General features: G+C 45.0%; 55 protein-coding genes (2 of these 55 cut by a window edge). 34 read left to right on the forward strand and 21 right to left on the reverse strand.

What is annotated here, in order from left to right; all coding sequences use genetic code 11:
* From ccmD to R7P80_RS08070, 7 genes are all read left to right on the forward strand, one after another.
* Positions 1 to 121: the 3' portion of a heme exporter protein CcmD gene (ccmD, locus tag R7P80_RS08040; RefSeq protein WP_005380515.1), read on the forward strand. The gene continues 86 nt to the left of window position 1, outside the view; only the last 121 of its 207 coding nucleotides appear in the window; its start codon lies off the left edge, out of view; the stop codon is at positions 119 to 121.
* Positions 118 to 603, forward strand: coding sequence for a cytochrome c maturation protein CcmE (gene ccmE, locus R7P80_RS08045; protein ID WP_005380516.1), 486 nt, complete (start codon positions 118 to 120; stop codon positions 601 to 603). The genes ccmD and ccmE overlap by 4 nt, the downstream gene beginning before the upstream one ends.
* A complete protein-coding gene (locus R7P80_RS08050; RefSeq protein WP_225491500.1) occupies positions 600 to 2576 on the forward strand; it encodes a heme lyase CcmF/NrfE family subunit in 1977 nt (658 codons plus the stop codon). The genes ccmE and R7P80_RS08050 overlap by 4 nt, the downstream gene beginning before the upstream one ends.
* Position 2577: 1 nt before the next feature.
* Positions 2578 to 3132, forward strand: coding sequence for a DsbE family thiol:disulfide interchange protein (locus R7P80_RS08055; RefSeq protein ID WP_005380518.1), 555 nt, complete (start codon positions 2578 to 2580; stop codon positions 3130 to 3132).
* On the forward strand, positions 3129 to 3614 hold the full coding sequence (locus R7P80_RS08060; protein WP_005380519.1) for a cytochrome c-type biogenesis protein: 486 nt from the start codon (positions 3129 to 3131) through the stop codon (positions 3612 to 3614). The genes R7P80_RS08055 and R7P80_RS08060 overlap by 4 nt, the downstream gene beginning before the upstream one ends.
* Positions 3614 to 4828, forward strand: coding sequence for a c-type cytochrome biogenesis protein CcmI (gene ccmI / locus R7P80_RS08065; RefSeq protein WP_225491499.1), 1215 nt, complete (start codon positions 3614 to 3616; stop codon positions 4826 to 4828). The genes R7P80_RS08060 and ccmI overlap by 1 nt, the downstream gene beginning before the upstream one ends.
* A 216-nt stretch (positions 4829 to 5044) precedes the next feature.
* Positions 5045 to 5818 (forward strand): VacJ family lipoprotein, encoded by a 774-nt coding sequence (locus R7P80_RS08070; protein ID WP_005380523.1) that lies wholly within the window; start codon positions 5045 to 5047, stop codon positions 5816 to 5818.
* 74 nt (positions 5819 to 5892) lie between these two features.
* On the opposite strand, the gene R7P80_RS08075 is transcribed toward R7P80_RS08070, so the two are convergent.
* The 4 genes from R7P80_RS08075 to R7P80_RS08090 all read right to left on the reverse strand — a co-directional run bounded on the left by R7P80_RS08075 (position 5893) and on the right by R7P80_RS08090 (position 10393).
* The gene (locus R7P80_RS08075; protein ID WP_047104363.1) at positions 5893 to 7209 is read right to left on the reverse strand and encodes an outer membrane protein transport protein; all 1317 of its coding nucleotides are present in this window, start codon (positions 7207 to 7209) and stop codon (positions 5893 to 5895) included.
* A 309-nt stretch (positions 7210 to 7518) separates the two neighbouring features.
* Positions 7519 to 8796, reverse strand: coding sequence for an outer membrane protein transport protein (locus R7P80_RS08080; RefSeq protein WP_149192451.1), 1278 nt, complete (start codon positions 8794 to 8796; stop codon positions 7519 to 7521).
* A gap of 297 nt (positions 8797 to 9093) precedes the next feature.
* Positions 9094 to 9825: a DUF3379 domain-containing protein gene (locus R7P80_RS08085; protein ID WP_225491498.1), complete on the reverse strand. Its 732-nt coding sequence runs from the start codon at positions 9823 to 9825 to the stop codon at positions 9094 to 9096.
* Positions 9818 to 10393 (reverse strand): sigma-70 family RNA polymerase sigma factor, encoded by a 576-nt coding sequence (locus R7P80_RS08090; protein ID WP_005380528.1) that lies wholly within the window; start codon positions 10391 to 10393, stop codon positions 9818 to 9820. Before R7P80_RS08090 ends, R7P80_RS08085 begins: the two co-directional genes overlap by 8 nt.
* A 720-nt stretch (positions 10394 to 11113) precedes the next feature.
* Between R7P80_RS08090 and fadI the strand changes: the two genes are divergently transcribed.
* Together fadI and fadJ are read left to right on the forward strand one after the other, a co-directional pair.
* Positions 11114 to 12421 carry an acetyl-CoA C-acyltransferase FadI gene (fadI, locus tag R7P80_RS08095; RefSeq protein ID WP_054575365.1) on the forward strand — a complete coding sequence of 436 codons (1308 nt, stop codon included), beginning with the start codon at positions 11114 to 11116 and terminating at the stop codon, positions 12419 to 12421.
* Entirely contained in the window at positions 12421 to 14532 is a 2112-nt protein-coding gene (fadJ, locus tag R7P80_RS08100) for a fatty acid oxidation complex subunit alpha FadJ (protein ID WP_005384446.1), read from the forward strand. Before fadI ends, fadJ begins: the two co-directional genes overlap by 1 nt.
* Positions 14533 to 14594: 62 nt before the next feature.
* Here the strand turns inward: fadJ and R7P80_RS08105 are convergent, their stop codons facing one another.
* Positions 14595 to 14849: a hypothetical protein gene (locus R7P80_RS08105; RefSeq protein WP_005384444.1), complete on the reverse strand. Its 255-nt coding sequence runs from the start codon at positions 14847 to 14849 to the stop codon at positions 14595 to 14597.
* Between the two features lie 167 nt (positions 14850 to 15016).
* Positions 15017 to 17794 (reverse strand): insulinase family protein, encoded by a 2778-nt coding sequence (locus tag R7P80_RS08110; RefSeq protein ID WP_213874824.1) that lies wholly within the window; start codon positions 17792 to 17794, stop codon positions 15017 to 15019.
* Between the two features lie 374 nt (positions 17795 to 18168).
* Between R7P80_RS08110 and sixA the strand changes: the two genes are divergently transcribed.
* Positions 18169 to 18633, forward strand: a complete 465-nt coding sequence (gene sixA, locus R7P80_RS08115) for a phosphohistidine phosphatase SixA (protein WP_005380537.1) — start codon at positions 18169 to 18171, stop codon at positions 18631 to 18633.
* Between the two features lie 96 nt (positions 18634 to 18729).
* Here the strand turns inward: sixA and smrB are convergent, their stop codons facing one another.
* Positions 18730 to 19260 (reverse strand): endonuclease SmrB, encoded by a 531-nt coding sequence (gene smrB / locus R7P80_RS08120; protein WP_005380539.1) that lies wholly within the window; start codon positions 19258 to 19260, stop codon positions 18730 to 18732.
* 62 nt (positions 19261 to 19322) lie between these two features.
* On the opposite strand from smrB, the gene prmB reads away from it, so the two are divergent.
* On the forward strand, positions 19323 to 20255 hold the full coding sequence (gene prmB / locus R7P80_RS08125; protein WP_005380541.1) for a 50S ribosomal protein L3 N(5)-glutamine methyltransferase: 933 nt from the start codon (positions 19323 to 19325) through the stop codon (positions 20253 to 20255).
* Positions 20256 to 20435: 180 nt separating this feature from the next.
* Positions 20436 to 21521 carry a chorismate synthase gene (gene aroC, locus R7P80_RS08130; protein ID WP_017820803.1) on the forward strand — a complete coding sequence of 362 codons (1086 nt, stop codon included), beginning with the start codon at positions 20436 to 20438 and terminating at the stop codon, positions 21519 to 21521.
* Positions 21522 to 21744: 223 nt separating this feature from the next.
* Here the strand turns inward: aroC and R7P80_RS08135 are convergent, their stop codons facing one another.
* Positions 21745 to 22368: a trimeric intracellular cation channel family protein gene (locus R7P80_RS08135; RefSeq protein WP_005380544.1), complete on the reverse strand. Its 624-nt coding sequence runs from the start codon at positions 22366 to 22368 to the stop codon at positions 21745 to 21747.
* A gap of 332 nt (positions 22369 to 22700) precedes the next feature.
* Here R7P80_RS08135 and R7P80_RS08140 point away from each other — a divergent pair, with 332 nt between their 5' ends.
* From R7P80_RS08140 to R7P80_RS08150, 3 genes are all read left to right on the forward strand, one after another.
* Entirely contained in the window at positions 22701 to 23231 is a 531-nt protein-coding gene (locus R7P80_RS08140) for an elongation factor P hydroxylase (protein ID WP_005380546.1), read from the forward strand.
* A 25-nt stretch (positions 23232 to 23256) separates the two neighbouring features.
* A complete protein-coding gene (locus R7P80_RS08145; RefSeq protein WP_005380548.1) occupies positions 23257 to 23520 on the forward strand; it encodes a YfcL family protein in 264 nt (87 codons plus the stop codon).
* Positions 23521 to 23666: 146 nt separating this feature from the next.
* Entirely contained in the window at positions 23667 to 24191 is a 525-nt protein-coding gene (locus R7P80_RS08150; RefSeq protein WP_005380552.1) for an NADPH-dependent FMN reductase, read from the forward strand.
* 76 nt (positions 24192 to 24267) lie between these two features.
* Here the strand turns inward: R7P80_RS08150 and mnmC are convergent, their stop codons facing one another.
* The gene (mnmC, locus tag R7P80_RS08155) at positions 24268 to 26286 is read right to left on the reverse strand and encodes a bifunctional tRNA (5-methylaminomethyl-2-thiouridine)(34)-methyltransferase MnmD/FAD-dependent 5-carboxymethylaminomethyl-2-thiouridine(34) oxidoreductase MnmC (protein ID WP_225491497.1); all 2019 of its coding nucleotides are present in this window, start codon (positions 26284 to 26286) and stop codon (positions 24268 to 24270) included.
* A gap of 128 nt (positions 26287 to 26414) precedes the next feature.
* On the opposite strand from mnmC, the gene fabB reads away from it, so the two are divergent.
* The 10 genes from fabB (at position 26415) to purF (ending at position 40532) form a co-directional block, all read left to right on the forward strand.
* The gene (gene fabB, locus R7P80_RS08160) at positions 26415 to 27626 is read left to right on the forward strand and encodes a beta-ketoacyl-ACP synthase I (RefSeq protein ID WP_005380557.1); all 1212 of its coding nucleotides are present in this window, start codon (positions 26415 to 26417) and stop codon (positions 27624 to 27626) included.
* Positions 27627 to 27966: 340 nt separating this feature from the next.
* On the forward strand, positions 27967 to 29100 hold the full coding sequence (locus tag R7P80_RS08165) for a 4-phosphoerythronate dehydrogenase (RefSeq protein ID WP_005380560.1): 1134 nt from the start codon (positions 27967 to 27969) through the stop codon (positions 29098 to 29100).
* Positions 29097 to 30110: an aspartate-semialdehyde dehydrogenase gene (locus tag R7P80_RS08170; RefSeq protein ID WP_005380562.1), complete on the forward strand. Its 1014-nt coding sequence runs from the start codon at positions 29097 to 29099 to the stop codon at positions 30108 to 30110. Before R7P80_RS08165 ends, R7P80_RS08170 begins: the two co-directional genes overlap by 4 nt.
* A gap of 197 nt (positions 30111 to 30307) precedes the next feature.
* Entirely contained in the window at positions 30308 to 34450 is a 4143-nt protein-coding gene (locus R7P80_RS08175) for a FimV/HubP family polar landmark protein (protein WP_225491496.1), read from the forward strand.
* Between the two features lie 142 nt (positions 34451 to 34592).
* Positions 34593 to 35387: a tRNA pseudouridine(38-40) synthase TruA gene (gene truA / locus R7P80_RS08180; RefSeq protein WP_005380566.1), complete on the forward strand. Its 795-nt coding sequence runs from the start codon at positions 34593 to 34595 to the stop codon at positions 35385 to 35387.
* Positions 35388 to 35584: 197 nt separating this feature from the next.
* Complete coding sequence (gene accD / locus R7P80_RS08185) at positions 35585 to 36511, forward strand: acetyl-CoA carboxylase, carboxyltransferase subunit beta (RefSeq protein ID WP_225491495.1); 927 nt, start codon at positions 35585 to 35587, stop codon at positions 36509 to 36511.
* Between the two features lie 46 nt (positions 36512 to 36557).
* On the forward strand, positions 36558 to 37820 hold the full coding sequence (gene folC / locus R7P80_RS08190; RefSeq protein ID WP_225491494.1) for a bifunctional tetrahydrofolate synthase/dihydrofolate synthase: 1263 nt from the start codon (positions 36558 to 36560) through the stop codon (positions 37818 to 37820).
* 14 nt (positions 37821 to 37834) lie between these two features.
* Positions 37835 to 38428, forward strand: coding sequence for an SPOR domain-containing protein (locus R7P80_RS08195; RefSeq protein WP_005380588.1), 594 nt, complete (start codon positions 37835 to 37837; stop codon positions 38426 to 38428).
* Positions 38429 to 38489: 61 nt separating this feature from the next.
* A complete protein-coding gene (locus tag R7P80_RS08200; protein ID WP_005380590.1) occupies positions 38490 to 38981 on the forward strand; it encodes a CvpA family protein in 492 nt (163 codons plus the stop codon).
* Between the two features lie 36 nt (positions 38982 to 39017).
* Entirely contained in the window at positions 39018 to 40532 is a 1515-nt protein-coding gene (gene purF, locus R7P80_RS08205) for an amidophosphoribosyltransferase (RefSeq protein WP_005380592.1), read from the forward strand.
* A gap of 66 nt (positions 40533 to 40598) precedes the next feature.
* On the opposite strand, the gene R7P80_RS08210 is transcribed toward purF, so the two are convergent.
* A complete protein-coding gene (locus R7P80_RS08210) occupies positions 40599 to 41474 on the reverse strand; it encodes a LysR family transcriptional regulator (RefSeq protein ID WP_005384959.1) in 876 nt (291 codons plus the stop codon).
* A 289-nt stretch (positions 41475 to 41763) separates the two neighbouring features.
* Here R7P80_RS08210 and R7P80_RS08215 point away from each other — a divergent pair, with 289 nt between their 5' ends.
* The 7 genes from R7P80_RS08215 (at position 41764) to recR (ending at position 47509) form a co-directional block, all read left to right on the forward strand.
* Positions 41764 to 42870 carry a response regulator gene (locus tag R7P80_RS08215; protein ID WP_225491493.1) on the forward strand — a complete coding sequence of 369 codons (1107 nt, stop codon included), beginning with the start codon at positions 41764 to 41766 and terminating at the stop codon, positions 42868 to 42870.
* A 223-nt stretch (positions 42871 to 43093) separates the two neighbouring features.
* On the forward strand, positions 43094 to 43225 hold the full coding sequence (locus R7P80_RS08220) for a hypothetical protein (RefSeq protein ID WP_005380608.1): 132 nt from the start codon (positions 43094 to 43096) through the stop codon (positions 43223 to 43225).
* Positions 43226 to 43258: 33 nt separating this feature from the next.
* Positions 43259 to 43645 (forward strand): YbaN family protein, encoded by a 387-nt coding sequence (locus tag R7P80_RS08225; protein WP_080276930.1) that lies wholly within the window; start codon positions 43259 to 43261, stop codon positions 43643 to 43645.
* Positions 43646 to 43807: 162 nt separating this feature from the next.
* Entirely contained in the window at positions 43808 to 44353 is a 546-nt protein-coding gene (gene apt, locus R7P80_RS08230) for an adenine phosphoribosyltransferase (RefSeq protein WP_005380615.1), read from the forward strand.
* Between the two features lie 8 nt (positions 44354 to 44361).
* Positions 44362 to 46467: a DNA polymerase III subunit gamma/tau gene (gene dnaX / locus R7P80_RS08235; RefSeq protein WP_225491492.1), complete on the forward strand. Its 2106-nt coding sequence runs from the start codon at positions 44362 to 44364 to the stop codon at positions 46465 to 46467.
* Between the two features lie 82 nt (positions 46468 to 46549).
* The gene (locus tag R7P80_RS08240) at positions 46550 to 46879 is read left to right on the forward strand and encodes a YbaB/EbfC family nucleoid-associated protein (protein ID WP_005380618.1); all 330 of its coding nucleotides are present in this window, start codon (positions 46550 to 46552) and stop codon (positions 46877 to 46879) included.
* Between the two features lie 30 nt (positions 46880 to 46909).
* A complete protein-coding gene (recR, locus tag R7P80_RS08245) occupies positions 46910 to 47509 on the forward strand; it encodes a recombination mediator RecR (RefSeq protein WP_005380619.1) in 600 nt (199 codons plus the stop codon).
* A 51-nt stretch (positions 47510 to 47560) separates the two neighbouring features.
* Here recR and aqpZ read toward each other — a convergent pair whose 3' ends face one another.
* The 3 genes from aqpZ to R7P80_RS08260 all read right to left on the reverse strand — a co-directional run bounded on the left by aqpZ (position 47561) and on the right by R7P80_RS08260 (position 49123).
* Positions 47561 to 48259, reverse strand: a complete 699-nt coding sequence (aqpZ, locus tag R7P80_RS08250; protein WP_005384951.1) for an aquaporin Z — start codon at positions 48257 to 48259, stop codon at positions 47561 to 47563.
* Between the two features lie 229 nt (positions 48260 to 48488).
* Positions 48489 to 48737 (reverse strand): YkgJ family cysteine cluster protein, encoded by a 249-nt coding sequence (locus R7P80_RS08255; RefSeq protein ID WP_065767476.1) that lies wholly within the window; start codon positions 48735 to 48737, stop codon positions 48489 to 48491.
* A 137-nt stretch (positions 48738 to 48874) separates the two neighbouring features.
* Complete coding sequence (locus tag R7P80_RS08260) at positions 48875 to 49123, reverse strand: GlsB/YeaQ/YmgE family stress response membrane protein (protein ID WP_005380625.1); 249 nt, start codon at positions 49121 to 49123, stop codon at positions 48875 to 48877.
* Between the two features lie 188 nt (positions 49124 to 49311).
* On the opposite strand from R7P80_RS08260, the gene R7P80_RS08265 reads away from it, so the two are divergent.
* Together R7P80_RS08265 and R7P80_RS08270 are read left to right on the forward strand one after the other, a co-directional pair.
* Entirely contained in the window at positions 49312 to 49752 is a 441-nt protein-coding gene (locus R7P80_RS08265; protein ID WP_005384948.1) for a YcgN family cysteine cluster protein, read from the forward strand.
* Positions 49753 to 49943: 191 nt separating this feature from the next.
* Entirely contained in the window at positions 49944 to 51623 is a 1680-nt protein-coding gene (locus tag R7P80_RS08270; protein ID WP_005380681.1) for a mechanosensitive ion channel family protein, read from the forward strand.
* 69 nt (positions 51624 to 51692) lie between these two features.
* On the opposite strand, the gene R7P80_RS08275 is transcribed toward R7P80_RS08270, so the two are convergent.
* From R7P80_RS08275 to R7P80_RS08310, 8 genes are all read right to left on the reverse strand, one after another.
* Positions 51693 to 51977, reverse strand: a complete 285-nt coding sequence (locus tag R7P80_RS08275) for a putative quinol monooxygenase (protein ID WP_225491491.1) — start codon at positions 51975 to 51977, stop codon at positions 51693 to 51695.
* 17 nt (positions 51978 to 51994) lie between these two features.
* On the reverse strand, positions 51995 to 52390 hold the full coding sequence (locus R7P80_RS08280) for a VOC family protein (protein ID WP_005380685.1): 396 nt from the start codon (positions 52388 to 52390) through the stop codon (positions 51995 to 51997).
* Between the two features lie 140 nt (positions 52391 to 52530).
* Positions 52531 to 52830, reverse strand: coding sequence for a ribbon-helix-helix domain-containing protein (locus R7P80_RS08285; RefSeq protein WP_064368687.1), 300 nt, complete (start codon positions 52828 to 52830; stop codon positions 52531 to 52533).
* 136 nt (positions 52831 to 52966) lie between these two features.
* A complete protein-coding gene (locus R7P80_RS08290; protein WP_005380687.1) occupies positions 52967 to 54544 on the reverse strand; it encodes an alkaline phosphatase in 1578 nt (525 codons plus the stop codon).
* Positions 54545 to 54942: 398 nt separating this feature from the next.
* Complete coding sequence (locus R7P80_RS08295) at positions 54943 to 55302, reverse strand: hypothetical protein (protein WP_005380688.1); 360 nt, start codon at positions 55300 to 55302, stop codon at positions 54943 to 54945.
* Between the two features lie 251 nt (positions 55303 to 55553).
* Positions 55554 to 56501, reverse strand: coding sequence for a ChaN family lipoprotein (locus tag R7P80_RS08300; RefSeq protein ID WP_042522507.1), 948 nt, complete (start codon positions 56499 to 56501; stop codon positions 55554 to 55556).
* 98 nt (positions 56502 to 56599) lie between these two features.
* Entirely contained in the window at positions 56600 to 57427 is an 828-nt protein-coding gene (rlmA, locus tag R7P80_RS08305; protein WP_005380691.1) for a 23S rRNA (guanine(745)-N(1))-methyltransferase, read from the reverse strand.
* 96 nt (positions 57428 to 57523) lie between these two features.
* Positions 57524 to 57671, reverse strand: partial view of a methyl-accepting chemotaxis protein gene (locus tag R7P80_RS08310; RefSeq protein ID WP_225491490.1) — the final stretch only. 1889 nt of this gene lie beyond the right edge of the window; 148 of the gene's 2037 nt are visible here — the last part of the coding sequence; its start codon lies off the right edge, out of view — the gene reads right to left on this strand; it ends in the stop codon at positions 57524 to 57526.

The raw sequence follows: 57671 nt of genomic DNA on the forward strand, positions 1-57671 counted from the left end.
CATGCTGATTCTTCTAATCACTAGCCTTCGCCGCGGTGATGCATTATTGAAAGAAGTGAAAGCAAAAATTGACCGTCAAGCTCGTATCGACGCAGCGAAGAACATGGAGAACACCTTATGAACCCGAGACGTAAAAAGAGGCTAGGTATTGTACTAGCGATCTTTATCGGTATTAGTGCCACCATTGGTTTGATACTTTATGCGCTTAACCAAAATATGGACCTTTTCTACACTCCAACGGAATTGGTTAATGGTAAGCCAGATGGCACCAAGCCAGAAGTAGGCCAGCGTCTGCGTATCGGTGGAATGGTGGTTGTGGGCTCAGTTCGTCGAGATCCTAATTCTTTGAAAGTGAGTTTTGACCTGCACGATGTCGGTCCGAAAGTGACGATTACCTATGACGGTATTCTTCCTGACTTGTTCCGTGAAGGGCAGGGTATTGTTGCTCAAGGTGTACTGAAAGATGCCACGACAGTTGAGGCATTTGAGGTCCTAGCGAAGCACGATGAAGAATACATGCCACCAGAAATTGCAGAAGCGATGAAGAAAACGCATGAACCGCTTCAATACAGCACCGAACAGAAACAAGGAAGCGGCCAATGATTGCTGAAATCGGTCACTTTGCTCTCATTCTTTCGCTTGCAATGGCAGTGCTGTTGAGCGTATTGCCATTGTGGGGAGCATCGAATAATAACACCATGCTCATGAACACAGCGCGACCGCTATCTTGGTCTATGTTCCTGATGCTGTTGTTCTCTTTCGCCATTTTATGTTGGGGATTTTATACCAACGACTTCACGTTACAGTATGTAGCGAGCAACTCGAATAGTCAGCTTCCTTGGTACTACCGTTTAACCGCAGTATGGGGTGCGCACGAAGGTTCACTGTTGCTATGGGTTTTAATCCAAGCTGCTTGGACTGTCGCTGTAGCGACGTTTAGTCGTGGTATGCCGCAAGAGTCGGTTGCACGTGTACTTGCTGTTATGGGCATGATCTCAGTGGGTTTCCTACTGTTTATCATCCTAACGTCGAACCCATTCCTACGTACGTTACCGTTCTTCCCGGTTGACGGACGTGACTTGAACCCTCTGCTTCAAGACCCTGGTTTGATTGTTCACCCGCCAATGCTTTACATGGGCTATGTTGGTTTCTCGGTTGCATTCTCTTTTGCGATCGCATCCCTAATGACCGGACGCCTTGATACGGCTTGGGCTCGTTGGTCTCGTCCTTGGACAACCGCTGCATGGGTATTTTTAACACTTGGTATCGCACTAGGTTCTTGGTGGGCTTACTACGAACTTGGCTGGGGTGGCTGGTGGTTCTGGGACCCAGTAGAAAACGCATCATTCATGCCTTGGTTAGCGGGTACCGCATTAATGCACTCTCTTGCCGTGACAGAAAAACGCGGCACATTTAAAGCGTGGACGGTACTATTGGCAATCTCTGCATTTTCGTTGAGTTTGTTGGGCACCTTCTTAGTCCGTTCCGGTATTTTAGTATCGGTGCACGCGTTCGCGTCTGACCCGTCGCGCGGTATGTTTATTCTAGGCTTCCTCGTTTTCGTTATCGGTGGCTCTTTATTGCTGTTTGCCGTAAAAGGGGCAGCAGTGCGTGTACGAGGTAACTTCGACTTAGTCTCACGTGAAAATGCGCTCTTAGCCAACAACGTATTACTTATCGCCGCTCTTGTTGTGGTGTTAGTGGGGACACTGTTGCCGCTCGTACACAAGCAGCTTGGTTTGGGGTCGGTTTCTATCGGTGCGCCATTCTTTGACATGCTGTTTGCGTGGTTAATGATGCCATTCGCTTTCCTGCTTGGTATTGGTCCTCTTATTCGTTGGAAGCGAGACAATTTATCTAAACTTGTGAAACCAATGCTCGTTTCAGGTGTGCTTGCTTTCGCCTTGGCCGCGCTATGCGTGTACCTGTTTGCCGATTTCTTCTCAACCATGGCTTACATTGGTTGGGTGATGGCGATTTGGATTATTGCGATGCATGGCTTTGAACTGTACGAGCGCGCAACGCACCGTCATAGCTTTAGTGAAGGTGTTCGCAAGCTGCAACGTAGCCACTGGGCAATGATGTTGGGTCATGTTGGTCTGGCGGTATCTGTTATCGGTATTGCGATGGTACAGAACTACAGCATCGAGCGTGATGTACGTTTAGCACCTGGCGAACACTTCCAAATTCAAGGCTATGATTTCTACTTCTCAGGCTTGCGTGATAAAGATGGTCCAAACTACGATGGCTACATCGCAGACTTTGAGATCACACACGATGGCAAATACGTGAATACGCTTCACGCAGAGAAGCGCTTCTACCGTACGGCTAAGTCTATGATGACTGAAGCAGCCATTGACCGTGGTATTAGCCGCGACTTATACATTGCAATGGGTGAACGTTTAGACGACAACCGATCTTGGGCTGTTCGTATTTACTATAAACCGTTCGTTCGTTGGATTTGGGCTGGCTCTTTGATTATGGCATTAGGCGGCGCACTAGCGATTTCTGATAAACGCTACCGCTTCCGTAAATCGCCGAAGAAAAATACGAAGTCAAAAGAGCAGGAGGCATAACATGAATAAGAAAATCTTATTTATTCCGCTTGTCGCTTTCATGATTCTAGCGGGCATTTTCGCGACCCAATTAATGCGTAACCAAGAGGGCGATGATCCAACTAAATTGGAGTCGGTTTTGGTTGGCAAGCCAGTTCCTGAGTTTCATTTAGAAGACCTGGCTGAGCCTGGAAAACAGTACGACCAATCAATTTTTAAAGGTGAACCGTTGCTCTTGAACGTTTGGGCAACGTGGTGCCCAACGTGTTATGCAGAGCATAAATACCTAAACGAATTGGCGGGTAAGGGCGTTAAGATCATCGGTATGAATTACAAAGATGATCGTAATAAAGCAATAGGTTGGCTGAATGATCTCGGCAACCCGTACTTGATCAGCCTATTTGATGGCAGTGGTATGCTTGGCCTTGACCTTGGCGTTTATGGTGCTCCAGAAACATTCATTATTGATGCAAATGGTGTGATTCGCTATCGCCATGTAGGGGATGTAAACCCACGTAATTGGTCAGAAACACTGGAGCCGCTTTACAACAAATTGGTTGAGGAGGCGAAGCAATGAGAAAGCTAATTCTTGCCGTTTTTGCTGCGATGACATTATCTCTTGCTGCTCATGCGGCCATTGAAGTGTACGAGTTTGATAATTTGGAACAAGAACAGCAGTTCAAAGAGTTAAGCCATACGCTCCGTTGCCCTAAATGTCAGAACAACACGATCTCGGATTCTAACGCTGAACTTGCTCAGGACTTACGCCATAAGGTGTATGAAATGACCAAAGAAGGTAAGTCCAAAGATGAGATTGTTGATTACATGATCGCCCGTTACGGTAACTTCGTGACTTACAACCCACCATTTACGGTCGCGACTGCGATTTTGTGGCTAGGGCCACTCGCTGTAGTACTGGGTGGTTTTGGTTTGATTGTGCTGCGTAGCCGTAAATCTAAAGTTAAGGCAAAAGCGAGCAGTGACGAGCAATGGGATGAGCAAAAAGAAGCTCGTTTAAAAGCATTGCTTGAAGAAGAGAACAACGGAGATAAGAAGTAATGACACTATTTTGGATTTTCACCGTTGTTCTCACGCTTATTGCTTGTGCGCTGGTGGCTTTGCCGCTGCTTAAACAAAAAGCGAACAATGATGATGTGTTACGCGATGAGCTTAACAAGGCATTTTATAAAGACCGACTATCTGAGCTTGCAGAAGAAACTGACGAAGGTCTAGTTGAAAGTGAAGACGAACTGATTTCTGATCTAAAGCAATCACTGCTTGACGATATCCCTGGTGATAAAGCGCAAAAAGAAACTAAGGTTTCTCCAATCGCGGTTTTAGTTCCATCGGTAATTCTGACGGTGGTGCTGAGCTATGGTTTGTATTATAAATTTGGCGCGTCAGACGATATTGTTCAATGGCAAGAAGTGTCTGCAAATCTACCTGAGTTATCGAAAAAGCTGATGTCGGCTTCTTCTGAGCCGCTGAGTGACGATGAAATGGCGGATTTGACCCTTGCCCTTCGAACTCGCTTACATTACCAGCCGGAAGACTCGACAGGTTGGTTACTGCTAGGTCGTATTGCGTTAGCAAATCGTGATGTCACCACAGCTATCGATGCGATGGAAAAATCGTACCGCCTAGAGCCCAAAGATCCTGATGTGATGTTGGGTTATGCACAAGCTCTGATGCTGTCTCAAGAGGAAATGGATCAAGCGACGGCTCGCTCATTACTCGGCAAGCTGATGCAGCAAGACTATGTCGATCTGCGTGTGTTTTCTTTGTTAGCGTTCGATGCGTTTGAGCGTCAAGACTTCCCGGCTGCCATCAAGTACTGGGGAATCATGCAGCAAATGATTGGTCCAGAAGATAGCCGCTACGAGATGTTGTCACGCAGTATTGAGAGTGCTCGTAAGCAAATGGGCGAAGCGGTTTCACAGGATAAGAGTGTAGCTGTGACAATTGATGTGGCACCAAATGCTCAGTTGGATCCAAACGCAGTTCTGATTGTGTCAGTACATCGTTCAGATGGCTCCCCAATGCCTGTGGCTGCTGCTCGTTATCCGCTAGGTACTTTCCCTCGCACAGTCGTATTAGATGATGGCAATGCCATGATGCAAGGGCAAAAGTTATCTTCACTCGATAAGCTAATCGTCCGTGTGCGTCTAGATTCTGACGGTAACGTAGCAACGCGTGATCAAGATTGGCACGGAGAAAGTGACGTCGTTGAATTTGGCGCACCAGTAGAAGTGACCATTGATCAGCAGTATTAATTGTTAACATCTGTCTCTGAAACATGACAACGAGGTAGAGTCAGTTGCCTTTAGTGGTATGACTCTAAACGATCGAGTAGAATACCGAAGGCCAGCGATTGCTGGCCTTTATTTATTCCCATATCTGAGTCATCTTTACTATGTATCCTGCTCAACATACGTACAATGGTTAATCGGGGTGACTTAGGTACATTAATAGTCGTTATGGAAAATAAAATGTATAACAAGGGTAAATCTACCTTCTTGTTGCTGTTAGCCGTTGGACTGGTTGGCTGTTCAAGTGCGCCTGATGAAGCAGTAACAGGACAAGAAACAAATCAAACGACTTCTGATGTGTATGACCCGTTGGAAGGCTTTAACCGAACCATGTGGGAACTCAACTACGAATATTTAGATCCGTATTTGGTTCGTCCTGTATCACTTGCGTATGTAGAATACACGCCAGTTCCTATTCGTTCTGGTATTGCTAACTTCTTATCGAACTTAGATGAGCCAGCAAGCATGGTTAATAACTTAATCATGGGTAATGGTACGAAAGCCGTGGACCACTTTAACCGTTTTTGGATTAACTCGACGTTCGGTATTTTCGGTTTATTCGATATTGCAAGTGCCGCGGGTATTACGAAGTACGACGAGAAAGCGTTCAGTGATGCAGTAGGCCACTATGGTGTTGGAAATGGTCCTTACTTCATGGTTCCAGGTTATGGTCCGTATACCTTACGTGAAGTGACAGATACCGTAGATAGTACGTATTTACCCCTCTCTTATCTCAACTTCTGGGCGAGTTTGGGTAAGTGGGCGTTTGAAGGAATGGAGAAGCGTGCTTTATTAGTACCGCAAGAAGCGCAGCTAGACTCGTCGCCGGATCCATATATTCTAACTCGCGATGTTTATATCCAGCGTCAAAACTTTAAAGCAGAAGTTGAAACGGTAGAAGAAGTTAACATCGAAGAAGAAGAGTATTTAGATGAATATCTAGAAGACTTTTAAGCGTTGTTCTTCACAATAGAGAAATGAAAAAAGGCTTAGCTGATGCTAAGCCTTTTTTGTATTTTGCAGCTTGGTTAGAAACGGTAGTTTGCTTGAACACCGATTAGCCAAACATTACCCGTAGTTTCGCCTACAAATTGGCCGCCGACTTGTTCTGCAGTGTCGTCTGACTTGTAACCACGAGACTCAACGATTGGTGCGTCTTTCGCAAAAATATAGGTGAAGCCAGCGTCTAGGCTGAAGTCTTTCGTCCAATCGTACGTTGCGCCAATACTTAGCCAAGTGCGGTCAGTTTCTGGAATAGTGATCGTACGGTTTTTGTCGCTTACCGCTGAAGTATCGTATGCAATACCAGTGCGTAGCGCTAGCTTAGGATCAAGCTGGTAAGTGGCACCAACAGCAAAGCGATAGTTGTCTTCCCAGTTTTCTACTTTAACCATATGCGTGCCAGCAGTATCTAGACGTGCTTCCAATTTCTCGAAAGAGCTCCAATCCGTCCAGTTAACGCTTGCGTGTAATGCAAGTTGGTCTGTTACTTGGTGGAAGCTTGCCAACTCAGCCGTTGCAGGCAGGTTTAGATACATGTAGCCGTTGTCGCGTTCAGAAGTACCGAAGCCAAAACCAAGACCTTCAGCATGGCCTTCAAGCTTTAGTTCAACTTCAGATTTGTACGCGAAGCCGATACGGTTATTTTCATTGATCTGCCATGCTGTACCAACTTGCCAGCCCCAAGCGGTATCGTCACCTTCCATGTATTTTAGAGCGGTACCTTGAGGAACACTGATTGGTTGATTAGTTTCAGGATTTAACCCTACAACGTTATTCTTAGGAGCTGCTGCGCCAAAGCTGCCTTCGCCGATGATGTAACGGATACCACCACCAACGCTGATTGATTCATTGACTTTGTAAGCTGCGTTCAAGTTCGCTTCCATTGTCGTTACGCTTGCTTCGTTACCGAAGTGCGAGGCACCAAAGCCTTTACCTAAATCGGTTTCCATGCCGTAGTTGGTGCCAAATGCCAAACCAATCGCGAATTTCTCATTATATTGGTGTGATAGGTAGAAGTTTGGAATGATTGCATCATGTGCGAAGTCATCTGAAGATGCAGAAGAAGTGCTACCGTGGAAGTTTACATCACCTTCAATATCAATATTTGGGTTCACATAGATTGCACCAACGGACACTTGAGTGCCTTCCAAATAAGTTAGCATTGCTGGGTTACGCCATTGTGCACTTGCGTTGTCAGCCATTGCAGCTTCACCAGCATATGCTCGACCTAGGCCTGTTGCAGAATATTCAGCAAGTTGGAAACCTGCTGCGTTAGCCATGCCCGTTGTGCCAAGTAGGCTTAATGCCACTGCTGTTGATAGAAGAGTCTTGTTGGTTTTCATTCGAATGTTCGCTGATTTGTTTATAACGTGGGACGAAAGTTTAAAGGTAGAGTTTTTACTTTAGAAATGAAAATCCAGCGTAAGTGGTCATTTGAAATATTATCCTTTCAAATGTTATTTTTTTGGTTTAATAATCTAACTGTGAAAGGCTTGTAAACGGAATTCAGCGAACAGCTGTGCGTCCTAATTGTGAGATTTAGATACACGTGTTCACTCAAATTGAGTGAGCAATAAATCGCAGATATGAAAAAAGGCTGGAAATCCAGCCTTTTATATAAAGTATTTTTCTACTAACTAACAGCGAAGCGTTTAGAAGCTACGGCTGTATTGTAAGCCGAATAGAATAGCATCAGCGCGTGTTGTTGCTGACAAGCTCGAGATATTTTGAGGGCTTTGAGCGTCACTTGGGTTGTACATTGGGTTAGGTGTTGATTCATTTACCTCAACATCTTTACCCATTAGGTACGTAAAGCCAAAGTCGACATTTGATTTACTATCAATGTGATAAGTAAAGCCAGTAGAGAACCATTGGCGATCTGAGTCAGGAACGGAAACAGACGTTAAGTCAGCTTGGGCGCTCGTGTCGTACATGTAACCAGCACGAAGTGTCCAGTTATTACTTAGGTAATATGTACCACCAATCGAGTAGTGCCACCCATCTTGCCACTGGTACTGTTTATCGTACGATGAGCCAAGAGGAGAGCCTTTTAAGTTAGAGAATTCAATTTGATCGAAAGTTTCCCAGCCAATGTATTGGATGCTGTAGTGTACAGCAAACTTAGTGTCTTGAATTTTGTGGAAGCCGGAGAACTCGGCCATATCTGGTAAAGGTAGTGTGATTTTTTGACCTTTATCGTCTTTTGCTTCCATTTCTGGACTATGACGGTATGCAAGACCAAATCGATTGTTTTCATCTAGCTCGTACACAGTACCAACATTGAAACCTACAGCCCAACCATCAGCTTCGTCTACATCGACGAGTGTGCCTATTGCAGCATGTTCACGCTTCATTGTACCTTGGCCGTAGATTAAATCTAAACCAGCACCAAAGCTCCATTGTTCATTGAGACGGTAAGAACCTGCAAGGCCAAAGTTTACGCTCTTAACATCAGTTAAGCCGCCATATTCTTTTGCCGCAAAGCTATTGTCGAATTCTGTTTTAGTACCGAAATTAGAGTATGCGTTTACGCCCCATGCAAACTTGTCATTTACAGGAACGATTAGATGAATGTTCGGTGCAATAGAAGTATCGCCAGCGTCGTCATAGTTTGAGTCGACAGGCTTGAACAGTGTTGGTGCTACTTGGCACGTTGAACCACAATATTTCGCATCTTTCACTTCAATCATTGAAGTAATGCTTTCGAAACCTAGCGAAAGTTCCATTTTATCAAACAGAGCCATTGCTGCTGGGTTACGAGCCATTACTGCTGCATTATCTGCGATTACTGCATCACCAGCAAATGCACGGCCGATGCCAGTTGCTGATTGAGCGTTGATTTGGAAACCCGCTGCCATCGATTGACCTGAGGCAAAAGCTACCGTTACTGCTAGGAGAGTCTTTTTAAACAGACGCGTGTTCTGAGTCATTTGTTTTTCCTTATTAGATTCGTCTCTTTGGACGATAAATTGAGCTTTTGCTCAGTGGCGCAGATAGTAGTATCAATAATTGCTTGGACAAATCCGACCATTGGATAAAATTGAATAAAAATTGCAGAAATGATGTCTAAAAGACGGGAAATTGCACTTAAAATGCATAACTTAGAGTTTAAGCTCTAAATGGTATAGCGATGGTGAATGTTTTGCGTTCTATTTATACAAAAATGCCGCTAAATAAGATCATTTAGCGGCATTTAACCTTTTGAAGGCTGGAAATCGTCGAAGTTGTTACATCGGCTTAATCATTGATGCAAGAGTCGTAGCGATAGCATCAATATTTTCACCTTCTTCCCCGACTAAAATCAGGCTTGAACTCCCGACGGGCTGAACGATTCCGGTCATGCCATCCTTATTAAAGTCGGTACTTTGTTCGCTTGGAATACCAGTAATAAATAACGTTACTTTACCTTTTGGACCTTGGAACACCATATGCACCGCATTGGATTCACCAAAACCGCAGTGGTTTAGGTAGTAAACGTGATATGGAAAGTTTTCACTAAACTGGTAATGAAATGGCGACATTTTCGCATTAATTTGCGAGCTCGGTACATCCTCATCAAGATGACGAACAAACGGTTCTTCATGAATAATGTGTTTCATCGCGGTATCCGCTAAACTGGCTTGTGCTGGAGATACCAAAACATTTCCCCAGTTTACTTGGCCAACTAATAACCCTGCGGTGAACGCAATAGAAGCGGCAAGTGCCATTGCTTTGCGGACAAAGTTTGGTCTTACGACCTTCTCTTCATCAAGTGCACTCGACGTCTGGCTAAATAAAATCTTATCTGCGAGATCTTCGGGTACATCCACATTCATGGCTTGTTTAATTTTTACATCGAGATCCAAAACGTCATCAACAAACTTATTGTTGGCGTCGCTACCAGCTAAAGCTTGCAGAATCTCTTCATCCTTTTGTTTTGGATCCGACAAAATACGACGACGAAATTCTAAATCATCCATTCTTTTGTCCTCTCTTAGTATCTTGAGAATCCAACATCTCTTTAAGTTGATTACGAGCGCGAAATAGTCGAGTCATCACTGTGTTTTTATTTAAATCAAGAATGTCGCCAATTTCTTCTCCACTGAAACCACCGACAACTTGGAGAAATAAAGGCTCACGGTATTCAACATCGAGCTTCATGATCTGTGCCTGCAGCCATTCTTGCTGATGATGTGAGTCATCGCTGACTTTAGCATCATTGCCGTAATCATCGATATCAACTAAATCAAATTGTTTACGTTCGAAGCGGCGCGCATTTTCTCGTCTCAATATTGTGATGAGCCAAGACTTGGCAGCTTTTTCGTCTTGGAGGCTATCGAGTGACTTCCAAGCTCTAAGACAGGTTTCCTGAACTAGATCTTCCGCGACCGCTTTATCTTTGCACAACCAATATGCGTAGCGGTACAAGTCACGATGATACCCTCGGACGAGCGCTTCGTATTTTCTTTGCTTGTCCATATCAGAGTTGACCGGACTGTTGGAATTTTTCTTTCCAAACATTTTTAATATGGCCACAGGAGCCTCCATCCTCGCTCTGTGAGTTTCTTACTTGTTCTGAGCATGACTTTACTTGCTTCATCGCTTAGCGGTTTTGGTTGCAGGATTTGTCATGCAACCCCTTTGACACAATAAGCCATGTGGTTACCTAAAAGTGTATACGCAAATGTCAGATATCATCGAACACGAATTGATATATATTGTTAACAATATCATCATTAGTAATCAATGGCTTGGATAAGTTCACTCGATGGAGCATTAAAAGGGACTTCTGATGGTGGATTCTTGAATTGTTTTGAATCAATAATCGCTTTAGGTGAGCTTAAAACTCGTAAAATCACTATAAAATTGATCTATTTCAAAATATCAAGCAGTGAAGGGGTTATAGTACACCTTGTCATCTCGTTAGTCATTGCGACTAACATGTTGAGCAAGATGACACTTCCTTTTGAAGGCTGACTTTACTTTCTCCTAATCAGGAAACTGATTACTTTTCAATTGGCGTAAGTTAATTGTTTTATAGATATTCCGACCACACAGTTATGTGTGGTTTTTTTTTGCTTCGATTTTACTTTCCGTATACCTCTTACCGTTTTAACTCTCTATAGTTAACCATTAGTAATCGCATAAGAATCAAAGAAGTAGAGTAATTGAACTACTTGCTTCACGTTTATTTAAACGCACGTTTGATAAATTTAACAAATTCATTACAATGCATCAGGTCAGACCTCTTGTATTTAAGGAGAAACAATGGGCAAGCAGGAAGTAAAAACACGCAATGGTGAGCGTGTCGCTATTGTCGCGGGGCTTCGAACTCCCTTTGCTCGTCAAAGCACGGAATTTAGCCAAGTGCCAGCGGTCGATTTAGGGAAAATGGTAGTAAGCGAAATGCTTGCTCGAACAGATATTGATCCGAAGCTAATCGAACAAGTGGTATTTGGACAAGTAGTACAAATGCCTGAAGCGCCAAACATCGCACGAGAAATCGTGTTAGGCACCGGTATGAACATCCATACTGATGCTTACAGTGTGACTCGAGCGTGTGCGACGAGTTTTCAAGCGGCGGTTAATGTCGCAGAAAGCATCATGGCGGGAACCATCGATATTGGTATTGCTGGCGGTGCAGACTCTTCTTCCGTCCTGCCTATTGGCGTATCAAAGAAATTGGCTTCTAATCTGCTTGCTCTTAGTAAGACAAAAACAATGGGTCAGAAGCTTAGTATCCTCAAAAACTTGAGCTTTAAAGACCTGATGCCAGTGCCACCAGCAGTAGCAGAGTACTCTACGGGTTTATCCATGGGACAAACTGCAGAGCAAATGGCTAAAACACATGGTATTTCTCGCGCAGAACAGGATGCGCTTGCACATCGTTCTCATACGCTGGCTTCTCAAGCTTGGAAAGAAGGAAAAATCCAAGATGAAGTGATGACGGCTTTCCCTGAACCATACAAAAAGTGGATTTCGGAAGACAACAATATCCGTCATGACTCAACGGTTGAGGGATACGCGAAATTGCGACCTGCGTTTGATCGTCAGTATGGCAGTGTTACGGCTGCGAACAGTACGCCATTGACTGATGGTGGTGCGGCAGTGATGTTGATGCGAGAAGGTAAAGCGAAAGAGCTCGGAATGGAGATTCTTGGTTACATCCGAGGTTATGCATTCTCTGCTATCGGCGTGGAAAAGGACATGCTGATGGGGCCGACTTATGCCACAGCGAAAGTGCTTGAAAATACAGGCTTGGAACTGTCAGACCTGACGTTGATCGACATGCACGAGGCCTTTGCTGCTCAAGCATTGGCGAATGTGAAGATGTTTGCTTCCGATAAGTTTGCTCAAGAAAACCTTGGTCGCTCAAAAGCGATTGGTGAAATTGACATGGATAAGTTCAACGTGCTTGGCGGATCAATTGCTTATGGTCACCCATTTGCTGCGACTGGTGCGCGTATGATGACGCAAACCCTACGAGAGCTAAAACGCCGTGGCGGTGGTATTGCATTGAATACCGCATGTGCTGCTGGTGGTCTTGGTGCGGCAATGATTCTGGAGGTTGAGTAATGAGCGAGCAAAAAGCATTTAGTTTAAAGGTTGATGAGCAAAATATTGCTTGGTTAGCCATCGATGTTCCTAATGAAAAAATGAATACGCTGCAGGCGGCTTTTGCTGACGAAATGAAAGAAATTTTTGCTCAGCTAAAAGACTCCAGTGGTATTAAAGGGATGATCATCCACTCCCTAAAACCGGACAATTTTGTTGCGGGTGCTGATGTTCGAATGCTAGAAGCATGCACCACAGCAAGTGAAGCGGAAGCCTTAGCAAGGCAAGGTCAGGAGTTGTTCCAGCAGCTATCGGACTTACCTTATCCTGTCGTTGCGGCTATTCATGGCCCATGTTTGGGCGGTGGTTTAGAACTGGCTCTTGCATGTGATTATCGTGTTTGTACGGATTCTGACAAAACGCGTTTAGGTCTGCCAGAAGTACAACTTGGTTTATTGCCAGGTTCTGGTGGTACTCAGCGTCTGCCACGTTTGATTGGCCTGTTACCGTCGTTGGACTTGATCCTGACGGGTAAACAACTTCGTGCGAAGAAAGCTAAAAAATTGGGCGTTGTGGACGCCTGTGTGCCTGACACCATTTTGCTCGACGTAGCAAAACAGTTTATCGACAAAGGTAAAAACAAGGGCACGAAAAAGCTATCGACGAAAGAAAAGGTGATGTCTGGTAGCGGGCTAGGGCGCAAGTTTGTATTTGAGCAAGCTGCGAAGAAAACGAATCAAAAAACTCGCGGTAACTATCCAGCAACGGTTGCAATTCTAGAAGTTATTCAACATGGCTTAGAGAAAGGCTTCGCTAAAGGCCAAGAACTTGAAGCGAAGCGCTTTGGTGAGCTTGTGATGAGCTCAGAGTCAAAAGCGCTCCGTTCGATCTTCTTTGCCACAACAGAAATGAAGAAAGAAAATGGCACGGATGCGAAACCAGCACCAGTTCATAAAGTTGGTGTGCTTGGTGGTGGTCTGATGGGCGCCGGAATCAGCCATGTGTCTGTTGCAAAAGCAAAAGTACCTGTTCGCATCAAAGACGTTAGCAACGATGGCGTTTTAAATGCGCTCAACTACAACTACAAGTTATTTGAGAAACAGCGCAAACGTCGCATTCTATCCAAGGCCGATCTGCAAGCGAAAATGCTGCAACTGTCTGGTGGTGTCGACTTTACCAGTTTTAATCATATTGATGTCGTAATTGAAGCCGTTTTTGAAGACCTAGATCTTAAGCAAAAAATGGTGGCGGACATTGAAGCGAACGCTAAGACAGAAACTATCTTTGCGACCAATACTTCTTCGTTGCCTATCCACAAAATTGCAGAAAAAGCGGAGCGTCCAGAAAACGTAGTGGGTTTGCATTACTTCAGCCCGGTAGAAAAAATGCCGTTGGTGGAAGTGATTCCGCATGAAACGACGTCAGATGAAACCGTTTCAACAGTTGTTGCACTTGCTAAGAAGCAAGGTAAAACCCCGATCGTAGTGAAAGACAAAGCGGGCTTTTACGTGAACCGCATTCTTGCGCCATACATGAACGAAGCGGCGCATATTCTGCTGGCTAACGAACCGATCGAAAAGATTGATACGGCGTTGCTTGACTTTGGTTTCCCTGTCGGCCCGATTACCTTACTGGATGAAGTCGGTGTCGACATTGGCGCGAAAATTATGCCGATTCTGGTTAATGAGTTAGGTGACCGATTCAAAGGCCCGGATGTGTTTGATATCTTGTTAAATGATGGACGTAAAGGACGCAAGAGTGGTAAGGGCTTTTACACTTACAAGGGCAAGAAGAAAGATGTCGACAAATCAGTTTACAAACTGCTTAAGCTCGACCCTGAATCTAAGCTAAGCGATAACGATATTGCGTTGCGCTGTGTGCTGCCAATGTTGAATGAAGCGGTACGTTGTTTGGATGATGGCATCATTCGCTCGCCACGTGACGGTGATATTGGCGCGATATTTGGTATTGGTTTCCCACCGTTCTTGGGTGGTCCGTTCCGTTACATGGACCAATTTGGCATTAAAGAGCTCGTAGAGAAAATGAATGAGTTTGCATCGAAGTATGGCGATCGTTACGCGCCATGTGATGGTTTGCTTACTCGAGCTGGTGAAGGGACAACGTTCTATTAAACGTTGCTTCGGTAGAGAAAAAGGCTTGCCAGTGGCAAGCCTTTTTCATAAAGAAGAAATGGTTACTTCTTCTTGTCTTTCTTATCTTTATTGTGGCCTTTACCAGGGTTGTCGTCCCCATGAACGCTGCTATTACCTTTTTTGTCTTTATCATTCCACTGTTTTGAAGAGCAATCATCTGATTTGATGGATACATTGTCTCCGCTAAGGCGCACACAGTCGTCACTTAGTTCGAAGCCATCGCCTTTGACTGAGATTTCAGCGTGAGCAGATGCCAATGGCAGTATAAGAGCCACAAGTAAAAGTGCTTTTTTCATGATTACCTCATTAAGTTATTTTTAGTGCGGTAATTAGAGCATAAGCCGCAATGGCGCAATTTCAATTTTCTGCCAATTATGGTGCCGATTCAATCTATGAGACCGACAACCTCATGGGTTTGTAGGTTCATTCTAGTAATCGACAATTTTATTTCTGCGCAACTAGCTCACCCCAAGCCGCAATCTTTTGGCCGAAGTTGGAACTCTTCAATCGATCCTATTTCTTGTCCTAGATGGATGCGCGGAGCCTCCGAATGCGCTTGACCTTGAGAGTGCATGATCAAACGATTTGCAGTACGAGGTTTCAATTCGTTCACAACGAAGCGAATCATGTCTGCGCGCGTCAGCTTCTTCAACTCCGCCAGTACCTTGTCACGTTGGTTAAACTCAGTGTCCTTATTTCCTATCGCAACCCAAAGACGTTGAGCCCGTCCTCGAAGTGTGGTGTCCGGCGTTGCTATTTGGTTCCACAAGCCGCGCTTACTGCTGTGCCATTGGTAATCGTTTAACTCTAACAGCACCATATAAAAGGCATTTAAAAACTCATCGATTGAGGTAACCAGCTCGGCAGGTGCTGCATTAGGTGACTGCACATACAGTACAATACCAGGGTGACGATTTAGCGGCATATTGCCAGTGCCTACCATGTAACCTAATTGCTGCTTGGTGCGGATTTCGTGGAAAAACGTTGCCGACATAAGGTGATTGGCCAATGAGTATAGCGCGATACTACGAGGCTCAATATCCTCGCACTGGTGGTAAATAACGACCGCGGAATCTTGCTGGTTACAATGCACCTCACGTTGAAAACTGCCATTTTTACCTAGCATAATGAGCGGACGAAGTGCCTCTTCATAACGTTGCTCGTTAACTCTTAGAGCATCCTTCAAGGTCGTAGCCATGTCATGGGCTTGCTGGCGTTGCCAGTCTCCGTAAACAAACATTTCAACGTGCAGTTCTGCAAGAATGGATTCTACGAATACCGAGAGTTCATCGACTTCGATTTCTTCTAGCGCTTCGACTAAGGTTGCGAAAGGCGGGTTATTGGGTTGAAGTAACCCAGTAAGTGCGTTAAACAGCTGCGAAATAGGGCGATCTTGTGAAGCATTTCTCCAGTTTCGTAACAGTTGTTGTTTGATGGTTTCAAAGCGAGCAGGGCTGAAATCTCGAGAAGCAAAACGGTGCAGAATCATTTCTAGCAACTGAGGCAGCTTTTGACTGAACCCTGAGAGGGTTAAGGTCACGCCACCTTGGTGAGCGTACATGTTGTAACCCATCCCTGCGATTTCTGCTTGATAGGTTTCTTTTGCTAGCGAATCGAGGAACATCTCTACACATAAGCGCGTTTTGACGATGTTCTTTGGTGATGCAACGGCATGAGAGCTGTCGATAGCGACATAAACGACACCTTTAGGCACGCGAAATTCGTCATCTTGCAAATGCCACAGCCGAAACCCTTCGAGATCCTCAATCAACTCTGGCAGCGAATCACCATTTTCGAGTGGCATGGGGTCGAGGTCGTAGCAAATATAAGGGTTCTTTTTCGGTAAGACGAATTGCCAGCTTGGGTCGATTTGTTGATAGAAACGACGTTGGTCCTCACTAAAAGGTGTGACGGAGTACGGGGTAAAGTACCATTCGGCAGTACGGTTGTATTCCAGGCCTTTAGCAATCAAAGTGACGCGTACATTATCGATGGTTAAGTATCGCAGCAATGAACGCTGTAACTCCTCATCGTAGCCCGCCATTTTGTAGTCACCATAAACCGTGTCTTCCGGTTGATAGTGCTGCATGTTGATCACCAGATGGCTGACGAGATCCATTGGGCGCGATGGCTCTTGGAAGCGGAAAGCCGATTCTAATACCGCTTGTTTTTCGAGATAGCGCCATTCATCTAACCCGTCTTGTTTGATCATCGAGAGGTATTGAAAAACCGCTTGAACGATATCATCAACATGATCTAAGCCGTTTGGCGTCAGGGTGCAGCTTACGGTAAAGTCTCGGTAGTTACTGCCACTCGCGCCGCCGCCCGCTGAGAGAGAGGTAATCCAGCCTTTTTCTTTGAGTTGAAGCATCAAACTGCCTTCTCCTTCATAACCCAACAGGTGAGCAAAGTAGGAGAGTGGCTTCACGCTATAATGCGCATCCATTCCCGGCATGGGGAATGTGAGAATCAGTTTACGGAACTCTTTGAGCGGCTCGACTTGAACCAAAATGCCCGTGCTTTCCTCAGTGCCTATCGGTACATCAATCGATTTTCCACGAAGGTGGTGATTTGGGATGTCGGCAAACATGGTTTCTACCCAAGCTTGCTGTTCATCGAGCGACTGTGGCCCAAATAGAGTCAGTGTCATCAAATCGGCGGAATACTGAGAGTGGTGAAACTCCACAATTTCGTCGCGGATGGATTTACCATCTCGGTCGCCAAGAGTATCTAAGTTTCCGACAGAGAATTTTGAAAACGGGTGCTCTGGATTGATGACTTCTTTGTTAACTTGATACAGGCGACGAGAATCATCATTGAGTTTGAGCTTGTATTCGGAGTCGACAGCCTGGCGTTCTTTGTCTAATGCTTCTTCGTTAAACAAAGGTGCGGTAAAAAATTGGCTAAATCGATCTAAGGCACTTTCAAAGGCATTTGGAGCAATATTGAAAAAGAAACAAGTGTGCTCTGTACCAGTCCAAGCGTTGTTTGTTCCACCGTGTTGGCTAATATAGCTTTGAAACTCGCCCACTTTAGGGTATTTTTCCGTACCCAAAAAAAGCATGTGTTCTAAATAGTGTGCCAGACCTTGGCGATCGTTTGGGTCGTCGAAGTGTCCAACGTTCACTGCCAGAGCAGCTGCCGACTGTTGAGCTGTATCGGAATGAATCAGCAGTACACGCAGTTCATTGCTCAAGGTAATGTAGCGGTATTGATTTGAATCGTTAGGACTTAGATGCACGATGCGTCTCCAGATTTCGCATTACAGTAATTTAGGCTCCCCTCGCGGGGGGCGCAAAGTTTGCGTTTCGACAAATACTGCTTGCCGTATTTTTGTTATTCGTAGACTTCTGCACAGGCCCATCGCGTTTGCGTATGGGGAAGAACTGTTTGAGTGAATGCTCTGAACTCATTGCACAGTTAAATAGTGTGATGAACTGAGTACATTCTTTTAATAGATTGTTAAGAAAGTCGCTATCTTTAACAAGCTAATTGGTATAATGAACAGATAATTATATCAGTATTTTTGTTTCGTCATTGTTAAAGTTAGCCCCGTCTATCTAATAAAGATAGCAGTCAACCTTTTGGTAGCGTTAGCTATCCCTAGGAAATAACATGAAAATATTCATCATGCGTCACGGTGAAGCCGAGCATTTTGCAGATTCAGACGCAGCACGACAATTGACCCCAAGAGGCAGAGTCGAATCAGAAGCGGTTGCGAGAGCCTGTAAAGAACAGGGTTTTGCGCAATTCGATAAAGTGTTGGTGAGTCCGTACATTAGAGCTCAACAAACTTGGCAAGAGATCAGTGCGTATTTCTCTGCAAAAAGCATTGAAACTTGTGAAGATATTACACCTTATGGCCAGTCCGAGCATGTCTTCGATTTCGCAAGTGCATTAATCGAAGTCGAACAATTGGACTCGCTTTTGTTCGTATCGCATTTGCCTTTGGTCGGTTATCTGACTTCAGAGTTTGTAAAAGACATGACACCACCGATGTTTCCTACATCAGGGCTAGTGTGCATTGAATATGATTTACAAACACAAAATGGTGAAGTGCTTTGGCATATTACGCCATAAGTGTCTAAACCAAGATAAGCGTTTGCAAATTAGAGACAGAATAAGAAAGGCAGGAGATCCCTGCCTTTTCGTTTCGTCGTGTCTACAGCAAGCCTGTTACTTTTCAGGAATAGAAAGCAACACTAACAACGCACCATCACCACCAAATTCTAGTGGCGCTTGGTGAAAAGCCATAACGTCAGGATGCTGTGCTAACCAAAGTGGGGCTTTCTGTTTCAGGATGTGTTTCCCAATACCATGTTGCACACACGCACAATGAATCTCGTTTTTGATGCAATAGGCTATCATCGCACCAAGCTCGCGTTTTGCTTCTTGCTGTGTCATGCCGTGCATATCGAGGAACACGTCCGGTACATACACGCCACGACGTAGACGTTTGACTTCATAAGTGGAGACGTCGTCACGTGCATAACGAGTTGGACCTTCATCGTTTAATAGAGGGACAAACTCGTCTGAAAAGTAAAATTCAGAGTCACTCGCTTCACGGTTGGAGCGCTTGATTTCTTTTTGCTTAGTATTTTTTTTTGGTTGCTGGATTATGGTATCCTGTCGCAACTTTTTTACGCCCTGTACTGCTTCCTGAAACAAGGCGAAATCGTCATCGTTCTCGGTGTCTTTTTTGCTCATTAGGTAAACAATTTCATTAATAAACTTTATTGGCAGTATTGTAGCGCTTTTCGGAGGCAATTTTGGATAAGATTTTTGTAGAAGAAGCGGTATCGGAACTGCATACCCTTCAAGATATGATTCGTTGGACGGTAAGCCGCTTTAATGCAGCGAACCTGTTTTACGGTCATGGTACTGATAATGCGTGGGATGAAGCTGTTCAGCTTATCCTGCCAACCTTATACTTGCCGATTGATGTGCCTCCGCACGTATTGAACTCTCGCCTAACGACAAGCGAGCGTCTGCGTATTGTTGAGCGCGTAGTAAAACGCATCAACGAGCGTACGCCAACAGCATACCTAACAAACAAAGCATGGTTCTGCGGTCTTGAGTTCTTCGTTGATGAGCGTGTACTTGTGCCACGTTCTCCTATCGGCGAATTGATTCAAGCGGAATTCCAACCTTGGTTGGTGGAAGAGCCTACGCGCATCATGGACCTATGTACGGGTTCTGGTTGTATCGCGATTGCTTGTGCGCACGCTTTCCCTGAAGCAGAAGTGGATGCTATCGACATCTCTACAGATGCTCTACAAGTGGCTGAGCAAAACGTACAAGATCACGGCATGGAGCAGCAAGTGTTCCCAATTCGCTCTGATTTGTTCCGTGATCTTCCAAAAGAGAAATACAATCTAATCGTGTCCAACCCACCATATGTGGATGAAGAAGACATGAACAGCCTGCCAGATGAGTTCACGCATGAGCCTGAGCTTGGGCTAGCTGCGGGTACAGATGGTCTAAAACTAGTGCGTCGTATTCTTGCTAACGCGCCAGATTATCTAACAGATAACGGCATTCTTATTTGTGAAGTCGGAAACTCAATGATTCATATGATGGAACAGTACCCAGAGATTCCATTTACTTGGATTGAGTTCGAGAACGGCGGTCATGGCGTATTTATGCTAACGCGTGACCAGCTGGTTGAGTGTGCAGAAGAGTTTAAACTGTACAAAGACTAATAGAGTCTTGCACTAAACATCAAAACACCGAGCTTTATGCTCGGTGTTTTTTTTATGCATACCTCGCCGATATTAACTCTTTACATCAAAACGTAATAAAGCCACTATGAATCCACGAAGAATTGGAAAGCAGCTATGCTCTGTTTTGAGAGAGCGTGGCGATAAAAACTTGAGGAAGTAATGGCAGGAAACAGTATCGGACAACATTTCCGAGTGACGACATTCGGGGAAAGTCACGGTATCGCACTGGGATGTATCGTAGACGGATGTCCTCCGGGGTTGGAAATTACAGAAGCAGATCTACAAATCGATCTCGACCGCCGTCGTCCAGGCACATCACGTTACACCACACAACGTCGTGAACCGGATGAAGTTAAAATTCTTTCTGGCGTTTTTGAAGGCAAAACCACGGGCACATCGATCGGTTTGCTAATTGAAAACACCGATCAGCGCTCAAAAGACTACTCTGACATCAAAGATAAGTTCAGACCGGGTCATGCTGATTACACTTACCACCAAAAATATGGCATCCGCGACTATCGCGGTGGCGGCCGTTCTTCAGCTCGTGAAACCGCAATGCGTGTGGCTGCTGGTGCAATCGCGAAGAAATACTTAAAAGATGAGTTTGGTGTTGAGATTCGTGCTTACTTGTCACAAATGGGTGATGTATCTATCGACAAGGTAGATTGGAACGAAATCGAGAACAATGCATTCTTCTGCCCTGATGCTGACAAAGTAGAAGCATTTGACCAACTTATCCGTGACCTGAAAAAAGAAGGCGACTCTATTGGCGCAAAAATCCAGGTTGTGGCAACTAACGTGCCTGTTGGTCTTGGGGAACCCGTATTTGACCGTTTGGATGCAGACATCGCGCACGCACTAATGAGCATCAACGCGGTGAAAGGCGTGGAAATCGGAGACGGTTTCGACGTGGTAAACCAAAAAGGCAGTCAGCACCGTGATACGCTTGCTCCTGAAGGTTTTGGTAGTAATCATGCGGGTGGCATTCTTGGCGGTATCTCGACTGGTCAAGACATTGTCGCTAACATTGCGCTTAAGCCAACATCAAGTATCACTGTGCCGGGTGAGACCATCACAAAAGAAGGTGAACCAACTCAGTTGATCACCAAAGGTCGTCATGACCCATGTGTGGGTATTCGTGCTGTGCCTATCGCAGAAGCGATGCTGGCTATTGTGGTGATGGATCATTTACTACGCCACCGTGGTCAAAACCATGGCGTAACAACTGAAACACCGAAGATTTAAGAGCTTTGTGTCATTCCAGCGAGCTATAGCGAGACTAGGAATCTAATTTCAGCACGATGAAAAGAGAAAGAAACATCTCTGACAACAGAGTGCTCGGATAATAGATCCTGAATCATGCTCCTTCGTCGCTGTTCAGGATGACTGAATATAAAATTATGCCACTCACTGAATCGCGGGTGGCACAATTTTATCAGGCAACCTTTTTTGTTTAAGTAGTTTTTGCTTAATGAATCGAGCCTTCGGTTTCCAAATGGAAAGAAGGCAGACGCCACTTAAAGCGTACCGCAGCCATACGCAACATGTAACCAGTAACCAGTGTAATAATAGTGGCAGTGACATCGGGAACATTGAATTCTAATAGCGCTAAGTACATTCCTGATGCGATAAGAGCGACAGAAGCGTAAAGCTCTTCATGCAGTACCAATGGTGTTTGGCGACAGATTAAGTCGCGAAGTAGCCCACCGAATACACCAGTTACTAACGCTGAAACCATACAAATACCAGGGTGCAAGCCCATGCCCATCGCAATTTTTGTTCCGATGATACTAAACACGATTAAACCTAATGCATCGAGGCGAATGAACAGACCTTTCAGCTTAATCACCCATTTCGCTAAACCTGTTGTTAGCACACCTGCAACACACGTAATTGCAAGGAACTCTGGGTTTTTTACCCAACCAAGAGGGTAGTGGCCTAATAGAATGTCACGTACGGTGCCACCACCAATGGCCGTTGCGCTGGCCACCAACATAACACCAAACCAGTCCATCTTTCTTCTACCAGCACTTAACGCACCTGTCATGGCTTCAGCCGTGATACCAATGATATACAACACACTTAGCAACATAGGGAAACACTCAACGTAAAAAGTCACTACGTTCTACGAGAATCAGCGTAGGCGAAGTAACAACACTTACAAACGGTTCTATCTCTCTTAAAAAGTGATTAAAACCAGCAACATGCTTGTAATCAAACGGCTTAAAAATAGCGGTTTGAACGGCATCAAAATAAGGCGAGAGTGTAGTGGTAAATAAGTACGCTGACGAATGAGAAATTGTATGGAGAAAGCGATGTTCAGATAAATTCAACTAATAACCAAAAATGTGGGGTTGCCTTTACCTCATAGCTAAAAACAGCGACAATATGCAGCGCATGTCAAACTGAAGTACAAACTCGACGATGACCCACGAATACCAAGACTTAATCACCATTTTTAATGACACCTTTTTAGAACAATTTAATACGAAATTAGAGTTAGGTGGTGATGAGCCTATTTATCTTCCTGCTGATGATGAACACCCTCATCATCGGATTATTTTTGCTCGGGGTTTTTACGCCTCTGCTTTACACGAGATTTCGCATTGGTGTGTGGCTGGTCCAGAGCGTCGTTTGCTGGAAGATTTTGGCTATTGGTATGAACCCGATGGGCGAACAGCAGAAGTTCAAGCGGAGTTTGAGAAAGTTGAAGTGCGACCTCAAGCTTATGAATGGATTCTGGCACAAAGCGCTGGCTTCCCTTTTACGGTGAGTTGTGACAATCTACACGGCGATTTTGAACCAGATAGGCTCGGCTTTATGAAAAAAGTGCATAAAGAAGTGCTAGGTATTTTGGACGTTGGCTTGCCTTTGCGAGTGAAAATGCTTTCTGATGCCCTGCGCGCATTTTATCAAACTAAGCCACTGGAAGCGTCGGACTTTTGCGTTAAATAACCACTAATAACCTCAGAGATACACCATGATTATTGAATTTGAAGAAAAACTACTGGAACTGATTGATGCTCGAATTGAAACAGCATCTGACGATGAATTGTTTGCTGGTGGTTATTTACGTGGTCACATCTCTTTATCCGCGGCGTCTTGTGAAGAAGAAGGGATTAGCGATATTACTGAGCTGAAGTCACGCATTGAGAGCAGCTTAGAAGATGCGCGTACCGAGTTAAGCCCGGCCGATCGCGTGATTGTCAGTGATTTGTGGCAAGAGCTCCAGGCTCAGGCTTAATCCCTAAGCAGCGTTCTCCCTTTATTTAATCCTAGTCATTTACTACTTCGAAAAATTCGAACCTCTCCATAAAATTTTTGTGGTTGTAGCGAAACTGTTCAACTTTTATTCTGATCAGCATAAAACGTGAACAAAGGATTACAACCATGAAAATTGTCGCATTTGGTGCATCTACCAGCTCTACCTCAATCAACAAACTACTTGCTACATACGCAGCAAATCAAGTCGAAGGCGCTCAAGTGAATGTTCTAGACTTAAACGATTATCAAGCGCCAATGTTTAGCGAGGACAAAGAGAAAGAAATAGGTCAAGCTGAAGGGGCTGTCGCGTTTTTACGTGACTTGGCGGAGGCTGACGCTCTCGTTGTTTCCTTCGCAGAGCACAACGGTTCGTACCCAGCGGCCTATAAAAACTTGTTCGATTGGGCGACGCGCATTGAGCGTAATGTATTTCAAAACAAACCTGTCGTTTATTTAGCAACTTCCCCAGGTCCCGGTGGTGCACAAAGTGTTCTTGCGGCGGCGACAGGTTCTGCACAATTTTTTGGCGCGGATGTAAAGGCATCGTTATCGGTGCCGAGCTTCTACGAAAATTTTGACGTGGAATCGGGTAAGGTTGTAAACCCAGAAGTGGCAGAGCAAGTGAAACAGGCAGTTGCACTGCTGAAGTAATCTCAGTACGAGCAACTTAGTGAGTTAGCGATTCCCGACACGTATCTGTGTCGGGAATTAAAACGAGAGAATACTCTTACAGCTCGGTAATGGCTTTGCCTTTTCTTAGTTTACGAACCCACATTCGACTTGGGTGAAGTTCGGTTAATACATCAACAGGTAATGGCAGCGGGTCCCCACAGATCTGGGAGGCCAACACTTCAGCTAATAGTGGTGCAGAGCTCAGTCCACGAGATCCTAAACCTAAGAAGCAGAATAGGTTAGGGTACTGATGAATGGTTTCTACCTCTTCTGCTTTTTGATTTTGTAAGTTGGCGTATTGCGTTTTGATCGTCTCAAAGTCACCCACATTTCCGACAAATGGTAAGTGATCTCGGCTAACACAACGAATACCTTGGCGAGATTGATTACCAGTGATATCTACCTCTTTTGCCCATGTTTGATTCGGTACACATTTCACTAGCTTTTCCGCATTATCTTTTTGGGCGTTTTCATCAAATTCGTAGTCAAGGTGACTGCGGTCGTAGCTTGCACCGATACACAAGTGTTGATTACTTGGGTTAACAGGTGTCATGTAACCGTCGTAACACAACACCGTTTTCAGCTGACTCAGCGTTTCGGTTGCTGGCGCATGACTGACTTGTCCTTTCACTTGTCCCATTGGTAGGGAAGCGGTTTGACTCAATGTCTGGAACTCATGGCCGTTCGCAATCACAACCGTTGAGTGCTCAAATGTTTGACCACTCGCCGTTAGTAGCCAGAGCTGACGCTTTGCATCCCAATCTAATGCCTCAACATGGTGTTCAAACTTCGTTGAGAGTAACGACGTCTGCTCCAATTGTTTAATTAACCCACGAGTTAACTCGGCAGGGCACAGCCACCCTCCCATTGGGTAGTGCACAGATGCCATATCAATAGGTAACCCGATAGTGTTCGCAGTCTCCTCGGCGGACAGCTTGTGAATGAGCTCTGGTGTGAAGTTACCCGCAAGTATTTTCTCCAGTTTGTCTGTGGATTTGTCATCCCACATCAACTGAGTCACGCCACACCAGTCATGATCAAAATCGATCTCTTGTGCTGCTTGTTCAACAAACTGACGTGCGAACAAAAATGCAGGAGCAAACACTCGTGAAACACCCGTGTGCGGGCCATTAAGCAGTGGATAAACGGCTCCTTGTCGATTGCCTGAAGCTCCTTTGGCTGGTTGTTTGTCTTTACAGTAAAGGGTGACGTTTTGGCCACGACGAACTAACGTTTTCGCTAACGCCGCGCTGGCTATACCACCACCAATGATGGCTATCGAATCAAGATTGCTAGATGCTGTGCGATTGAACCAAGGGAGATGGTTCGACTGCTTTTCACGTTGCTCCATAGAGCCGGCGATCATTTCTCGTTTAGTGCCGAAACCTTTCACCTTTTTCATTGTAAAGCCAGCTTCGTTCAAACCACGACGTACAAAGCCTGCTGCGGTAAACGTGGCAACTGTACAATCTTGCTTGGCTAGCTTTGCCATGTTGTTGAACAGGCCTTGGTTCCACATCTCTGGGTTTTTGCTTGGCGCGAATCCATCTAAGAACCAAGCATCAATCAAACCTTGTTCGTTGTATGGGACTTGCGGCATGCAGTCTTTAATGTCACCAAACCAAAGGTCGAGTGTGATTGCGCCGTCTTCTAAAACAATGCGATGACACTCCGGCACAGCGGCAGGGTAGTGCTTTTGTAACTTTTCCGCGTATTCAGCTAGCTCAGGCCAAGCTTCATGCGCCTTCTTTAAATCGGCTTTGCTTAATGGGTATTTTTCAAAGCTAATAAAATGCAGCTCTTTCAATGTTGCGTCCGGATGCTGACGACGAAACTCACTAAACCACTGGCATACTGCTAAGAAGTTTAATCCCGTGCCAAATCCTGTTTCACCAATGACAAAACGTCTTTGGTCAAATTCCTGCCATCTTTCTGGGAGATGATTTTGTTTTAAGAAAACGTAGCGTGTCTCTTCAAGACCGTTTACGTTAGAGAAGTAAACATCATCAAATTGGTCTGAAACCGGAGTACCAGCTTCGTTCCAACCAAGTTCTGCGTTTTTTATTGAAGTCATAATGGTGCAAATTTGTGATTTGGCGCGGTAAGAATGGGGCGATTGTACGAATTTATGGGAAAGCTGACCACTTTTGTTGACTATCTTAGTTATCATCTAGCGGATTTTTGAATTATAGGAATGTCATAATGAAACGAGTCGTAATCACCGGTATGGGTATTGTTTCAAGTATCGGTAACAACGTCGAAGAAGTTCTAGCGTCTCTTAAAGCGGGCAAATCTGGCATCACTGCATCTGAGCAGTTCAAAGAACACGGTCTTCGTTCGCAAGTATGGGGTGACCTAAAAATCAACCCGGCGGAACACATCGACCGTAAGCAGATGCGCTTTATGGGTGATGCGGCTGCTTATGCATACCTATCAATGGAGCAGGCAATCGCAGACGCTGGTCTTACAGAAGAGCAGGTTTCAAACGATCGTACCGGTATCGTTGCAGGTTCTGGCGGTGCTTCTGCATACAATCAAACGGTAGCGACAGACACGATGCGCGCCAAAGGCGTAAAGCGAGTTGGTCCTTACATGGTTCCTCGTACTATGTCTTCTACTGTTTCTGCCTGTCTTGCTACGCCATTTAAGATTCGTGGCGTGAACTACTCAATGAGCTCTGCATGTGCAACATCTGCACACTGTATCGGCCATGCTATGGAGCTTATTCAACTAGGCAAACAAGATATTGTTTTTGCTGGTGGCGGCGAAGAGCTAGATTGGTCTCAAACTATGATGTTTGATGCGATGGGCGCACTGTCAACCAAATACAATGACACGCCAGACAAAGCATCTCGTACATACGATGCAGACCGTGACGGTTTTGTTATCTCGGGCGGCGGCGGCATGCTGGTTATTGAAGAACTAGAGCACGCACTGGCACGTGGTGCGAAAATCTACGGTGAAATCGTAGGTTACGGTGCGACATCAGATGGCTACGACATGGTAGCGCCATCAGGTGAAGGCGCAATTCGTTGTATGAAGATGGCGATGCAAGACGTTGATGGTGTGGATTACATCAACACGCACGGCACATCGACACCAGTTGGTGACGTGAAAGAGCTTGGTGCTATCCAACAATTGTTTGGTGAGAACAGCCCTGCAATCTCTGCAACAAAAGCAATGACTGGCCACGCACTCGGCGCAGCGGGCGTGCACGAAGCAATTTACTCAACACTTATGCTAGACAAAAACTTCATTGCTCCAAGCATCAATATTTCAAACTTGGACGAAGCAGCACAAGGTCTGGACATCGTGACAGAAGCACGTGATGCAGAGCTAACGACCGTAATGTCAAACAGCTTTGGCTTTGGCGGCACAAACGCAACTTTGGTTATTAAAAAGTACCAAGGTTAACTGAATTTGTTGGCGCCTTGCGAGAGTACTGTAAACGCCAACAATCCAGTTTCCAGAGCTTGATCAGTCACACTGATCGAACAGACGCAGACTCTATCCCATGGAGAGCGGGATAGGATCCTTTTGTTCTGGAACTTTGCCCGGCTATTTAGCCGGGCTTTTTCTTTTCTCTGTTTCTGCTTTTCTCTAGGCTTCCCGTCAATTGATTCTATAGAAGTTACCTCCTTGAGGTTTATTGGTGTTATATCTTGAGATTTTTCGGGAAAAGGGCACAATCGCTTTAGTTTCGCATCTTGCGAATAAACGAACTCTTACAAATGGATGTTAGAACGCTGGCGCTATGAAAATTATTGTTGATGAAAATATGCCGTATGCTGAAGAGCTATTCAGCCAACTCGGTAACGTAATTCTAAAACCAGGTCGTACACTGACCGCCGATGATTTAGTGGATGTTGATGCCCTAATGATTCGCTCAGTCACCAAAGTGAATGCTGACCTGATCAGCAAAGCAAACAAGCTGAAGTTTGTTGGTACGGCCACGGCAGGCATGGATCATGTTGACCAAGCACTCTTAAAAGAGAAAGGCATTTTCTTCACTGCTGCGCCAGGGTGTAACAAAGTGGGTGTAGCGGAATACGCGTTCAGCGTGATGATGGTGCTCGCTCAGCAACAAGGTTTCTCGGTATTTGACAAGACGGTAGGTATTATTGGTGCAGGCCAAGTAGGTAGCTACCTAGAGAAATGTTTGAAAGGCATGGGTATTAAAGTTCTCATCAATGACCCATTCAAACAAGAGGCTGGTGATCCTCGTAGCTTTACTCCGTTGACAGAACTGATTGAAAGCTCAGACATCATTACACTACATACGCCAATCACCAAAGATGGCCCATACCCAACGCATCATTTGATTGATGAGAAGGTATTAAATGGTCTCCGCAGCGATCAAATTTTGATTAACGCGGCTCGAGGTCCCATCGTTGACAACGCTGCTTTGAAGCAACGTCTTTTGAAAAATGATGGCTTTACAGCGGCACTCGACGTATTTGAATTTGAACCAGAGGTTGATATGGAGCTTCTGCCTCTGCTAGCATTCGCAACCCCTCACGTTGCAGGCTACGGCTTGGAAGGGAAAGCTCGCGGTACAACGATGATTTTCAACAGCTACTGTGAGTTCTTAAATAACGAATTACGTGCGCATGCCAGCGATTTACTGCCAACCGCGCCTGTTCCTACTATGGTATTGGACAGAGCTTGGGACGAAGCAACACTGCATAACATCACGCAGTTAATCTATGATGTGCGTAGAGATGACGCTCTTTTCCGCCGTGAAATCAGTAAGCCAGGCGCTTTTGACCTGATGCGTAAAAACTACTGGGATCGCCGTGAATACAGTGCTGTCACGCTAGTGGGTAACAAAACATGTAACCTTGCTCCATTAGCAGAACTAGGTTTTCAGATTGAGGTAAGTCAATGAGCCAGCAATATAATGTTGCCATTTTAGGTGCGACCGGTGCGGTCGGTGAAACAATTTTGGATGTGCTTCAAGAGCGCAAATTCCCAGTAGGCGAAATCTTCCTACTCGCGAGTGAGCGCAGCGAAGGCAAGACTTACCGCTTCAATGGTAAAACGGTACGCGTTCAAAACGTAGAAGAGTTCGATTGGTCTCAAGCGCATATCGCACTGTTTTCTGCTGGTGGTGAGCTATCAGCCAAGTGGGCTCCAATTGCCGCTGATGAAGGCGTGATTGTTATCGACAATACATCACACTTCCGTTACGAGTACGACATTCCTCTTGTTGTGCCAGAAGTAAACCCAGAAGCGATTGCAGAGTTTCGTAACCGTAACATCATCGCGAACCCGAACTGTTCAACCATCCAAATGCTGGTGGCACTAAAACCAATTCACGATGCGGTGGGCATTGAGCGTATTAACGTATCAACTTACCAATCGGTATCTGGTGCAGGAAAAGCGGGTATTGATGAGCTAGCAGGTCAAACGGCGAAGCTGCTAAACGGTCTGCCTGCAGACAAGAAGCAATTCTCTCAACAGATCGCGTTTAACTGTATTCCACAAATCGATCAAATGATGGAAAACGGCTACACCAAAGAAGAAATGAAAATGGTGTGGGAAACACAGAAGATCTTTAACGATCCATCAATCACAGTCAATCCAACGTGTGTACGTGTTCCTGTATTCTACGGTCACGCAGAAGCACTCCACATTGAGACTCGTTCACCTATCGATGCACAAGAAGTCGTTAACTTGCTTGAACAAACTGACGGTATCGAAGTGTTCCACGGTGAAGACTTCCCTACACAAGTTCGCGATGCGGGCGGTAAAGATCATGTAATGGTTGGCCGTATCCGTAACGATATCAGCCATCATAGCGGAGTAAACCTGTGGGTTGTTGCTGACAACGTGCGTAAAGGCGCGGCAACTAACGCGGTGCAAATCGCAGAAGTTCTGATCCGCGATTACTACTAAGTCGTTTACAATTCATTTCAAAGCCTCGCACAGTGCGAGGCTTTTTTGTACGAACGAAACAAAATAGTGTGAGATTAGTACGAATATGGCGAGAGCCACACATTTTTTATTCTCAACGCTATAGTTTTGCATGCGATATCCGATATATTTAACCGATCACCATTTCAAATTGTATTTAGCACAAAACTGAGCCTTCTATGCGTCAAAATTATAAGCGTTTGTTAGCAGCCCTTGTGTTGATGAGCGCGACTCAGACATCATCAGTGGTTCAAGCCGAAGGAATTCGTCTTGTTGGACCGTCTGGTGAAGTGCAATCATCTCCGAGCTATGCTGAAGATATTGAGCGAGCATTACCTGCTCCTCCTGCGAATACTCAACCGTCACGTTTCTTTGGTCCGACTGGTGAAAATCAAACACTATGGTCGATCGCTTCAGAATTACGACCTTCACGCGGTGTTACCGTTCAACAAACGCTTCTTGCCATTTACCGAATTAACCCTCAAGCGTTTGAGAACCAAAACATTCATGAATTGATCCCAGGTAGTCGGCTACGAGTACCTTCTCTAGAGCAAGTGCAAAGCGCGACCACAGCGCAAGCTGTTGCGATTATGAAGGCGCATGAAGCTAAGTTAAAACAGCCGAAGCCGACAAATAGAGCGACGCCAGCACAACGAGTCACCGAGCAACCAAAGCCACAAATTAAAGTAGAACCCAAGCCTGCGGCTAAGCGAGAGACAGTGGCAGCAACGGAGCCAAAACCAACTCCGAAAACAATACCCGTCATCCCTGCGCCACCAGTAACCACCTCTCCGCAGGGTGAAAAGCAGGTCAGTGCGCTAAAGGACAAACTTCAAGGCTCACAAAGTGAATTAGAGTCATTAGAAGAGAAGAATCATCGTCTTCGATTGATGCTGTCAGAAGTGCAAAGCGAAGTCGAAACTTTGAAAAGCGAGCTGAATGACGAAGAACGCATTCGCTCGGAAGTCGAGAAGCTGCTTGCTGAAGAACGCCAGCGCCTTGCTGAACAACAACGCATGCAACCAAGCACCATGGACAAAATTTTGTCGAATGGTTGGCTTGTTGGTCTTGCGGCATTAATTCCTGGTGCTTTGATTGCGTTGCTAGTTGTTATGCTTCTTGGTCGACGCTCTAAAGCGAAAGAGGAAGATGCGGCTGCACAGGAACAGCAAAACGTTGATCCTCTTGCGGCGACAATCGGTTTAGCGGCGGCGGATGAGCTTGATGAAGAGCTCACGCTTGATGATGAATTGTTTGCAGATGAAGATATCAACACACAGTCTTTACAAGAAGAGAAGTCAGATTTAGAAGAAGACGTCTTTGCTAACCTCGACGATGAAGAACTTGATTTCAATCTGGAAGGGGACGATGACCCATTTGCAGATATTGGCGATGACGGTGACCTAGATGTTGGTCTGGATGAGTTTGAGTCATCGAACAATGGTATCCAAGTCAACGGCGAAGAAAAAGCGCTTGGTTTAGAAGAAATGGAGCGAGCCTTAGATGAGGTTGCTCCAGAACTAGAAGTGCTCGATGACGATGAGTCTGGCTTCGATCTTTCGGATGATACGAATGAGAAATCAGACTCACTTTCAGACGACGCATTTGCCGAGTTACTTGCAGCCGATGAGCCGTCAGAAGAGTTACCAAGTGACACTGTCGACCAGGATATGCTTGATGACTTGTTTGCTGAACTTGGCAACGATGACTTCGATTTAGATACTGATGAGCCTGAGTTAAAACAGCCCGTTTCGGATGATGACTTTAGTGTTGGAGAGGCATCTGACGACGATATCGATAAACTATTGGCCCAGTATGAACAACCGGCTAGTGAATCGGAAGTTCGAGAAGCTGACGCCAATGAAGGTCCTGTTCTAGATGAAAACAGTACAGAGCTACTCGATGAACTCATTGATTTTGATGAAGATGACACAGACGAGTTTGATCCACTAAACGAGCTAGAAGCAATCTCTGGTTTTGAAGGTGATGACTCGATCGAAGAGTTAGACGCAGATAGCACAGACTTACTGGATGAACTCATTGATGATGTTACCTCTGAACTTGATGAAGAGACTGAAGCTGATTTAGATCCGTTTGATGATCTGATTCGAGAGGACGAGAGCCCAGAGCAGAATAAATCGGAAGAGGAAGAGTTACTGAAATCACTTGGTTTTGGTGAATCAGACGCCGACGAAAAGCCATCTTCCGTAGTTGAGTCAGAACAAACTCATGAAGATCAGGACATTGAGTCTGGATTGGACATCGACGCTTTATTAAGTGAAAGCCAACCAGACGCTGCAAAAGATCAACCATTAACCGAGCCAGAGGCTGCTTCAGAGCCATTTAGCAGCGATGAATTTCTTGGTGATTTAGAGGACCTCTCACCAGAGAATGATCCTTTAATGAGCGAGCTAGACGACCTATTTGAGTCAGACAGTGAAGAACTTCTGCCAACAGAACAAGAAAAAGCGGATTTTTCTGCTGAACTTGACGCTCTATTTGATAGTGAAGACGATTTACCGCAGCAAGTTGAAAAAACACAAACGGAGATAGAGGAAGCTTCATCACTACAACAAGAGGCTACCGATACTGATTCAACACAAGAACCATACGTGGAGTCCGATGCTGAGGTACAGCCTCACGTTGAGCAAGAGGAAGACATTCCAGCCTTCACGCCGACACCAAATACAATAGAAAATGAATTCGGTGTTCCACAAGAAGAAGATTGGCTACTGGATGAGCCTGAATTGGAGCCGGAAACTGAGTCGACCAACGATTCAGAAGAAGAATTCAATTTTGATGAGCTAGATCTTCCAGAATTCAGCGAAGAAGATGCTCTAGCATCTATGGCTGGCGAACCTGCGTTAGAAACGTCCGAGTCCGTTGAACCAGAACAAATTGAAGCCGACTTGCCAGCTGAGTCCGAAGAAGAGTTCAATTTTGATGAGCTGGATCTTCCTGAGTTTAGTGAAGACGACGCATTGGCGTCTATGACGGATGAGCCGGAGTTAGAAACGTCCGAGTCCGTTAAACCAGAGCAAGTCGAAGCTGACTTACCAACCGAGTCCGAAGAAGAGTTCAATTTTGATGAGCTGGATCTTCCTGAGTTTAGTGAAGACGACGCATTGGCGTCTATGGCTGGCGAACCTGCGTTAGAAACGTCCGAGTCCGTTGAGCCAGAACAAGTTGAAGCCGACTTGCCAACTGAGTCCGAAGAAGAGTTCAATTTTGATGAGCTCGATTTGCCAGAGTTCAGTGAAGAAGATGCACTGGCGTCTATGGCTGGCGAACCTGCGTTAGAAACGTCCGAGTCCGTTGAGCCAGAACAGGTTGAAGCCGACTTGCCAGCTGAGTCCGAAGAAGAGTTCAATTTTGATGAGCTGGATCTTCCAGAATTCAGTGAAGAAGACGCATTGGCGTCGATGGAAGAAGAGCCAGAATTACCGAGCTCTGAGACTGCAGATATAGAACCAATCTCCGGTGAGGATGAAGAGTTAAGTTTTGACGACCAAGATCTTCCAGAGTTCAATGAGGAAGATGTTCTCGCGTCAATGAACGAGGGTGCGCCAGAGAGCCCTAAGGTTGAAGCAGAGACATCGAGACCAGCTATTCAAGCCGATAACGATCATGATGCTTTGTTTGAAGTCTTTGCGCAGCAAAACGGCTTTGATACTGACCCAGAAGTGCAGCCAACAGCGACAGAGGGTGAGCCGCTCAGTAATTTGGATGATGAATCATCAATGGCTAACCTTCTTGCGGAAGACGCAAACTCAGAAGTATTTGAAGGTAAACTAGACAGTGACACCATCGCAAGTGCAGGTATGGATTTTGAAACCATGCTTGATGTTGGAGATGATTGGGATGGCTTTAAACCCGCCGCTGATAACGTAAGTTCTACTGAAGAAGTGCCTGAGGACCAGCGTGATGTTTGGAATTCGAGTGATGCACTAAGTCAGCCAAAGATCGCGCAAGAAAACTGGGCAGAGCAAAGCGACTTGGATGACTTCGACCCGAAGAAAAATCAATTTATGACGATTGATGAATTGATGGCTCAGGTCGACAGAGAAGGTGGTGAGTTCGAAGAGGAAGACCTTAAGCTCGATGTCGGATTGAACGAGTTTCCAGATGTTATCGGCGAGATCGGCGATATTGACGTAGATAGCAATGCTGAAGCGGCTGGGAAACTGGATTTGGCTAAAATCTATCTCGAGATGAACGATTCTCAAGGGGCGATTAAACTACTAGAAGAGGCGATTGTTTACGGTGAGGATGATATTCGCCGCGAAGCAAAAAGCCTGATTGATGCCATTAATGGCCGATAAACCGAAACAAAAGGGTAGCGTTTGCTACCCTTTTTGTGTCCCGTTAGTAGGATGCTACCTTTATGTTACCCTTGGTGAAACTGGCAACTTGAGGTGACTTGAGTATATACTTCCCGCCCCATTTTAGAGTTCGAAGGTTAAGATGAGAATCGCATTAGGTATCGAGTACAACGGTACAAACTACTTTGGTTGGCAGCGCCAAAGAGAAGTGAAAAGTGTCCAAGAAGAGCTAGAGAAAGCATTGTCCGTCGTCGCTAATCACCCAGTTGAAGTTCAGTGTGCTGGTCGGACAGACGCAGGCGTGCATGGCACGGGACAAGTTGTGCACTTTGATACCAACGTTACTCGAAAAATGGTAGCTTGGACCATGGGCGCAAACGCGAACATGCCAAGCGATATAGCGGTTCGTTGGGCTAAGGAAGTTTCAGATGATTTCCATGCAAGATTCTCAGCGACAGCTCGCCGTTATCGTTACATTATTTTCAATCATGCTTTACGTCCAGGCATCCTAAACTCGGGGGTTAGTCACTATCATGGTGAGCTCGACGAGAAAAAAATGCATGAAGCAGGGCAGTTCCTACTCGGCGAAAATGATTTTACGTCGTTTCGCGCGGCGCATTGTCAGTCTCGCAGCCCATTTCGAAACTTGATGCATCTGAACGTTACGCGCCATGGGAACTATGTGGTTATTGATATTAAAGCCAATGCGTTCGTGCATCATATGGTTCGTAATATCACGGGTAGCTTGATAAAAGTTGGACGTGGCGAAGAGAGTCCTGAATGGATCAAGTGGTTATTAGAAGCCAAAGATCGCAAACTAGCGGGTGCGACAGCGAAAGCGGAAGGTCTGTACCTGGTAGATGTAGACTACCCAGAAGAGTTTGGGTTACCTGAAGTGCCGATCGGTCCACTGTTTTTACCAGATAATTTGAACTAATTTTACAAACTTATTTCAAAATATCGGTAGTGTTTACATTGAATGTGAACGGAAAACATACGCTATTTACGATATCAAAAATAGGTACAACCAGTTTTTTATCTACAGTAGCTGCAAGATATGGTTTAATCCGTCGGTATTATGTCGAATTTATATCTTTCGCAATGAAGCGGAAGAGTTGAGAGAAAAGGTCTTCCATGAGTTGGCTTGAAAAGATTTTAGAGAAAAGCAATCTAGTAAGTTCACGCAAAGCTTCTATCCCAGAAGGTGTGTGGACTAAATGTACCTCTTGTGAACAGGTTTTATACCATGCTGAACTAGAGCGTAACTTAGAAGTTTGTCCAAAGTGTAACCATCACATGCGTATGAAAGCGCGTCGTCGTTTGGAAACATTTTTAGATGAAGGTAATCGAGTTGAACTAGGTTCTGAACTTGAGCCACAGGATAAACTGAAATTTAAAGATTCTAAGCGATACAAAGAGCGTATCTCTGCTGCACAAAAAAACAGCGGCGAGAAAGATGCGCTAGTTGTTATGCAGGGTGAATTGCTTGGTCTGCCGCTTGTGGCGTGTGCGTTTGAATTCTCCTTTATGGGTGGTTCAATGGGTTCAGTCGTTGGTGCTCGCTTTGTGAAAGCAGTGGATGCAGCCATTGAAAATAACTGTGCGCTTGTTTGTTTCTCAGCAAGTGGTGGTGCTCGTATGCAAGAGGCTTTAATGTCTCTTATGCAAATGGCAAAAACCAGTGCTGCGCTTGAGCGTTTATCAGAACAAGGTCTGCCGTTTATTTCTGTTCTAACTGACCCTACAATGGGTGGTGTATCAGCAAGTTTGGCTATGTTGGGTGATATCAACATCGGTGAACCTAAGGCCCTCATTGGCTTTGCTGGTCGTCGTGTAATCGAGCAAACTGTACGTGAAGATCTTCCTGAAGGTTTCCAGCGTAGTGAGTTCCTACTTGATCACGGTGCTATTGATATGATCGTTGACCGTCGTGAAATGCGTCAGCGTGTGGGTGGTCTTATCGCTAAGATGACTAACCACAAGTCTCCTTTGGTGGTTTCGGTTAACGAATCTCCAAATGAAGAGCCATATTCTGTACCAGAAGCGGACGAAAAAGGGTAAAGTATCAACTAACATAAAAACCAAAGAATTTAATGGTTAAAGTTAGATGACCCAAAACCCAATTCCTCAAGCCACATCTTCATTAGAGATGTGGCTTGATTATTTAGCAAATATTCATTCCTCAGCAATTGATCTAGGCTTAGACCGTGTCCAAGCGGTAGCAAACAAAGCCAATCTTACCAAACCAGCTCCAACAGTAATCACCGTTGCCGGAACCAATGGCAAAGGCTCAACGTGTGCGTTAATGGAAGCCATTTTACTTGATGCTGGCTATTCAGTCGGTGTTTACAGTTCTCCGCACCTGATTCGTTACAACGAGCGTGTACGCATTAATGGCGTTGACGTTGTAGATGCAAAGCACTGTGAAGCATTCGATTATGTAGAAAAGCAGCGTGGTGATATTAGCCTTAGCCTCTTTGAATTCGGTACACTTGCTGCGCTACGTATTTTCCAAGTAGAGAAAGTTGACGTTGTCTTACTTGAAGTAGGACTTGGCGGTCGTCTAGACGCCACTAACGTTGTTGACCATGATGTTTCTGTTATTACGAGCTTAGCGATCGATCATGTGGATTGGCTTGGTGATGACATCAATGTTATTGGCTTTGAAAAAGCGGGCATTTACCGTTCAGGGAAGCCAGCAATTTGTGGTCAACCAACGCCACCAGCGACCGTGGCGGCTCATGCTGACGATATTGGTTCTGAGTTCTTCCAAGTAGGTATTCAGTACGATTACCAACTAACTGATAATGGTTGGAAATGGAGCAGTGGGGCATTTGAGTTAGAGGATTTACCAATCCCATCGCTACCATTACAAAATGCAGCCACTGCACTGATGGCACTAGGGGCTTCGGAATTGCAAATCACTGACATAAATATTGTCAATGGCTTGAATAATGCTCGTTTGGCGGGGCGTATGCAGGTACTGCATCACGAACCTGAAATAGTCCTTGATGTCGCTCATAACCCGCACTCTGCTGAGTATTTGGTAGAGAGAGTGAAGCAACAATATCTGGGTAAGAATATCCATATTGTGGTTGCAATGCTGCATGACAAGGACATTAAAGCAACCATTGAAGCGCTAACTCCAGTTGCAACACAATGGTATCCAGCGTCGCTTACTGGACCGAGAGCGGCGACCGCTGATGAATTGTGCCAATACTTACCTGATGGGCAAGTTCATTTTGAAAACCCTGTTGACGCCTTCGAGAGTGCGAGAAGCTACGCAAAGGCAGGAGACGTTATTCTGGTGGTTGGCTCATTCCATACCGTCGGAGAGGTATTGGAACATTGGCAATCAAATAATAAATAAGTAAAGGTATTTTGATGGCAAGTAAATTCCAAAGTCGTTTAGTCGGCACCATCATTCTAGTCGCAGTCGGAGTCATTGTTCTTCCCGATGTGCTAGATGGTAAGAAACTGCACTACAAAGAAGAATTTGCCAGTATTCCTATCAAACCAGAACTTGATAGTGATGTGGAAAACTTCGAAATATTAGAGCCAGTGGAAGACGACATTACGTTACCGGATTCTCCGGTTGAAGCTGTAGTGCAAGAACGTGAGGATGCTCAAGTAGCCGTTTCTGAGCCCGAGCCAGTGCCAACATCTAAACCTGAGGTCATCAAACAACCAGAGCAAGTTGAGGTCGTCACTCGTCCTGTTCAAGAGAAAAATCAATATGAAGATTCAGCTTGGATCATTCAGTTGATGGCACTTAAGAATCACGAAAATGCTGTCGCGCTTGTCGCGGATTTGCAAAAGCGTGGTTATCAAGCTCACACAAAGAAAGAAAACGAGTTTACGAGAGTGATTGTTGGCCCTGATGTGTCAAAAAGTAAACTTGAACGACAAGTTCAAGAATTACAAAAAATTACAGGTTCAAAAGGTCAATTGCTTAAATTTAAGCCATTAAATCCATAAGAAAACGTTTGCGTCAGCATTTTTTCTGTTAAAATGCGCGCCAACTTAAGATGAAGAAAAGATGAATTGGATAGATTTTATCATTTTAGGTGTGATCGGATTTTCAGCTCTGATCAGTTTAGTTCGCGGTTTTGCTAAAGAAGCTTTGTCTTTGGTGATTTGGTTCGGAGCGTTTTTTATCTCCAGTAATTACTATGCCAAATTGGCGGTGTACTTCACCAACATCGAAGATGATATGTTTCGTAACGGAGCGGCGATCGCGGCGTTATTTGTCGCAACCTTGGTAGTTGGTGCAGTGGTGAATTACGTCATTGGTCAACTGGTACAAAAAACAGGGCTATCAGGTACGGACCGAATTCTCGGGATTGTATTTGGTGGTCTACGCGGAGTCTTAATTGTTTCTGCGGTGCTGTTTTTTATGGATGCGTTTACTGCATTCCCAAGCTCGGATTGGTGGAAAGATTCACAGTTGATCCCTGAGTTCAGCCGTATCATCGCCCCATTCTTCGAGCATTTACAAGCAACATCAAGTTTTCTGTCTGGCACTATCTAGTAGTGCCAGCTACTGTCGCAAATCGAGGATTAGGACATGTGTGGTATTGTTGGAATCGTGGGCACAACGCCTGTAAACCAGTCTATTTATGACGCGTTAACGGTGTTACAGCATCGTGGCCAAGATGCCGCTGGTATTTGTACCATAGAAAGCAATCGTTTTCGTCTGCGTAAGGCGAACGGTTTAGTCAAGGATGTATTTGAAGCAAGACACATGCAACGCCTGCAAGGCGAGGTCGGAATTGGTCATGTTCGTTACCCTACAGCAGGCAGTTCAAGCGCTTCAGAAGCTCAACCTTTCTACGTAAACTCTCCTTTCGGTATTACACTTGCCCACAACGGTAACTTGACTAACGCCAACGAAGTTCGTCAGAAGCTGTTTGAAAAAGATCGCCGTCATATCAATACCACTTCAGACTCTGAAGTATTACTAAATGTACTCGCGCACGAAATTGACTCAGTAAAAGGAAATGTCACGACCGAAGACGTATTCCGCGCAGTCACCAATGTTCATCGCACAATTCGCGGTGCTTATGCTGTGACAGCTATGATCATTGGTCATGGTATGATTGCATTTCGTGACCCACACGGTATTCGCCCGCTGTGTTTAGGTAAGCGTGAAGTTAACGGCAGAGCAGAGTACATGGTTGCGTCTGAATCGGTGGCATTGGATGCGGTCGGTTTTGATTTCGTCCGTGATGTTGCACCTGGTGAAGCGATTTACGCAACGTTTGACGGTGAGCTTTACACGAAGCAGTGTGCAGATAATCCTAAGCTGAACCCTTGTATTTTCGAGTTCGTGTACTTTGCTCGTCCAGATTCGTTCATCGATAAAATTTCGGTATACAGCGCTCGCGTTGAAATGGGTAAAAAGCTGGGCGAACGTATTCGTGAAGATTACGCAAACCTTGATATCGATGTTGTCATTCCTATCCCTGAAACGTCTTGCGACATTGCACTGCAAATCGCACAAGCGATCGATATCCCTTATCGCCAGGGTTTCGTGAAAAACCGTTATGTTGGACGTACGTTTATCATGCCTGGCCAGCAACAACGTAAGAAATCAGTACGTCGCAAGTTGAATGCTATTCGTTCGGAATTCAAAGGTAAGAATGTGTTGCTGGTGGATGACTCTATTGTTCGAGGTACAACGTCAGAGCAGATTATAGAGATGGCTCGTGATTCTGGTGCCAAGAAAGTGTACATGGTCTCAGCGGCTCCTGAAGTTCGTTTCCCGAACGTATACGGCATTGATATGCCAAGTGCTACAGAGCTTATTGCCCATGGCCGTGACAACGATACAATTTGTAAGCAGATTGGTGCCGATGCGCTTATTTATCAACGTCTAGAAGATTTGGTAGAAGCTGTAGGTCTTGGAAATCAAGACATTACTCAGTTCGATACTTCCGTGTTTAACGGTGAATACGTAACGGGTGATATCGACCAACAATACCTAGATTTTTTAGATGGTCTTCGTAACGATGATGCGAAAACACAACTTGAAATCCAACAGGACTTAGCAAACCTAGAGCTTCATAACGAAGGCGCATAGGATGCGCTTTCTTAAGTCGTAAAAAAAACCAGAGCTTCGGCTCTGGTTTTTGTTTTCGCTATCTAATTAGTGAATGTTATAAGCGATCACAAAGTCAATAAAGAGGCGAACTTTCTCTGGCAGGTGATCTTTGTGGTTGTAAAGCATATAAATGTCGCGCGGGTTTGCACTCCAATCTGGCAGTACGCGTACCAAATCGCCGCTCTCGATGTACTCTTTGATCATGACATCTGGCATTAGTGTGATGCCTAAACCTTCGGAACAAGCGCTGCGCACCACATTGAGCGCGTTTGCTTGAAAACGACCACGGTCAACATTCACCACAGACTCGCCTTTGCTATTAATCAAGGTCCACTTAATAAGCGGGTACCCTTTTAGCAATGAATGGTTAGAGAGCTCTTCTGCATGATGTGGCGCAGGATTCGAGGTTAGATAGTCAGGGCTTGCAACGAGAATATCCTTCACTTCGCCAATCTTACGCGCGATGAGGCTAGAGTCGCGTTGAGGTCCCACTCGAAAAATTACATCCCATTCAGTAGGGTCAAGCTTGTCCGCATTATTCTCTGTCGTTAGCTCAATGTTGATGTCCGGGTACTGCTTCATAAAGCTGTTGAACATCGGCATCATCATTCGTTTAGTTAAGTTGTAAGGCGCGGATATCTTAATCTTGCCGGATGCTCCTCGGCAGTCGTCAGTGATTTCCTCTGCTGCGGTTGTTAGCCTTTGTAGTAAAGGAGAGCACTCATGGTAAAAACGTTCCCCTGCTTCAGTGAGCGAGAGTTTGCGAGCATGACGGTTCAATAGTCGAAGATTGACAGAGTCTTCTAGCGCTTGAATGCGTCGGGTGATGGTCGCAACCGGGATCATGGTTTTTCGCGAAGTTGCGGTGTAGCTCCCATTTTCGACAACCAGTCGAAACAGGTTTAAGTCATCTAATTTCATATTTCCAGACACATTAAATTACCGATTACGGTTAATTTATAATTAACTTTGTGATCAAAGCTTGCTTTAAGTCAACATGTTGCATCATTTGAACACAGCAACCCTGTTTGAGTAAATACTGTTATACGCCGTAATATTTGTATTAATGCAGTTTCCGAGCTAAGTTTTATAACAAGGCGAAGCGGCCTCAGGTCTTGCTGTGACACGTTTTGCTGGAAGTAAACACAACAAAAATAATGACTTAATAATAAATCTGTTTTTTTGACTGAGCTTTGTGAGGGATAAAGGTATGTTTAAGACTCACAGTCAAACGGCAATGGTCTCGGCACAGGAAGTGATTAATCAAAAACTAATAATGTTGGTGGACGATGATCCAATATTTCGTAAAGTAACCAATGCCTATTTAGAAAGTCAGGGTTTTAAAGTAGTAGAAGCAGAAAACGGCCTAGAAGCGCTTCAACAACTCAGGGAATGCCAACCCGATCTTATCTTATGTGATTTATCGATGCCGGTCTTAGATGGTATCGAGTTCGTCGAAGAAGTTAGTCTCGAATACCCATATATGCCGCTTATCGTGGTATCAGGCACGGATGAAATGTCCGATGTCGCGAAAGCGTTGCGATTTGGTATTAAAGATTTTCTTCCTAAACCGATAGGTAATTATGAGCACCTATCTCAGGCGATAGAGAATACGCTAGAAGATACCGATAGTCACTTCTCAGAACAACGTGACTTTTCAAGTCAGTGGTTCAGGGTTGATGATGGTGGTGAAATCCCAGATGAACAAGAGCTGTATTGGCATCTGGAATATTTACAACAGAATCCGAGTGCGGCAAGAGATTTACTGCAAGCGCTATTGCCAGAGAAGGATGCTGCTCAGGGAGATTGGCGCTGCTCGTACCGTTTATTGCAATCGACGGATGTGATGCCCTTGGTTTTCGATTATCGTTGGTTAATGAATGGTCAATTTGCGTTTTATCTCGTTGATTCTGCTTCCCAAGCTAATGATGGAGTTGCGACGACATTGCTCGTTAGGGCATTGTTTGACGATTATCTCCGTAACTTGAAAAGTTTCAGTGCTGATCTCAAGGACATGGTAGGGATCATTGAAAAAGGAATTGAGTGTTCGGAGTGTGCGGGTGCAGTCAATGCTGTGTTTGGTGTCGCCGACCTCGCTTCATCCTTGGTCTCTATATTGCCTGCGGGTTTAGATAGCCATTGGTCTGACGGAAATACGAGTCAACACATCGCAGCAGGTAACCGTTTAGGGGGAGGAAGTATGAAAAACTTCATCACCCGCGATTTACCGCTTAGTGTTGCAGGACAGTTGTCTATCGGGTGTTTAGGTTCTTCAAGTTTTAGTTTAAGTATTACCCGGAAATCCCGACTAGTATAATTATGACTTGCAAACCAATAAGCAGCGTCCTTACGCTGCTTATTATCTTTTTAGAACCACCAAAACAACATACGTTTAGTTTAATAACCTTACTTTTTACTGGTGTTTAGATTTGGCTGTTTAATGTATAGTCAGCGCTTAAAACAATAATGACCCATTTGTGCAACGATAATTTAACGCTGTGCCTTGGGAGAAGCAAAGTCAACTAGTGAGAAGACACATCATGGCAGACAAAGATTTTAAAGAGCCTTATAATATTTTTTACTTTTTAGGTTTTATTGCAGTTCTTTTGATCCCAACACTTCCTGCAACGCTAACCTGGCTTCGTGTAATGAATGGTTACGCAGGCTTTTAATCTAGCTATTTTGTACCGGAGTTCACCATTCGTATTAAGCGTTACTTTTTCAATACTGTTGGTGGACTCTGTATTGTGCTCGGCATAGCCGGCATAGCCCTTCCACTTTTACCCACCACACCTTTTATTTTGCTTGCTAGCGCATGTTTTATGCGTGGTAGCCCCGCATTTCATCAATGGTTACATAACCACAAAACGTTTGGACCCATTCTCGACAATTGGCATAAGCATCGGGCTGTTACTTCAAAAGTAAAAAAGCGTGGTGCGATTTTTATTGCGCTTAGTTTCATGGTTTCAATCGTTGTTGTCCCCCTCGTTTGGGTAAAAATTGGTCTTTTAGTGATGCTAATCGTTTTACTCAGCTGGTTTATGCGTCTGCCTGTGATTGAGTTGGTTGCTGACCGAGAAGAAAATCACTAAGATTGTAGAGAATAGTGTGCCCGCTCTTCGAGTGGGCGTTTGTATTTTCAGCGCCTGTGACTTTTACGAAAATAAGCACATAGTGGTGAAAACCTATTGTTCGTTGCCCTCGTGATACTGCGATTAGAGAGGGCGATGAGCCAATCTAAGTAAATCGGTATTATGACTACAGAAACAATTTCACTGATCAAATCTAGCATCAAAAGCATCCAAGACTACCCAAAGCCAGGCATTCTATTTCGTGATGTGACGAGCCTTCTTGAAGATGCGAAAGCATACCAAGCGACGATCAACTTACTTGTTGAACGTTACAAAGATATGGGCTTTACCAAGGTTGTGGGTACGGAAGCTCGTGGCTTTCTATTTGGCGCGCCTTTAGCGCTTGAGCTAGGTGTTGGTTTTGTACCAGTGCGTAAACCAGGCAAGCTACCACGCCCTACTGTTGCTCAATCTTATGAGCTTGAATACGGCGTTGATACACTAGAAATCCATACAGATGCCATCGTTGAAGGCGACAAAGTACTGGTTGTCGACGATTTATTGGCAACGGGCGGTACTATTGAAGCGACGACTAAGCTGATTCGCCAACTGGGTGGTGAAGTTGAGCACGCTGCGTTCGTTATCAACCTACCAGAAATCGGTGGCGATAAACGTTTAGAAGCACTAGGTCTAAACGTGTACAGCATCTGCGATTTTGAAGGACATTAATACATTCAATGAGTTATTTAGCTTTAGCGCGAAAATGGCGTCCTAATCAGTTTGACCAAGTTGTCGGACAAAAACATGTCCTGACGGCGTTGGAAAACGCACTGGCGCAAAACCGTTTACACCATGCTTATCTGTTCAGCGGGACTCGTGGTGTGGGTAAAACGAGTATCGGTAGGCTGTTTGCCAAAGGCTTGAACTGCGAAACCGGCATTACCGCGACACCTTGTGGTAAGTGTGATACTTGTCGTGAAATTGATGAAGGTCGCTTTGTCGATCTTCTTGAAATCGACGCAGCATCACGTACTAAAGTTGAAGACACTCGTGAACTGTTAGACAACGTTCAATACAAACCTGCTCGTGGACGTTTTAAAGTGTACCTCATCGATGAGGTGCACATGCTATCGCGTCACTCTTTCAATGCGTTGTTGAAAACCCTGGAAGAGCCGCCAGAGTATGTGAAGTTCTTACTCGCAACAACTGATCCACAAAAGCTGCCTGTCACTATATTGTCGCGTTGTCTTCAGTTTCATCTGAAACCAATCAGCGTTGATGATATTCACCAGCAACTTGATTACATCCTAGGTCAAGAGCAAGTTTCAGCAGAGCCAAAAGCGTTGGGTATGATCTCACATGCTGCAGATGGCAGTATGCGTGATGCTCTTAGCTTGACTGATCAAGCAATTGCTTTAGGTAACGGTGCGGTGCAAACCGATATTGTCAGCCACATGTTGGGGACGATTGATACCGACCAAGCGATTCACTTACTAGAGTCAATCAGTAGCAAGCAACCTCAACAAGCCATGGATAAAATCCAGCAATTAGCAGCAAATGGTGTTGAGTGGGATGGTTTGTTGCAGCAAGTCGCAACACAGCTTCATCGAATTGCGATGTATCAAGCGCTGCCAGCGTCGCTAGACCGAGCGCAGCCAGATGCAGAAAAAATCGAGTTGTTGAGTAAAGCACTAAGTCCGCAAGACGTTCAGCTTTACTATCAAATTGCATTGAAAGGTCGTGAAGATTTGACTCTCTCGCCAAATGGGCGAGTCGGTCTGGAAATGATTGTGCTGCGTATGATGGCGTTCCGCCCATCAAATAACAGTGGGGCAAATGTTGTTTCTAGTAACTGCGAGCCAGCGTCATCTCCGGCTCAAAGTACCAGTCAACCAAAGGCTGCGCCAGCTCGGACAGTAGCATCTCCTCGAGCTCAGCAGCCGAGTCCAGCACAAAGCTCACCACAAGTGGCTCCTCAACCTTCATCCAATTCACAACCTGAATATCACGCGAGTGGATATGAGACGGTTCCGCCACAGTATGATATGGCGCCGCCGATGAGCGAAAACCCTGCACCGCAGCATGAAACGCCACCTCAACAAGTGCAAGAGAGCGTTTCAACACCGGCGCGCGGTGGTCTAAGCGGTTTACGTCACCAATTACGTTCTCAGCGTCAAGGCCTACAACAGAACACTCCTCAAAATGGTGGCTCAAAAAAGCCTAAAGCGGCATCTGCACAACCAGAATCGGTTATCGACCGAGTAGCGCAATTGCATGGCAATTCCGCGCAGGTGTCGCCAAACTCAGCTCCGAAGTCGACGGAGCCACAAGTTGAAGAAGCGTATCGCTGGCGTCCAAGCAAGCCTGTTGAGACAAAAGTAAATACAAAACTGACACCTACGCAGCTCAAGCAGGCACTTGAGCATGAGAAAACGCCTGAAATGGCACAAAAGCTCATCGATGAGTCATTAGAACATAATGAATGGGCGAAGCTAATCAGCTTAATGGAGATCCCTAAGCTGGTAGAGCAACTTGCGCTAAACTCTCATTATAGTAAGGAAGGAACAACCGTTTCGTTACTATTGAGAAGCAGCCAAGCTCATTTGAATACTGATAGAGCTCAAGCCGAATTGCTCAAAGCACTTAATACCGTGTTAGGTGAAGAGTGCCACATGAGCATCGAAATAGGGGAGAGTGGAGAAACACCACTTGAACTGAGAGATAGGCTCTACCAAGAGAAATTACAGCAAGCGCTGAACAGTTTAGAAAACGATCCAAATGTTCAATTTATTGAACGTCGTTTTGCTGCAGAGCTTGATAAAGATAGTGTGCGCCCTATCTAATAATCGAATGGAATGGGGTTGAAAACCCAAAGGTATAACCCCATTAATTGATGCAACACCTCATTAAACCAGAGAGATAAACATGTTTGGTAAAGGCGGTATGGGCAACCTAATGAAGCAAGCCCAGCAAATGCAAGATCGCATGCAAAAGCTTCAAGAAGAAATCGCGAATATGGAAGTAACTGGCGAGTCTGGTGCTGGCCTAGTTAAAGTTACTATCACTGGTAGTCACAGCGTACGTCGTGTTGACATCGATGAAAGTTTGATGGAAGACGACAAAGAAATGCTTGAAGATCTGATCGCTGCGGCGTTCAACGATGCAGCCCGTCGTGTTGAAGAAACTCAAAAAGAGAAAATGGCTTCTGTAACTGGCGGTATGCAACTACCACCAGGTATGAAAATGCCATTCTAATCTGCTGATATTTAATTAAGCGGACTTTTAATGCGTACCAGTCATATGCTGGAACAATTGATGGAGGCCTTACGTTGTCTACCTGGGGTTGGCCCCAAGTCAGCGCAGCGTATGGCCTTTCATTTGTTACAGCGCGATAGAAAAGGCGGTTTGCAGCTTGCAGATGCGCTGAGTCAGGCAATGACAGAAATAGGTCATTGTACTGAGTGTCGAACCTTCACCGAAGAAGAAGTCTGTCACATTTGTACCAACCCAAAACGCCAAGAAAATGGTCAAATTTGTGTGGTAGAAAGCCCGGCAGACATCGCAGCCGTTGAAGCAACAGGCCAATATTCTGGTCGGTATTTTGTTCTTATGGGGCATTTGTCGCCATTAGATGGTATTGGTCCAAGTGATATTGGATTAGATGTCCTTGATTACCGCTTACGTCGCGGTGATATTACCGAAGTGATTTTGGCGACAAACCCAACAGTTGAAGGTGAAGCCACTGCCCACTACATCGCAGAGCTATGTAAAGAGCACCAAGTTGATGCCAGCCGCATCGCGCATGGTGTGCCTGTCGGTGGGGAGCTAGAGCTTGTTGATGGCACGACGTTGTCACATTCGCTATTAGGTCGACACAGAATTTAATAAAAAGCCGCTGAATTCAGCGGCTTTTTTGATTTTGAGAGTTGGGAACGATTAATCGTTCGATTCTTTACCAAGAAGGTTTTTGTAGATAACCGCACCAAGCACGCCACCCACAATAGGAGCAATCCAGAACAGCCATAGCTGAGAAACCGCCCAGTCACCCACATATACTGCGACTGCCGTGCTACGAGCAGGGTTTACTGACGTATTGGTGACAGGAATGCTGATCAGGTGAATGAGAGTCAAACACAGGCCAATTGCGATAGGTGCAAAGCCTTGTGGCGCACGTTTGTCTGTTGCACCCATAATGACAATCAGGAACATCATCGTCATGACAACTTCAGTCACAAGTGCAGCGATCATCGAGTATTGGCCTGGAGAGTGTTCACCATAACCATTGGCGGCAAAGCCAGAACCCACAACATCGAATCCTGCTTGTCCAGATGCAATAACGTAAAGCACACCACCTGCGATAAGCCCGCCGATAACCTGTGAGATGATGTAGGGAGCAACGTCTTTTGTCTCAAAACGACCGCCAGCCCAAAGGCCAACTGTCACTGCAGGGTTCAAGTGACAACCTGAAATATGACCGATAGCAAATGCCATCGTCAGAACGGTTAAACCGAATGCCAAAGAAACGCCCAACAGACCAATACCCACTTCAGGGAAACCCGCAGCCAACACCGCGCTACCACAGCCGCCTAACACTAGCCAGAACGTGCCAAAAGCCTCAGCCAAATACTTATTCATGTTCTTTCCTGATCTTTAATTAAATGACCCGCTGAACATAGTCGAGAATTGTCAATAAATTGTGAGGGAGATCGCGCAAAAACCGCAAATGGAACGCTATGTGGCAAGAGTTCTCAAGGGTGAGATAAAAGGCTGAGGGGGGGAGTGCTAAATCTTGAGTTTGCTTTGATTACTGCCTCGGAGAGAAACAACCGAGGTACTAACTTTAAACGTGTGGTCTAGAGTCGCATTACGTCAATTGTTCTAATTCAGTGATGTTGTCGAGTGCTTCTTGATTGGTCTTGCCGCATACAATCGGACACGGTTTAAAATCGTGACAGACTTTAGGGCGTTCAGGCTTACCAAATAGCTTGCACAAATTGTCGTCGTTGAGTTGCACACAACGAACACCTGCAGGTTTGCCCTTGGGCATTCCAGGTATTGGTGAAGAGATACTTGGCGCAATACAGCACGCTCCACATCCTAATCGACAATCCATAATGTAAACCTCTTAAAAATTAAGGGGGCAATTATGGTCATTTTGACGTGGATTGGAAGAGTGAAGAAAGAAAAAAATAAAAGGGCGCGCTTAACATTACGCTCCCTTTTTGGTTTTTTGCTTTTAAATCATCGTGATTATTTTAAGAAACGGTTATAAACAAACAACAGAATAAATGCGCCTAGTGTTGCGGTAATGATACTACCAATGTTGACGCCAGTTGCTCCGCCGAAACCGAGAATGCCGCCAAGGAAGCCACCTACAAATGCCCCTGCAATACCAAGTAACATTGTTGCAATCCAACCGCCCCCATCTTTTCCTGGCATGAGCCATTTAGCAAGTGCGCCGGCGATTAAGCCCAAAATAATCCAAGAAATAATACCCATGAAAACTCCTTAATGCCTTCTTGATCAATTGAGTAATGGAAACTTGTTTAAGGATAGAACAGTAAAACGAAAGTAGTTGAATATCTCCACCGTTATGTGGGAAGGATGCAAGATCTTCTCAAAACTTGAACTTTTGCGTTGAGAAGAGTATAAATCGCCCCCTAAATTCCCTTGGTGAGACCTGAAGTATGAGCACTCCATTTTGGCAAAGTAAATCGTTAGAGCAGATGACAGAAGAGGAATGGGAATCTCTCTGTGATGGTTGTGGCAAATGTTGTTTGCATAAGCTTATGGATGAAGATACCGATGAAATCTACTATACCAATGTGGCTTGTAGCTGGCTGAACAGTAAAACGTGTTCATGTAAGGATTACCCAAACCGTTTCACTTCGGGTGAAGAGTGCACCAAGCTGACCCGAGAAGACATCGACGATTTTACTTGGCTGCCACACACGTGCGCTTACCGTCTGTTGGCTGAAAAGCAGCCTTTACCAGAATGGCATCCGCTGATTACAGGCTCTAAGTCCGCAATGCATGCGGCAGGGGAAAGTGTCCGTAACAAAGTCGTTTACGAGATTGATGTGGTGGATTGGGAAGACCATATTTTAAATCATCCCAACCGTCCTTAGTCGAATACAAACAAGCCTTTCATTGATTAAATGAAAGGCTTGTTTGCTATTGGGGCTCCCAACTTTGACGTCTCGCTAACGAAATGCTGCTCAGTTTATTATTTAGTGTTGTAAACTTAGGAGTATGATTTCAACGCTTTACACTTCTATTCCTGATTGTTTTGATCAGGATTGTTTCCTATGAGGTAAACATGACGTTTCATTTCCCCCAGAAACTGCGCCTGACATCTTGGGTGACATTATTCGCACTTGCCGTCATTATGTTCTCCCCAATGGCTGTTCATGCGACTGCTACTGACGATATCCAAGAGCCTTCTGCTGCCGAAATCTCGATTGACAACTTGAACCGAGAGATTGTGGATTTATCCCAAAGCCTCTCGCAAGCGAGTGGCGACGAGCGTGATGCCCTTCAACTGCAACTATTCCAAAAGAATGAAGAATTAAGAAGCCAGTTAGCGTCAGCGATTGAACGTGAAACTATCTCTCGCGACAAGCTGATCTTGCTAGTTAAAAAACAAGAACAATACTCTGAGGACGCGACGAACTATCTATCGGAAAAAATAAAGAAAGTCGTCGAGGATTTAAATAAGGCTAAGGATGAAGAGAAGCTTGCTCTTGTTAATGATTATCGAGAGCTACAGCGTTATCTTGATGTTAGCTTCGATTCGAGCTGGCAAAATCTCGCTTGGTTGAAGGAGCTAGGGGCCCAAAACGAGCGCGCAGAAGCGGAACTAAAAGATAAAATTGATAAACGTATGCGCTTACTGTCTGCTTCAATTGAGTACTTGAGTCAGCAAAGTGAGATCATTGGCTCCCAACTTTCGTCTAGCCCAGAGTCGGAAAAAGCGTCGTTGCAACTTAGTCAGCTCATTACTAAACAAAGGCTAAATATTGCGACAGAAAGCTTACGCAACCTGATTTCAATTGGTGATAAAGTCGGTTTAGAAACGTCTGAATACAAACGCCAAATTTTTGAAGTGACGGGTAATATCACCCATGATTTACTGAATACCAAAGTTGTGTGGTCAATACTGAGTCACTGGTCCAACTCGGCACTGGATTGGTTTGCCGAGAATGCACCGCAGCATATCTTCCAGTTGTTTGTTTTTGCGCTGATTTTATTGATCGCTCGCGGACTGGCTAAGTTAACTCGCAAAGTCGTCCGTAAAGCAGTTGCATCGAAAAACTTAAAACTTTCCCACTTGATGCAGGACTTCTTTATCTCGATGTCCGGCAAATTCGTGTGGGTGATCGGTATCATGGTGGGCTTATCTCAGCTTGGTTTGAACCTAGCGCCAATCCTAACCGGTTTCGGTATTGCTGGTGTGATTATTGGTTTCGCGTTGCAAGACACGTTATCCAACTTCGCGGCGGGTATGATGCTGCTTATTTATCGCCCATTTGATGTTGGTGATTTTGTGTATGCTGGCGGTGTGGATGGCAAGGTAAGCCATATGAGTTTGGTGAACACCACAATCCGTACGTTTGATAACCAAATTATTATTGTGCCTAACAGCAAAATCTGGGGAGATGTTATTAAGAACGTCACGCATGAACGCATTCGCCGCGTGGATATGGTGTTTGGCATTGGCTATGCGGATGACCTCTTAAAAGCGGAGTCAGTATTGTCTGATATCATTACCTCTCACCCTTCGGTACTTCGCACTCCAGAGCCAATGATCAAAGTTCATACATTAAATACGTCTTCTGTAGATTTTATTGTGCGTCCTTGGGTAAAAACGGATGATTACTGGGATGTATACTGGGATGTGACAAAAGAGGTGAAACTACGCTTCGACCGAGAAGGTATTTCGATTCCTTTCCCACAACAAGATGTGCATTTGCATATGGTGGAGAAGCAAGACGCTTAATCACAGGTCCCAACTAGTGAAAGGCACTCTAGATAGAGTGCCTTTTTTGATCTTCGGTTAGCGCTATAGTTACAGTTCGTCGAAGAACACCAGTTTCGGCTCGCATTCTAACAAGTTGTCGATCTGGCTAATCAAAAGAGTAAAGTGTTCTGTTTTACCATGAAGCTCAAATGCTTGTTGGTTTTTAAATTGCTCCTGAAAAACGAAGTGGCATGTATTGTCTTTATCTTGGAACAATTGATAACGAACGCAACCTTCTTCATTGCGAGTAGGTTCAAGCGCTCGGGTAAGTACCTCTTTCAACTCTTGTTCTTTTCCCGGTTGTGCATGAAAGGTAGCCGTCAAGTGAATCATAATGTTTACTCTTTTTGTTATAGGTAACGCCCTTGGCGTTGCAGGAACTCAATTTTGTAACCATCAGGGTCGGTTACAAAAAAGAACGTTGCTAAATGCTTTTGTTGATGGTCAAAGGCTTTGATGTCACCAGTTTCAATGCCGAGAGATTTAATGCGTTTGTGGGCTTGTTCAATGTCCTCCACGCTGACGGCAAGGTGGCCGTAACCTGAGCCGTGAGTGTAGGGCTCACTTTGGTCGTGATTGTGCGTCAGTTCCAATTCAAAGCCAGTTTCTTGGTTGGCTAGATAGGTTAGAGAAAAGCCATCAAAGATGTATTGATCAGCGACTTCTAGTTCAAGTACGTCACAGTAAAATTGTAGAGAGCGGTCCAGATCACTTACTCGGATCATGGTGTGAATCATTTTTGTCATAGGTACTCCTTGATAGTCCGCACAGGTTAGCGATTTCAAAAGGAGTCTGGGTAGTACTCTAGTACGACAAATTAGAAGATGCTCAAGGGTTTATAATACGGATGCATAGCCTAGGATGGTTATTGCTCGGTTGGTTGCTATTACCTGTTAAGTTGCGCAAGTGCTTGACGAGTGGTCTCTTGAGGTTGGCGGGCGTAAGTGAGGCAAGCGCATCGAAGTAAGGAGGCAAAGTTGTTCACTTTACCATTGTATTCGAGTGCTTCTTGATAAACAGTGCTTATGAATTTAGGAACCGTCATGTTTTGAGCACTAGCGATTTCCTCAAGAATTGTCCAAAAGCTCGCTTCAAGTTTTACACTGGTCGCGTGACCATCAATACGGATAGAGCGGGTGATGAACTGATAGTTGTCTTGGGGTTGCTTAGCAAAGATTTCGCACATTTTCTTTATTCATATAATTAAAGACCCATAATTATTGTGGTGTACGATTTAAAACGTCAACTGTTTTCATGCATAAAAAAACGCTCCCTTGCGAGAGCGTTGAAACATCACGAGTTGTGAAGTAAGTGCAAGTTGATTATTTAATTTGTTGCTTCAAGTACTCGCCTAGTTGCGAGTGGTGCATGATTTTTGATACCGGAAGGATAGTTTCTGCAGGTCCCCAAGCAAATACGTTGACAGGAGTATGCGTATGAGTACCCGTCCCCCATACTGTGTTTTGCTTTGTTGCATGCTCACGCGCTAGCAAGTTGCCACGGTCGTTGTAAGGAAAGAAAGCATCAAAGTCATTGATTGTCGGTACGTTCTCTTCGCTTAAGTATTTGTGTCCAGCGAGTCGGTATGGATTTGGTTTACTTGCTAATACGCGTTCTGCTTGCTCAGGCGTAATCGAAAAATCGCTATTTGCGTTCACGACTTCCGCAAACTTCTCTGGAGTTTGCTCTTTCTTATCAAGCGCTTGGAATTCACTGATCATGCCGTAGTAACTTTTCTTTTGGTTGTATAAACCATCGAGGATCTCGAACTGACCAAAGTTGAAGTTTGGCGCGTAATCCTGATTTTTGAATGCTTCGCCGTCGCGTTTTTGTGGTTTAGGCAAGTTTGCTGATGAGTAGCTAAAGCCAAAAGAGCCGGTTTCGTGGTCAGCAGTAACAATGATCAGGGTGTCATCACGGCCTTTTGCCCACTCATAAACTGAGTTTACCGCTTCATCGAATTTAAGCATTTCATGCAGCATCGTACCTGCATCGTTACTGTGGCCAGCCCAGTCAATTTGGCCGCCTTCAACCATCAAGAAAAAACCGTCTTTGTCTTTTGAAAGAATGTCGATTGCTTTGGTGGTCATTTCTTTCAGCGATGGCTGCGTGCGTTTTGGATCGTTTTTGCTTTGACTGTAGGCAATACCATCGTTCATGCCCGAGTAAGCAAAAAGTCCAAGTAATTTGTCACCTTTAGCTTGTGTGAGCATATCGCGGCTGAAAGCTAAGCTATAGCCTTGGTCTTGCGCTTCGGCAAGCAAGTTGCGTTCGTCTTTGCGTTTCGATTTTAGGTAGACATTACCTTGAGTGAGTTTTTCAAGTTGCTCGTATGTCTCTCCCTTGTCGTTTGTCGACTTTGGAATCCAATGACGAAGTCCACCAGACATCATCACGTCTACGCCTGTTTCGAGCATATCCGCCGCAATATTGTTTTCTAGGGAGCGATGTGGTTGATGAGCGGCAAATGCTGCTGGCGTTGCGTGGGTCATACGCGTATCAGAGACGAGCCCTGTCGCTTTACCTTTACTTTTGGCTTTTTCCAAAATAGTTTCGACATGGTTGCCTTGGCTATCAATGCCAATGACTTCAGAAGCGGTAGGGATTCCTGTCGCTAGCATCGTAGCTGAGCACGCAGAGTCGACGACAATTGCGTCTTCTGGATTGGTTAGTGATGATCCAATCACACCTTCTTGAGCGAGTTTGTATAACGCTGTGCTTTCGCCTTTGTAAACCGAGTTAGGTGCGTGTTTTGCGTAGGTCTCGAGTAAACCAACTTGTTGAGGACCCATGCCGTCGCCGATCATCAAAATGACGTTTTTGATTTCAGCTGAGAGTGCGTTGAAAGAGAGGGTAGATGCAGCCACTGCCGTAACGATTGGAGATACTAAGCGCTTCATTATATTTTCCTTGTTTATTGAAAGCGCAGGCATTAAAGCAATGATTTATGAAAGTTTTGTGTCGGTAATAAAAGTTTAACCAAATTGTCGTTTTTGTTTGGTTTTGCAGAAAAAATGAGTCGCTCTCTAACGTTCGTTAGTTTGGAAAGAAGAAAGCCCACAAACGTGGGCTTGGATTACGCTTAGGAGTTGAAAGCATGGACTAAAGTTATCCATTCAGTGCCTTCACAAGAAACCTAGTTTAGGGAGCAATAAACGAGCATATATTATCGGGCCACAAGAGCGGTCGAATTCACTTACGTTTGCATCATATCGTTCTTTGGCTTATTAAATTATGGGCTGCAGTAAGTGTTTGGTTCAAATAGGATTTGTTGTCGTGACGATTATCAGACTGGTTATCAGACTAATGCCAGTATGATGCCACCAACGGTAAGTGCCGCAGAAAGGTATTGACCCGCAGAATATGAGCCATCCTCTTCTTTCTCGATTTTATCGGGGTGATCCATGCCAAGCGCACCATGCGTGAAAGATTCGACCTTTTCACCAACAGATTTATCTTCTGCTTCTATTTTCTTGCTGTCGTGCTCGATTTGTTGCAGAGCGGCAAGTAGCGCTTTGCCTTCGGTCGAAAGCGTCACCTTATTGTGTTCGACTTTCAGCGGCGAAGCACTAGTTTCTTCTTGTGCAATACTTGCTTGTTTAGAGGCGACAGATTGTTTGGCATAGCTATTAACAGAAGTGCTTCCTACTGGATTCATCGAATACTCCTTGGAACATCGACACTCGGTCACTGAGTGCGGGTAAAAAGCAGTTATATTTTTATCGGCGGCAAAGTTTATTTCTGAAGCTATTTGGATAAAAACAGGTCTGCTTTTGCCGCTTCTAGTTTCTATTGGTGATCATTAGCAAAAAATAGACCAGCAGGAAGCAGACCCTTGTCACTCGATGAACTCGGAGCGGTGTGATGATGCAACGCAACGGCAAGGTAGTAACTTAAATTGAAGAGCAGCTACTTACATTGAAGATCGTTATTGCGTTTAGTTAGATGTTGATATGCCGCCATGCGGTGAGCATCTTGTACATACCGTACTGGTGGTGCGAGAACCTCTAACTGATAGTCAGTATTATCAGAAAGCACGTTATCTGTTGGGCTAATTACAACCACTTTTAAGCTCGGGTTGCGGCTTAAGATTGATGCTGCCGTACCCAACCCTTGCTCGGTGTGAAACTTGCCTGCAACATGGACAACCTGAGCGCCTGGGTTGTCGTCTAGGTAGCTAACGATAGATTCCGCCATAGTTTCATCCCAAGTAACTTGAGCTGCAAACTGTTTTTCCGTCTGCTCTGGCTTACCGTGATGCATGGATGCCATGAACTTTTCTTTGTACGGACTACTACCAGTGTTGATGGCTTGTGCAATGAACATCCGCTGATCATCATCGAGCTTGTTAATGTAATCTAGCCCTTGTCGACCAATGCATCGGACAATGCTCTTTGGTGCATTTGCTGCAATGACCGGGAGATTTTTCTGCTTAGCAAACTCCACGAGAGGGCGATAGTCGCTTTCATAATTGGGCCAAGCGTTGGCTTGTTTCATTAAGTACTGTTCGCCGATCTCCCCACGTAGGTAAGCGTCAACAACAGGTTGTTTGTCGCGGGTAAATTGTTCCATAGATAACGCGAGTGAGCGGTCGTAGGACGTAAGTTGTTTGAGCATATCGGTTTGAAAGCGATGAACGCCGGCGTGTGTGTGCCATTCACCAATAAGAATGACATCTGCTTGTTGCAGCTCAATTGGCAGTTTGCTTAGAGCGATGTGCTCGCCAGAAGGGGTGTATAGTTGGTAGTCGTAAAAACTAGTGACTTCCGCTGAGGTTGCGTGAGAGTCGGTGTGCGTATATGAAGAGCAACCAGTAAGTAAGCCTGCAAAGAGCAAGCTCAAAGTAGAAAAGCGCATTGAAAAGCCTCCAAAAATGTCCGGATGATATTAATGGAGGCTGAGCAATGAATCAATATAAATGATAACTATTTGCGTTTGTTGTTTTTTTTGACTTATTAATTGAGTGTTTTTTTGCGATATACACGCAACATAAAATCAGCCTCACATTGGAAAAGTGTAGCGGATTTCAACTCTTCACGAAGAGCATCGGTTGCTTTCCATGCGAATGGCGTCATTTGCAATAAATCGATTGCGGCTCCGTTTTTCAAGTCCATAACATAGTTAAGATGCTGCTGGTGCTCTAATTCAAACCCTTCAATATGTTCTGGTTCTTCATTGTGAAGACGAACTTCTTGATAAATGCGCTCACGCAGTTGGTATAAGTGGCGGCTAGCAGGAGTAACCGTGACAACAACGCCGTCGTTTTTTACAACGCGCTGCAGCTCCTCAGCTTTACACGGAGCATAAATGCGCAAAATGGCATCTAAGGATTCATTTGCGAAGGGAAGTCGGTGACTAGAAGCCACACTAAAGTTGCAGTGCGTGTAACGCTTCGCCGCGTAACGAATGGCAACTTTGGAAATGTCTAAGCCATAAATCGTGGCATGGTTCGCTTGTGTTTCTATCGTCTTTTGTACTTGATCTGTGTAGTAACCTTCACCACAACCAATATCTAATAATTGATGGGTGCTCCCCTCAGTGTATGTTGCACACAGCTGCGCCACTTCTTGGCGCATTGGGTTGTAGTAATCTCCTTCAAGGAATCGACGACGAGCTTGCATCATCTCTTTGTTGTCACCAGGATCTTTAGAACGTTTGTGGTGCGCTGGCATCAAGTTAACGTAGCCTTCTTTTGCTAAGTCAAACTGATGATTGTTTTCGCACTTAAACGTTTTTTCATTTAACGCTAGAGCTTGGTGGCATAGAGGGCATTGATAGTTCATGACGATCTCGAACAGAAAGTAGGGCGGCAAATTCTATCAAAAAGCATGGTCTCAAGTGAAACAAAAAGAGCCGACTGGGTCGGCTCTTATTAAGTATTAGTGGAAGAAGTCGACTTGCTCTTTCAAGTTTCGTGCTTGTTGTTGAAGTTCAATGGCACTTTGCGAGGTTTTTGCGCTCGTGTTGCGGCTTTCTCGGTTAAGTTCACTGATAGAATGGGCATTTGCTGCAATTTCTTGTGAAACT

Origin of the sequence: Vibrio sp. 2092 (genome assembly GCF_033339635.1) — a bacterium.
Taxonomy (GTDB): domain Bacteria; phylum Pseudomonadota; class Gammaproteobacteria; order Enterobacterales; family Vibrionaceae; genus Vibrio; species Vibrio alginolyticus.

Bases quoted from the DNA above. Each gene is read 5' to 3' on its own strand.
- ccmE (WP_005380516.1), top strand. From the start codon at position 118: ATGAACCCGAGACGTAAAAAGAGGCTAGGTATTGTACTAGCGATCTTT.
- R7P80_RS08050 (WP_225491500.1), top strand. From the start codon at position 600: ATGATTGCTGAAATCGGTCACTTTGCTCTCATTCTTTCGCTTGCAATG.
- R7P80_RS08055 (WP_005380518.1), top strand. From the start codon at position 2,578: ATGAATAAGAAAATCTTATTTATTCCGCTTGTCGCTTTCATGATTCTA.
- R7P80_RS08060 (WP_005380519.1), top strand. From the start codon at position 3,129: ATGAGAAAGCTAATTCTTGCCGTTTTTGCTGCGATGACATTATCTCTT.
- ccmI (WP_225491499.1), top strand. From the start codon at position 3,614: ATGACACTATTTTGGATTTTCACCGTTGTTCTCACGCTTATTGCTTGT.
- R7P80_RS08070 (WP_005380523.1), top strand. From the start codon at position 5,045: ATGTATAACAAGGGTAAATCTACCTTCTTGTTGCTGTTAGCCGTTGGA.
- R7P80_RS08075 (WP_047104363.1), bottom strand. From the start codon at position 7,209: ATGAAAACCAACAAGACTCTTCTATCAACAGCAGTGGCATTAAGCCTA.
- R7P80_RS08080 (WP_149192451.1), bottom strand. From the start codon at position 8,796: ATGACTCAGAACACGCGTCTGTTTAAAAAGACTCTCCTAGCAGTAACG.
- R7P80_RS08085 (WP_225491498.1), bottom strand. From the start codon at position 9,825: ATGGATGATTTAGAATTTCGTCGTCGTATTTTGTCGGATCCAAAACAA.
- R7P80_RS08090 (WP_005380528.1), bottom strand. From the start codon at position 10,393: ATGGAGGCTCCTGTGGCCATATTAAAAATGTTTGGAAAGAAAAATTCC.
- fadI (WP_054575365.1), top strand. From the start codon at position 11,114: ATGGGCAAGCAGGAAGTAAAAACACGCAATGGTGAGCGTGTCGCTATT.
- fadJ (WP_005384446.1), top strand. From the start codon at position 12,421: ATGAGCGAGCAAAAAGCATTTAGTTTAAAGGTTGATGAGCAAAATATT.
- R7P80_RS08105 (WP_005384444.1), bottom strand. From the start codon at position 14,849: ATGAAAAAAGCACTTTTACTTGTGGCTCTTATACTGCCATTGGCATCT.
- sixA (WP_005380537.1), top strand. From the start codon at position 18,169: ATGAAAATATTCATCATGCGTCACGGTGAAGCCGAGCATTTTGCAGAT.
- smrB (WP_005380539.1), bottom strand. From the start codon at position 19,260: ATGAGCAAAAAAGACACCGAGAACGATGACGATTTCGCCTTGTTTCAG.
- aroC (WP_017820803.1), top strand. From the start codon at position 20,436: ATGGCAGGAAACAGTATCGGACAACATTTCCGAGTGACGACATTCGGG.
- R7P80_RS08135 (WP_005380544.1), bottom strand. From the start codon at position 22,368: ATGTTGCTAAGTGTGTTGTATATCATTGGTATCACGGCTGAAGCCATG.
- R7P80_RS08140 (WP_005380546.1), top strand. From the start codon at position 22,701: ATGACCCACGAATACCAAGACTTAATCACCATTTTTAATGACACCTTT.
- R7P80_RS08145 (WP_005380548.1), top strand. From the start codon at position 23,257: ATGATTATTGAATTTGAAGAAAAACTACTGGAACTGATTGATGCTCGA.
- R7P80_RS08150 (WP_005380552.1), top strand. From the start codon at position 23,667: ATGAAAATTGTCGCATTTGGTGCATCTACCAGCTCTACCTCAATCAAC.
- mnmC (WP_225491497.1), bottom strand. From the start codon at position 26,286: ATGACTTCAATAAAAAACGCAGAACTTGGTTGGAACGAAGCTGGTACT.
- fabB (WP_005380557.1), top strand. From the start codon at position 26,415: ATGAAACGAGTCGTAATCACCGGTATGGGTATTGTTTCAAGTATCGGT.
- R7P80_RS08165 (WP_005380560.1), top strand. From the start codon at position 27,967: ATGAAAATTATTGTTGATGAAAATATGCCGTATGCTGAAGAGCTATTC.
- R7P80_RS08170 (WP_005380562.1), top strand. From the start codon at position 29,097: ATGAGCCAGCAATATAATGTTGCCATTTTAGGTGCGACCGGTGCGGTC.
- R7P80_RS08175 (WP_225491496.1), top strand. From the start codon at position 30,308: ATGCGTCAAAATTATAAGCGTTTGTTAGCAGCCCTTGTGTTGATGAGC.
- truA (WP_005380566.1), top strand. From the start codon at position 34,593: ATGAGAATCGCATTAGGTATCGAGTACAACGGTACAAACTACTTTGGT.
- accD (WP_225491495.1), top strand. From the start codon at position 35,585: ATGAGTTGGCTTGAAAAGATTTTAGAGAAAAGCAATCTAGTAAGTTCA.
- folC (WP_225491494.1), top strand. From the start codon at position 36,558: ATGACCCAAAACCCAATTCCTCAAGCCACATCTTCATTAGAGATGTGG.
- R7P80_RS08195 (WP_005380588.1), top strand. From the start codon at position 37,835: ATGGCAAGTAAATTCCAAAGTCGTTTAGTCGGCACCATCATTCTAGTC.
- R7P80_RS08200 (WP_005380590.1), top strand. From the start codon at position 38,490: ATGAATTGGATAGATTTTATCATTTTAGGTGTGATCGGATTTTCAGCT.
- purF (WP_005380592.1), top strand. From the start codon at position 39,018: ATGTGTGGTATTGTTGGAATCGTGGGCACAACGCCTGTAAACCAGTCT.
- R7P80_RS08210 (WP_005384959.1), bottom strand. From the start codon at position 41,474: ATGAAATTAGATGACTTAAACCTGTTTCGACTGGTTGTCGAAAATGGG.
- R7P80_RS08215 (WP_225491493.1), top strand. From the start codon at position 41,764: ATGTTTAAGACTCACAGTCAAACGGCAATGGTCTCGGCACAGGAAGTG.
- R7P80_RS08220 (WP_005380608.1), top strand. From the start codon at position 43,094: ATGGCAGACAAAGATTTTAAAGAGCCTTATAATATTTTTTACTTTTTA.
- apt (WP_005380615.1), top strand. From the start codon at position 43,808: ATGACTACAGAAACAATTTCACTGATCAAATCTAGCATCAAAAGCATC.
- dnaX (WP_225491492.1), top strand. From the start codon at position 44,362: ATGAGTTATTTAGCTTTAGCGCGAAAATGGCGTCCTAATCAGTTTGAC.
- R7P80_RS08240 (WP_005380618.1), top strand. From the start codon at position 46,550: ATGTTTGGTAAAGGCGGTATGGGCAACCTAATGAAGCAAGCCCAGCAA.
- recR (WP_005380619.1), top strand. From the start codon at position 46,910: ATGCGTACCAGTCATATGCTGGAACAATTGATGGAGGCCTTACGTTGT.
- aqpZ (WP_005384951.1), bottom strand. From the start codon at position 48,259: ATGAATAAGTATTTGGCTGAGGCTTTTGGCACGTTCTGGCTAGTGTTA.
- R7P80_RS08255 (WP_065767476.1), bottom strand. From the start codon at position 48,737: ATGGATTGTCGATTAGGATGTGGAGCGTGCTGTATTGCGCCAAGTATC.
- R7P80_RS08260 (WP_005380625.1), bottom strand. From the start codon at position 49,123: ATGGGTATTATTTCTTGGATTATTTTGGGCTTAATCGCCGGCGCACTT.
- R7P80_RS08265 (WP_005384948.1), top strand. From the start codon at position 49,312: ATGAGCACTCCATTTTGGCAAAGTAAATCGTTAGAGCAGATGACAGAA.
- R7P80_RS08270 (WP_005380681.1), top strand. From the start codon at position 49,944: ATGACGTTTCATTTCCCCCAGAAACTGCGCCTGACATCTTGGGTGACA.
- R7P80_RS08275 (WP_225491491.1), bottom strand. From the start codon at position 51,977: ATGATTCACTTGACGGCTACCTTTCATGCACAACCGGGAAAAGAACAA.
- R7P80_RS08280 (WP_005380685.1), bottom strand. From the start codon at position 52,390: ATGACAAAAATGATTCACACCATGATCCGAGTAAGTGATCTGGACCGC.
- R7P80_RS08285 (WP_064368687.1), bottom strand. From the start codon at position 52,830: ATGTGCGAAATCTTTGCTAAGCAACCCCAAGACAACTATCAGTTCATC.
- R7P80_RS08290 (WP_005380687.1), bottom strand. From the start codon at position 54,544: ATGAAGCGCTTAGTATCTCCAATCGTTACGGCAGTGGCTGCATCTACC.
- R7P80_RS08295 (WP_005380688.1), bottom strand. From the start codon at position 55,302: ATGAATCCAGTAGGAAGCACTTCTGTTAATAGCTATGCCAAACAATCT.
- R7P80_RS08300 (WP_042522507.1), bottom strand. From the start codon at position 56,501: ATGCGCTTTTCTACTTTGAGCTTGCTCTTTGCAGGCTTACTTACTGGT.
- rlmA (WP_005380691.1), bottom strand. From the start codon at position 57,427: ATGAACTATCAATGCCCTCTATGCCACCAAGCTCTAGCGTTAAATGAA.